The sequence below is a fragment of the Streptomyces sp. NPDC034111 genome (genome assembly GCF_055575375.1).
Genome location: NZ_JBVIST010000004.1, coordinates 1 through 57671 on the forward strand (window position 1 = coordinate 1; position 57671 = coordinate 57671).

The 57671-nt window shown below is 71.8% G+C and carries 46 protein-coding genes (1 of these 46 running past the window's edge); 19 read left to right on the plus strand and 27 right to left on the minus strand.

Going from position 1 to position 57671, the window contains the following annotated elements; translation table 11 throughout:
* Positions 1–626: 626 nt before the first annotated feature.
* Complete coding sequence (locus ACZ55A_RS12135) at positions 627–1634, minus strand: stage II sporulation protein M (RefSeq protein WP_468838000.1); 1008 nt, start codon at positions 1632–1634, stop codon at positions 627–629.
* 122 nt (positions 1635–1756) lie between these two features.
* Here ACZ55A_RS12135 and ACZ55A_RS12140 point away from each other — a divergent pair, with 122 nt between their 5' ends.
* Positions 1757–2857, plus strand: coding sequence for an RDD family protein (locus ACZ55A_RS12140; RefSeq protein ID WP_468838002.1), 1101 nt, complete (start codon positions 1757–1759; stop codon positions 2855–2857).
* 172 nt (positions 2858–3029) lie between these two features.
* Here ACZ55A_RS12140 and ACZ55A_RS12145 read toward each other — a convergent pair whose 3' ends face one another.
* Both ACZ55A_RS12145 and ahcY read right to left on the minus strand, forming a co-directional pair.
* Entirely contained in the window at positions 3030–3644 is a 615-nt protein-coding gene (locus ACZ55A_RS12145) for a hypothetical protein (RefSeq protein WP_468838004.1), read from the minus strand.
* A gap of 198 nt (positions 3645–3842) precedes the next feature.
* Positions 3843–5300, minus strand: coding sequence for an adenosylhomocysteinase (gene ahcY / locus ACZ55A_RS12150; RefSeq protein ID WP_468838006.1), 1458 nt, complete (start codon positions 5298–5300; stop codon positions 3843–3845).
* Positions 5301–5845: 545 nt separating this feature from the next.
* Between ahcY and ACZ55A_RS12155 the strand changes: the two genes are divergently transcribed.
* Positions 5846–7894 (plus strand): fructose-specific PTS transporter subunit EIIC, encoded by a 2049-nt coding sequence (locus ACZ55A_RS12155; RefSeq protein WP_468839106.1) that lies wholly within the window; start codon positions 5846–5848, stop codon positions 7892–7894.
* A 431-nt stretch (positions 7895–8325) separates the two neighbouring features.
* On the opposite strand, the gene ACZ55A_RS12160 is transcribed toward ACZ55A_RS12155, so the two are convergent.
* The 6 genes from ACZ55A_RS12160 to ACZ55A_RS12185 form a co-directional block, all read right to left on the minus strand.
* On the minus strand, positions 8326–9285 hold the full coding sequence (locus ACZ55A_RS12160) for a cation diffusion facilitator family transporter (protein ID WP_468838008.1): 960 nt from the start codon (positions 9283–9285) through the stop codon (positions 8326–8328).
* A gap of 144 nt (positions 9286–9429) precedes the next feature.
* The gene (gene manA, locus ACZ55A_RS12165) at positions 9430–10650 is read right to left on the minus strand and encodes a mannose-6-phosphate isomerase, class I (RefSeq protein ID WP_468838010.1); all 1221 of its coding nucleotides are present in this window, start codon (positions 10648–10650) and stop codon (positions 9430–9432) included.
* 80 nt (positions 10651–10730) lie between these two features.
* Positions 10731–11873 (minus strand): SIS domain-containing protein, encoded by a 1143-nt coding sequence (locus ACZ55A_RS12170; protein WP_468838012.1) that lies wholly within the window; start codon positions 11871–11873, stop codon positions 10731–10733.
* Positions 11874–11945: 72 nt separating this feature from the next.
* Positions 11946–12128: a Trm112 family protein gene (locus ACZ55A_RS12175; RefSeq protein WP_468838014.1), complete on the minus strand. Its 183-nt coding sequence runs from the start codon at positions 12126–12128 to the stop codon at positions 11946–11948.
* 165 nt (positions 12129–12293) lie between these two features.
* A complete protein-coding gene (locus tag ACZ55A_RS12180; RefSeq protein ID WP_468838016.1) occupies positions 12294–13652 on the minus strand; it encodes a phosphomannomutase/phosphoglucomutase in 1359 nt (452 codons plus the stop codon).
* A gap of 152 nt (positions 13653–13804) precedes the next feature.
* Positions 13805–14248 (minus strand): DUF3499 domain-containing protein, encoded by a 444-nt coding sequence (locus ACZ55A_RS12185; protein ID WP_468838018.1) that lies wholly within the window; start codon positions 14246–14248, stop codon positions 13805–13807.
* Between the two features lie 259 nt (positions 14249–14507).
* On the opposite strand from ACZ55A_RS12185, the gene ACZ55A_RS12190 reads away from it, so the two are divergent.
* Positions 14508–14966 (plus strand): metallopeptidase family protein, encoded by a 459-nt coding sequence (locus ACZ55A_RS12190; protein WP_468838019.1) that lies wholly within the window; start codon positions 14508–14510, stop codon positions 14964–14966.
* Positions 14967–15005: 39 nt separating this feature from the next.
* On the opposite strand, the gene ACZ55A_RS12195 is transcribed toward ACZ55A_RS12190, so the two are convergent.
* The 3 genes from ACZ55A_RS12195 to ACZ55A_RS12205 form a co-directional block, all read right to left on the minus strand.
* Positions 15006–16649 (minus strand): DUF5719 family protein, encoded by a 1644-nt coding sequence (locus ACZ55A_RS12195; RefSeq protein ID WP_468838020.1) that lies wholly within the window; start codon positions 16647–16649, stop codon positions 15006–15008.
* Positions 16646–20407 (minus strand): glycosyltransferase family 2 protein, encoded by a 3762-nt coding sequence (locus tag ACZ55A_RS12200; RefSeq protein WP_468838021.1) that lies wholly within the window; start codon positions 20405–20407, stop codon positions 16646–16648. The genes ACZ55A_RS12195 and ACZ55A_RS12200 overlap by 4 nt, the downstream gene beginning before the upstream one ends.
* A gap of 325 nt (positions 20408–20732) precedes the next feature.
* Complete coding sequence (locus ACZ55A_RS12205; protein ID WP_003983763.1) at positions 20733–20996, minus strand: WhiB family transcriptional regulator; 264 nt, start codon at positions 20994–20996, stop codon at positions 20733–20735.
* Between the two features lie 708 nt (positions 20997–21704).
* Between ACZ55A_RS12205 and ACZ55A_RS12210 the strand changes: the two genes are divergently transcribed.
* From ACZ55A_RS12210 to ACZ55A_RS12220, 3 genes are all read left to right on the plus strand, one after another.
* Positions 21705–22214: a cysteine dioxygenase gene (locus ACZ55A_RS12210; protein ID WP_468838023.1), complete on the plus strand. Its 510-nt coding sequence runs from the start codon at positions 21705–21707 to the stop codon at positions 22212–22214.
* A 65-nt stretch (positions 22215–22279) separates the two neighbouring features.
* Positions 22280–23236 (plus strand): 2-phospho-L-lactate transferase, encoded by a 957-nt coding sequence (gene cofD, locus ACZ55A_RS12215; RefSeq protein ID WP_468838025.1) that lies wholly within the window; start codon positions 22280–22282, stop codon positions 23234–23236.
* On the plus strand, positions 23233–24564 hold the full coding sequence (locus ACZ55A_RS12220) for a coenzyme F420-0:L-glutamate ligase (RefSeq protein WP_468838027.1): 1332 nt from the start codon (positions 23233–23235) through the stop codon (positions 24562–24564). The genes cofD and ACZ55A_RS12220 overlap by 4 nt, the downstream gene beginning before the upstream one ends.
* 171 nt (positions 24565–24735) lie before the next feature.
* Here ACZ55A_RS12220 and ACZ55A_RS12225 read toward each other — a convergent pair whose 3' ends face one another.
* The 3 genes from ACZ55A_RS12225 to ACZ55A_RS12235 form a co-directional block, all read right to left on the minus strand.
* A complete protein-coding gene (locus tag ACZ55A_RS12225; protein WP_468838029.1) occupies positions 24736–25641 on the minus strand; it encodes a DNA-3-methyladenine glycosylase family protein in 906 nt (301 codons plus the stop codon).
* Between the two features lie 322 nt (positions 25642–25963).
* On the minus strand, positions 25964–27046 hold the full coding sequence (gene manB, locus ACZ55A_RS12230) for a mannose-1-phosphate guanylyltransferase (RefSeq protein WP_468838031.1): 1083 nt from the start codon (positions 27044–27046) through the stop codon (positions 25964–25966).
* A gap of 239 nt (positions 27047–27285) precedes the next feature.
* On the minus strand, positions 27286–28650 hold the full coding sequence (locus ACZ55A_RS12235) for a peptidoglycan recognition protein family protein (RefSeq protein WP_468838033.1): 1365 nt from the start codon (positions 28648–28650) through the stop codon (positions 27286–27288).
* Between the two features lie 110 nt (positions 28651–28760).
* Between ACZ55A_RS12235 and ACZ55A_RS12240 the strand changes: the two genes are divergently transcribed.
* The 4 genes from ACZ55A_RS12240 to ACZ55A_RS12255 all read left to right on the plus strand — a co-directional run bounded on the left by ACZ55A_RS12240 (position 28761) and on the right by ACZ55A_RS12255 (position 34683).
* Complete coding sequence (locus tag ACZ55A_RS12240; protein WP_468838035.1) at positions 28761–29525, plus strand: TIGR03089 family protein; 765 nt, start codon at positions 28761–28763, stop codon at positions 29523–29525.
* Positions 29526–29682: 157 nt separating this feature from the next.
* Positions 29683–30909, plus strand: a complete 1227-nt coding sequence (locus ACZ55A_RS12245; protein ID WP_468838037.1) for an LCP family protein — start codon at positions 29683–29685, stop codon at positions 30907–30909.
* Positions 30910–31144: 235 nt separating this feature from the next.
* The gene (locus ACZ55A_RS12250; RefSeq protein WP_468838040.1) at positions 31145–32920 is read left to right on the plus strand and encodes an LCP family protein; all 1776 of its coding nucleotides are present in this window, start codon (positions 31145–31147) and stop codon (positions 32918–32920) included.
* Between the two features lie 74 nt (positions 32921–32994).
* Positions 32995–34683 carry an LCP family protein gene (locus tag ACZ55A_RS12255; protein ID WP_468838042.1) on the plus strand — a complete coding sequence of 563 codons (1689 nt, stop codon included), beginning with the start codon at positions 32995–32997 and terminating at the stop codon, positions 34681–34683.
* Between the two features lie 58 nt (positions 34684–34741).
* Here the strand turns inward: ACZ55A_RS12255 and ACZ55A_RS12260 are convergent, their stop codons facing one another.
* Complete coding sequence (locus tag ACZ55A_RS12260; RefSeq protein ID WP_468838044.1) at positions 34742–35767, minus strand: glycosyltransferase family 2 protein; 1026 nt, start codon at positions 35765–35767, stop codon at positions 34742–34744.
* A gap of 266 nt (positions 35768–36033) precedes the next feature.
* Here ACZ55A_RS12260 and ACZ55A_RS12265 point away from each other — a divergent pair, with 266 nt between their 5' ends.
* From ACZ55A_RS12265 to ACZ55A_RS12275, 3 genes are all read left to right on the plus strand, one after another.
* Complete coding sequence (locus ACZ55A_RS12265; RefSeq protein ID WP_468838046.1) at positions 36034–37494, plus strand: LCP family protein; 1461 nt, start codon at positions 36034–36036, stop codon at positions 37492–37494.
* A 73-nt stretch (positions 37495–37567) separates the two neighbouring features.
* Positions 37568–38026: a hypothetical protein gene (locus tag ACZ55A_RS12270; RefSeq protein WP_468838049.1), complete on the plus strand. Its 459-nt coding sequence runs from the start codon at positions 37568–37570 to the stop codon at positions 38024–38026.
* Positions 38027–38064: 38 nt separating this feature from the next.
* Positions 38065–38646, plus strand: coding sequence for a VanZ family protein (locus ACZ55A_RS12275; RefSeq protein WP_468838052.1), 582 nt, complete (start codon positions 38065–38067; stop codon positions 38644–38646).
* Here the strand turns inward: ACZ55A_RS12275 and ACZ55A_RS12280 are convergent.
* On the minus strand, positions 38597–39151 hold the full coding sequence (locus ACZ55A_RS12280) for an acyl-CoA thioesterase (protein WP_468838055.1): 555 nt from the start codon (positions 39149–39151) through the stop codon (positions 38597–38599). The two genes, ACZ55A_RS12275 and ACZ55A_RS12280, sit on opposite strands and share 50 nt — an antisense overlap.
* Positions 39152–39414: 263 nt before the next feature.
* Between ACZ55A_RS12280 and ACZ55A_RS12285 the strand changes: the two genes are divergently transcribed.
* Positions 39415–40701 carry an LCP family protein gene (locus ACZ55A_RS12285; protein ID WP_468838058.1) on the plus strand — a complete coding sequence of 429 codons (1287 nt, stop codon included), beginning with the start codon at positions 39415–39417 and terminating at the stop codon, positions 40699–40701.
* Between the two features lie 945 nt (positions 40702–41646).
* Here ACZ55A_RS12285 and ACZ55A_RS12290 read toward each other — a convergent pair.
* Entirely contained in the window at positions 41647–42822 is a 1176-nt protein-coding gene (locus tag ACZ55A_RS12290; RefSeq protein WP_468838061.1) for an acyl-CoA dehydrogenase family protein, read from the minus strand.
* A 215-nt stretch (positions 42823–43037) separates the two neighbouring features.
* Between ACZ55A_RS12290 and ACZ55A_RS12295 the strand changes: the two genes are divergently transcribed.
* Both ACZ55A_RS12295 and ACZ55A_RS12300 read left to right on the plus strand, forming a co-directional pair.
* Positions 43038–44360: a UDP-glucose dehydrogenase family protein gene (locus ACZ55A_RS12295; RefSeq protein WP_468838064.1), complete on the plus strand. Its 1323-nt coding sequence runs from the start codon at positions 43038–43040 to the stop codon at positions 44358–44360.
* Positions 44361–44765: 405 nt separating this feature from the next.
* Positions 44766–45134, plus strand: a complete 369-nt coding sequence (locus ACZ55A_RS12300) for a VOC family protein (protein WP_468838067.1) — start codon at positions 44766–44768, stop codon at positions 45132–45134.
* A 44-nt stretch (positions 45135–45178) separates the two neighbouring features.
* Here the strand turns inward: ACZ55A_RS12300 and ACZ55A_RS12305 are convergent, their stop codons facing one another.
* Genes ACZ55A_RS12305 through ACZ55A_RS12315 form a run of 3 tightly spaced genes read right to left on the minus strand, consistent with a single transcriptional unit; the run spans position 45179 to position 48047 of the window.
* Complete coding sequence (locus ACZ55A_RS12305; protein ID WP_468838069.1) at positions 45179–46375, minus strand: dipeptidase; 1197 nt, start codon at positions 46373–46375, stop codon at positions 45179–45181.
* Positions 46372–46908 (minus strand): 5-(carboxyamino)imidazole ribonucleotide mutase, encoded by a 537-nt coding sequence (purE, locus tag ACZ55A_RS12310; protein WP_468838071.1) that lies wholly within the window; start codon positions 46906–46908, stop codon positions 46372–46374. Before purE ends, ACZ55A_RS12305 begins: the two co-directional genes overlap by 4 nt.
* The gene (locus ACZ55A_RS12315; protein ID WP_468839109.1) at positions 46905–48047 is read right to left on the minus strand and encodes a 5-(carboxyamino)imidazole ribonucleotide synthase; all 1143 of its coding nucleotides are present in this window, start codon (positions 48045–48047) and stop codon (positions 46905–46907) included. Before ACZ55A_RS12315 ends, purE begins: the two co-directional genes overlap by 4 nt.
* 206 nt (positions 48048–48253) lie before the next feature.
* Between ACZ55A_RS12315 and ACZ55A_RS12320 the strand changes: the two genes are divergently transcribed.
* A complete protein-coding gene (locus ACZ55A_RS12320; RefSeq protein WP_468838074.1) occupies positions 48254–48685 on the plus strand; it encodes a protease inhibitor I42 family protein in 432 nt (143 codons plus the stop codon).
* Between the two features lie 134 nt (positions 48686–48819).
* Positions 48820–49329 carry a GtrA family protein gene (locus tag ACZ55A_RS12325; protein ID WP_468838077.1) on the plus strand — a complete coding sequence of 170 codons (510 nt, stop codon included), beginning with the start codon at positions 48820–48822 and terminating at the stop codon, positions 49327–49329.
* A gap of 25 nt (positions 49330–49354) precedes the next feature.
* Here the strand turns inward: ACZ55A_RS12325 and ACZ55A_RS12330 are convergent, their stop codons facing one another.
* Both ACZ55A_RS12330 and ACZ55A_RS12335 read right to left on the minus strand, forming a co-directional pair.
* On the minus strand, positions 49355–50605 hold the full coding sequence (locus ACZ55A_RS12330) for an ATP-binding protein (RefSeq protein ID WP_468838079.1): 1251 nt from the start codon (positions 50603–50605) through the stop codon (positions 49355–49357).
* A 15-nt stretch (positions 50606–50620) separates the two neighbouring features.
* On the minus strand, positions 50621–51301 hold the full coding sequence (locus tag ACZ55A_RS12335) for a response regulator transcription factor (RefSeq protein ID WP_468838081.1): 681 nt from the start codon (positions 51299–51301) through the stop codon (positions 50621–50623).
* A gap of 527 nt (positions 51302–51828) precedes the next feature.
* On the opposite strand from ACZ55A_RS12335, the gene ACZ55A_RS12340 reads away from it, so the two are divergent.
* A complete protein-coding gene (locus tag ACZ55A_RS12340) occupies positions 51829–53358 on the plus strand; it encodes a peptide MFS transporter (RefSeq protein WP_468838083.1) in 1530 nt (509 codons plus the stop codon).
* A 77-nt stretch (positions 53359–53435) separates the two neighbouring features.
* Here the strand turns inward: ACZ55A_RS12340 and ACZ55A_RS12345 are convergent, their stop codons facing one another.
* From ACZ55A_RS12345 to ACZ55A_RS12360, 4 genes are all read right to left on the minus strand, one after another.
* Positions 53436–54845 carry a hypothetical protein gene (locus tag ACZ55A_RS12345; protein ID WP_468838085.1) on the minus strand — a complete coding sequence of 470 codons (1410 nt, stop codon included), beginning with the start codon at positions 54843–54845 and terminating at the stop codon, positions 53436–53438.
* Positions 54845–55873 (minus strand): hypothetical protein, encoded by a 1029-nt coding sequence (locus ACZ55A_RS12350; RefSeq protein ID WP_468839112.1) that lies wholly within the window; start codon positions 55871–55873, stop codon positions 54845–54847. Before ACZ55A_RS12350 ends, ACZ55A_RS12345 begins: the two co-directional genes overlap by 1 nt.
* Before the next feature lie 50 nt (positions 55874–55923).
* A complete protein-coding gene (locus ACZ55A_RS12355) occupies positions 55924–56874 on the minus strand; it encodes a COG1470 family protein (protein WP_468838087.1) in 951 nt (316 codons plus the stop codon).
* Between the two features lie 126 nt (positions 56875–57000).
* Positions 57001–57671, minus strand: the 3' portion of a protein-coding gene (locus ACZ55A_RS12360; RefSeq protein ID WP_468838089.1) for an LPXTG cell wall anchor domain-containing protein. Its footprint extends 37 nt past the window's final position; only the last 671 of its 708 coding nucleotides appear in the window; its start codon lies beyond the right edge, outside the window; it ends in the stop codon at positions 57001–57003.

A 57671-nucleotide genomic window follows, 5' to 3' on the forward strand; every position in this document is an offset into this window, starting at 1 on the left:
GGAACCTCATCTCCATGATGGAGACGGGGTATCAACATATCTGGCGTTGACTTTTGGCACGCTGTTGAGTTCTCAAGGAACGGACGCTTCCTTTGTGCCTTATCGGTTCTGATTGACTCAGTACCGGGCTCTCCGGGCGCTTCCCTTCGGTCTTGCGTTTCCGACTCTATCAGATCCTTGCGGTCCGATTTTCGCCGGTGCGATTCGGCCTTTCGGCTTCTTCGCGTTTCCAACCTTACCAGATCCGTTTCCGTCTCTGGCCCCCTGTTGGAGCTGGGGTCGGCCGCTTCGCTTTCGCTTTTCGGCCTTTCCGACTCTATCAGAGCTTGTCCGCACCGTTTCCGGCCCGAATTTCACTTCCGATTACCCGTCGGAGGGGGTTGCCCTTTTGGCTTTTCCGACTTTATCAGAAGAGCTTCGGTCGAATTAATTCGACCGGATCTTCCGGTAAGTGGTCGGTTGCGCTTCGCCGAATCGAGTTCCGGCCGAAGCGGAGAAGAGACTAACCGTCGCGGATGAACTTGTCCAGTTCGTTGCAACCGTTCGAATCTACCTCCCCCTGCTACCCGTGTCAATGGGTGGTGGGGCGAAGAGGAGATTAGCAGGTCAGCGGGGTTCGGCGCACATCAGGCGGCGGTCGGGAGGGTGGCGTCGCGGTCGGTGGTGTCGATGTCGCCGGTCGCTCCGGCGCGTACCGCGCGGCTGCCCAGGACGTAGACGTAGAGGAGGAAGGCCAGCTCGGCGGCGAGGCCGATGCCTATGCGGGTCCAGGTGGGGAGGCCCGACGGGGTGACGAAGCCTTCCAGGGCGCCGGATATGAAGAGCACGGCGGCGAGCCCGATGGCGACGCCGAGGGCAGAGCGCCCCTCCTCGGCCAGGGCCGTACGGCGGGTGCGGGGGCCCGGGTCGATGAGGGTCCAGCCCAGGCGGAGGCCGATGCCGGCGGCGATGAAGACGGCGGTCAGTTCGAGGAGGCCGTGCGGAAGGATCAGGCCGAGGAAGGTGTCGAGGCGGCCGGCGGAGGACATCAGGCCGATGCCGACGCCCAGGTTGAGCATGTTCTGAACGAGGATCCACAGGACGGGGAGGCCGAGGAAGGCTCCGAGAACCAGGCACAGGGCCACGGCCTGGGCGTTGTTCGTCCAGACCTGGGCGGCGAAGGACGCGGCGGGGTGGCTGGAGTAGTACGTCTCGTACTCGCCACCGGGCCGGGTCATCGCGCGGAGGTCTTCCGGGGCGCCGATGGCCGCCTGGACCTCAGGGTGGGCGGCTATCCACCAGCCCAGGAGGGCGGCGACCGCGGTGGAGAGGACCGCGGTGGGGATCCACCAGTGGCGCAGGCGGTAGACGGCGGCCGGGAAGGCCGTGGTGAAGAAGTGGGCGGCATCGCGCCAGGAGGCCTTGCGGGCGCCGGTGACCGTGCTGCGGGCGCGGGCCACGAGGGACGTCAGGCGGCTGGTCAGCGCGGGGTCGGGGGCGCTGGAGAGGAGGAGGGAAAGGTGGGTGGTGGTGCGTTGGTAGAGGGCGACCAGTTCGTCTGCCTCCGCGCCCGTGAGGCGGCTTTTGCGGTGCAGAAGTGCTTCGAGGCGGTCCCATTCGGCGCGGTGTGCCGTGATGAAGACATCAAGGTCCATACGGGGTCGCTCCTCGCAGCGCCGTGGGTGGGTGCCGGGTCAGCTTGGCAGACTGGCCGTGCCCGGCGCGGGGTGGGCCGGGCTTTGCGGAACGTGGGGAACGAGAGGGAGTGGGGCGCGGCGTGAGTGAGCTCGTAACGGGTGAAGCGGTGGTGCTGGGGCTGCGGCCGGCGAGGCTGCCGAGCCGGGGGCTGGCGGTGGCCGTCGATGTGGCCGTGGCCTGGAGCGTCTATCTCGGCGTCTCGCTGGTGCTGGTGAGCGCGACGTCGTCGATGGACAGCGCGGCGGTGGCGGCCGTGTCGGTGGCGGCGTTCGTGCTGGTCCAGGTGGGGATACCGATCGTGATCGAGACGCTGAGCCATGGCCGCTCCCTGGGCAAGGTCATCTGCGGGCTGCGGGTCGTACGGGAGGACGGCGGGCCGATCCGGTTCCGGCATGCGTTGGTGCGTGGCGCCATGGGGGCCATCGAGATCGTGCTGACGATGGGGGTGGTGGCGGCGATCGCCTCACTGGTCTCGGCGCGGGGGCGCCGGGTGGGCGACGTGTTCGCGGGGACGCTGGTCATACGGGAGCGGATGCCGGCCGCTGAGGTGGCCAGGGCGCTGCCGGCCGTGCCTCCTTGGCTGGCGGCGGAGCTCGAGGGGCTGGATCTGTCGCGGGTGCCTGATGGGTGGTGGCTTGCGGTACGGCAGTACCTGACGCGGATCGGGCAGCTGGATCAGCAGGTGGGCGGGGCGATGGCGGGACGGCTGGCGGAGGACCTGCGGGAGTTCACCGGGGTGCCGGGGCCGACCGGGGTGCATCCGGCGGCGTATCTGGCGGCGGTGGTCGGTGAGCGGCAGGCGCGGGAGACACGGCGGGCGTTCGGGGCCTCGGTGGGAGCGGGGCCGGCGCCTGTAGAGACAGCACCTGTAGGGCCTGGGGCCATGGGGGGTTCGGGTAGTGGGCCTTCGGTGGCGGAGGCGGCGGTGGCGAAGGCCGCCGGGCCGGGCGCCTCGGGGCCGGGTGGGGGCTGGGCGCCGCCTGGGGCTGGTGAGGCCGGGGGCTCTGCTGACGGGAGTGGCGCGGGCGGGGGCGGACTGAGCGGACAGAGCGGACTGTCGATGGCGGGCGGTGGTGCCGGGGCTTCCGGGCCGCCGGCTCCGGACGGCGGGGGCGAGGTCGGGGGCGGTAGCGGGGAACATGGGCGTCCGCCGCGTACGGGGTTCGCGCCGCCGGTGTGAGGAGGGCCGGCCCGCGGCGAGGGCTGCGCGGGGGTCGCCTGGGGCGGTGGGCGGCCGGGTGAGGTGAGCGGCCGCCGCGTACGAGACCCGCGTGCGGGCGGTCGGCGGACGAGGCGTTGGCCGCCGGTGTGAGCCGCGGGGGTGGCGCGGGCGTCACCGGCCGTGCGGGTCGTCAGGTGAAGGTCGACGGCGGTGTGTCGAGGGATTCGAGTTCGATGCCGGGGGCCGAGAGGACGACGTCGCCGGCGATGTGGACGGTGTGCTGTTCGCCGGTCTCCAGGTCGTTGACCTGGTACTCGTCGGCGATGAGGGGGGCGTTGTCAGTGGCGTGTGGTGTGCTTTTGAGCAGAGCCCAGGACTGATCGAGGGTGCGGGGCGCGAGCACGGGGGGTGTGAAGGCCACGAGGCGGGTGCGGATGGCGCCGGCGCCGAGGGCGGGGCGCAGCAGACGGGCGGTGGCGATGAGGAAGGCGGGGGACGCGCCGGTGAAGGCGTGGGCGGGGACGTTGCCTTCGGTGGCGTGTTCGCCGGTCGGATCGGTGCGCACCCAGGTGACGCCGTCCAGCGCCGCACCGCGGACCTGCCAGGCGGAGGCGTGGAGTTCGAGGCGGATGGGGCGGCCGAGGTCGTCGAGGGTGAGGTCGACGGAGCCGGTGTGGTCGCCGGAGGGGTTGACGATCTGGGAGACGTAGCGCCAGCCGGAGGGGCCGGTGGCGCAGTGGAAGTGCTCTTCACCGAGGGGGGTGTGATCGTGCGGGTCGTGGAGCGAGTAGTGGCCGCGGGGCATGGAGGATGCAGTCCTTCGGGCGGCGGCCGGCCGGTGCGGCGGCCGGTGTGGGGGGCCTGGCGTGGGTGTGTGGGGTTGTCGGGCCTGCTTTACGGGCCAGGCCCCCGCCGCGTGCGTGGCGAGGGCCTGGTTTACCGGCTGTGGTGGGTGCGCGCCGGCGGACCGGTGGTGCCGGTCAGCCGGTGGGCGGGACCCGGCTCAGTAGCGGTAGTGGTCGGGCTTGTAGGGGCCCTCGACCTGGACGCCGATGTAGGCGGCCTGGTCCGGACGGAGCTCGGTGAGCTTGACGCCGAGCGCGTCCAGGTGGAGACGGGCGACCTTCTCGTCGAGGTGCTTGGGGAGCACGTAGACGTCGGTGGGGTACTCCTCCGGCTTGGTGAACAGCTCGATCTGGGCCAGCGTCTGGTCCGCGAAGGAGTTGGACATCACGAAGGAGGGGTGGCCGGTGGCGTTGCCCAGGTTGAGCAGGCGGCCCTCGGACAGCACGATCAGGACCTTGCCGTCCGGGTGGGTCCAGGTGTGGACCTGGGGCTTGACCTCGTCCTTGACGATGCCGGGGAGCTTGGCCAGGCCGGCCATGTCGATCTCGTTGTCGAAGTGGCCGATGTTGCCGACGATCGCCTGGTGCTTCATCCGCGCCATGTCGGAGGCCAGGATGATGTCCTTGTTGCCCGTGGTGGTGATGAAGATGTCGGCGGTCTCGACGACCTCGTCGAGGGTGGTGACCTGGTAGCCGTCCATGGCGGCCTGGAGGGCGCAGATCGGGTCGATCTCGGTGATGATCACGCGAGCGCCCTGGCCGCGCAGCGACTCCGCGCAGCCCTTGCCGACGTCGCCGTAGCCGCAGACCACGGCGGTCTTGCCGCCGATCAGGGTGTCGGTGGCGCGGTTGATGCCGTCGATGAGGGAGTGCCGGCAGCCGTACTTGTTGTCGAACTTCGACTTGGTGACGGCGTCGTTCACGTTGATCGCCGGGAAGAGCAGGTCGCCGTCGCGCTGCATCTCGTACAGACGGTGGACGCCGGTGGTGGTCTCCTCGGTGACACCGCGGATCTCGGAGGCCGCGTTCGTCCACTTCTGGGGCGACTCGGCGAGGGTGCGGGTAAGCAGCTCCAGGATGGAGCGGTGCTCATCGCTCTCGGCGGTCTCGACCGCGGGGACCTTGCCGGCCTTCTCGTACTCGACGCCCTTGTGGACGAGGAGGGTGGCGTCACCGCCGTCGTCGAGGATCATGTTCGGGCCGCCGGTGGGCGAGTTCGGCCAGGTCAGCGCCTGCTCCGTGCACCACCAGTACTCGTCGAGGGTCTCGCCCTTCCAGGCGAAGACCGGGACGCCCTGCGGGTTGTCCGGCGTGCCGTTCGGGCCGACGGCGATGGCGGCCGCGGCGTGGTCCTGGGTGGAGAAGATGTTGCAGGAGGCCCAGCGGACCTCGGCGCCGAGGGCGACCAGGGTCTCGATCAGGACGGCGGTCTGCACGGTCATGTGCAGGGAGCCGGTGATACGGGCGCCGGCCAGCGGCTGGGCGGCGGCGTACTCCTTGCGGATCGCCATCAGGCCGGGCATCTCGTGCTCGGCGAGGGTGATCTCCTTGCGGCCGAAGGCGGCGAGGGAGAGGTCGGCGACCTTGAAGTCCTGGCCGGTGGCTGCTGTCGTCATGCGGGCTGCTCCTCGAGCGTCGAGGTGGATGGGCGGCTGGCAGTCTGCGGCGCGGGCTGGGGCATCCCAGCGATTGCTGGACATGAGGAGCGTACGCGGAGGCGGACACACCTCTCCCCTGGCCGCAGCGCAGTCCGTCGGAGGCCCTCTCTCCCTCGGCCGGTCCGCGGTGCGGGCCGCCCGACCGCCATCAGCAGCGACGTCTGGCACTGGGCACGAATCTACACCGATCGGCCCAGTGAACCCCAGTCCGGATGGGCCGATTACGTGCGGTCCCGGCCAGTCGGGGGCGCGGTGGAGGGGCCGTTCTCGCCGAGTTCCGGGCCGGGCCGGCGGGGCCGGCCTCCGGGGTGCGGGCTGCTGTGGGCCGCGGACCTGGGGGGTTTGCCGGCGCCGGCCGGTCGTGCAGGATGCCCGGAGCACGAGACGGACCAGAACGTCTGCACGAGCGCGCGCATATATGTAAGGAGAAACACGTGACCACGAGTCCAGCCGGATCTCCCCAGGGCGTGGGGAGGGGCGGGCAGCGGCTGAAGCTGCTCGCAGTGACCGCCTGCCCGACCGGGATCGCCCACACGTATATGGCCGCGGAGAAGCTGACGCAGGCCGCCGCGTCGCTCGGCCATGAGATCAAGGTGGAGACGCAGGGCTCCATCGGGGCTGAGAATCTTCTCTCTGACAACGATGTCAAGGACGCGGACGGCGTGATCATCGCCGCGGACAAGGATGTCGACCGGAGTCGGTTCGTCGGCAAACGGGTGCTCGCGGTCGGGGTCGCCGAGGGGATCCACCACCCCGAGCGGCTGATCGAGCGGGTGCGGAGCGCACCGGTCCACGGCGGCGGGGAGAACGGCGCCGCCGGGGCGTCCGGTGGCACCGATGGGGGCAAGGAGCGCAGCGTCGCGTACAAGGCACTGATGAACGGGGTCAGTTACATGATCCCGTTCGTGGTGGTCGGCGGGCTGCTGATCGCGGTCTCGCTGGCGCTGGGCGGGCATCCGCAGGCGGACGGCGGGCTGGTCATCCCCGACGGGTCGTTCTGGAAGCACGTCAATGACATCGGTGTCATCGGCTTCACCCTGATGGTGCCGATCCTGTCCGGCTATCTCGCCTATGCGATCGGCGACCGGCCGGCGCTGGTGCCGGGCATGATCGGCGGCTGGATCGCCAATACGGGTGCGCTGTACGACTCCAAGGCGGGAGCGGGGTTCATCGGCGCGATCGTCACCGGCTTCCTGGCCGGCTATCTGGTGCAGTGGATCAAGAAGGTCCCGGTCCCCCGGTTCGTCCGGCCGATCATGCCGATCATCGTGATCCCGGTCGTGGCGACGACGGCGCTCGGGCTGTTCTTCATCTACGTCATCGGCAAGCCGGTCTCCTGGGTCTTCACGCACCTCACCGGCTGGCTCGGCGGGATGACCGGGTCGAGCGCGATCCTGCTGGGCGCGATCCTCGGGCTGATGATCGCGTTCGACATGGGCGGGCCGGTCAACAAGACCGCGTTCCTGTTCGGCGCGGGGCTGATCGCGTCAGGCAATCAGACCGTGATGGGCATGTGTGCGGCGGCGATCCCGGTCATGCCGCTGGGGCAGGGGCTGGCGACGCTGCTCCGTAGGCGGCTGTACTCCGAGCAGGAGCGCGAGACGGGGATGGCGGCGCTGTTCATGGGGCTCTTCGGGATCTCCGAGGGCGCGATCCCGTTCGCCGCGGCGCGGCCCGCGCAGGTCATACCGGCGAACATGCTCGGTGGCGCGGTGGCCGGGGCGGTCGCCGGGACGGCGGGGGTGACGGACGCGGTACCGCACGGCGGGCCGATCGTCGCGGTGCTGGGCGCGGTCGGCGGGGTGCCGGCGTTCTTCCTCGCGGTGGTCATCGGCACGGTGGTGACGGCGCTGGCGACGGTGGCGCTGGTGGATGTCTCGGAGCGGCGGAAGGGCGCGGTGGCGGCGGGCGTGCCCGTGGCGGCAGCGGAGCCGGCTGCCGTATCCGCGCCCGCCGTGGCCGTACCCGCCGTACCCGCCGCATCCGCCGCATCCGCCGTGGCGGGTGTGCCGGCGTCGGCGGCGGAGGCGGAGCCGGCAGCGGGGCCCGCGGCCGGACCGGTACCGGCGGCGGGGCCGCTGGCGGACGGGGCCGTCGGCGTCCTCTGCGGCTACCTCACCGCGCAGACCGTCAAGCCACGGCTCGCCGCCACCGAGAAGGAGGCGGCGATCCGTGAGATGGCCGAACTGGCGGCCGGGACCGGCAGGGTGGCGGACGTCGACGAGCTGGTCCGGGTGGCGCTGGCGCGGGAGGCCCAGGGCGCCACCGGGCTCGGTGAGGGGATCGCCGTTCCGCATGCCAAGTCGGATGCGGTGACCGCTCCGGTCGTCGGCTTCGCGCGGTCCGCGGACGGTATCGACTGGGGGTCGCTGGACGGCACGCCCGCCAAGCTGGTCTTCATGATTGCGGTTCCGGAGGCGGCGGCCGGGGACGAGCATCTGCGCATCCTGGCGCTGCTGTCGCGGAAGCTGATGGATGACGGCTTCCGGGCGCGGCTGCACGGCGCACAGGACGTGGAGGCGCTGCTGAGTGTCCTCGGGGAGATCCAGTAGGGCGTGGGCGAACAGATCCCGTAGGGGGTGCGAGCGCCCCCTCGGGGCCTCAACGTGACGGTGGCGGGGAGGTATTCCCGTGGTTCACCCCGTGATCGCGTGACGAGCTGGGTGACAGGTACGCGACGGGCGCGGGTGACGGGCCCGCGACGGGCAGGGGTGACGGGTACGCGACGGGCGGGGGGACCGGTACGCGACGGGCGGGAAGGGGTACGCGACGGGCGGGGGTGACGGGCACGTGACGGGGCGGGGGTGACGGGTAAGGAAAACGACGCCGCCCGGCCCGGACATACCCTGCCCCGCAGCCCGGCCCAGAGATGCCCTGACCTGCCCTGCCCTGCCCGCCCTGCCGCGGAGGCCCTGCCCCCGCCCTACGGCAACGGCCCCCGCACTCCTAGAGAGTGCGGGGGCCGTTGCCTTCGCTCGGCGGCTCAGTTTCCGCCCGGTGTCTTCGAGGCGTCGGGGCCCGCGGCGGCGGTGGCCTCGTTGTAGATGTCCGGCTCCAGGTAGATGACCCGGGCGATCGGCACCGCCTCGCGGATCCGGGCCTCGGCGGCGTTGATGGCGGCGGCGACCTGGGCGGCGGTGTCGTCGTGCCGCACCGCGATCTTGGCGGCGACCAGCAGCTCCTCGGGGCCGAGGTGGAGGGTGCGCATGTGGATGACGCGGGTGACGACCTCGCCGTCGACGGCCGCCTCGCGGATCTTGGCGACCTGCTCGGGGCCGGCCGCCTCGCCCAGCAGCAGCGACTTGGTCTCCGCCGCCAGGACCACGGCGATCAGCACCAGCAGCGCGCCGATGCACATGGTGCCGATGCCGTCCCAGATGCCGTCGCCGGTGGCGAGGGTGAGGCCGACGCCGCCCAGCGCGAGCACCAGACCGACCAGCGCGCCCAAGTCCTCCAGCAGGACGACCGGCAGCTCGGGGGCCTTGGCGCGGCGGACGAACTGGGTCCAGGTCTGCTTGCCGCGCAGCTCGTTGGACTCCTTGATGGCCGTACGGAAGGAGAAGCCCTCGGCGATGATCGCGAAGACCAGGACACCGATCGGCCAGTACCAGTCCTCCAGCGGGTGCGGGTCGTGGATCTTCTCGTAGCCCTCGTAGAGCGCGAAGACGCCGCCGATGGTGAACAGGACGATGGAGACCAGGAAGGCGTAGATGTAGCGCTCGCGGCCGTAGCCGAAGGGGTGCTCGGCGGTCGCCGCCCGCTTGGCCTTCTTGCTGCCGAGCAGCAGCAGGCCCTGGTTGCCGGAGTCCGCGACGGAGTGCACGCCTTCGGCCAGCATCGAGGACGAGCCGCTGAAGGCGAAGGCCACGAACTTCGCTGCGGCGATCGCCAGGTTGGCGCCCAGCGCCGCAACGATCGCCTTTGTCCCGCCTGATGCGCTCATAGGTGCCGCATATCCCTTCCGTCGACGGGGCTCGCCGCTTTACCGCCCCTTTAATTGCGTGCGGCGGTCATTGTTGCAGCCCCGGGCCGGGCGGATGTCAGGAGGCCACCAGGCGGACGGACTCCGCGTGCGCCGGCCGTCGCGCTACGCCACGACCGTCGCGCGGAAGAGGGTGCCCTCTCCCTCGAGTGTGAGCTGTTCACCGGCCCGTACGAACGCGGAGCGGCCGGGCTCCAGGGTCAGCTCGGCCGCCCTTCCGCCGCCCTCCCGGTCGTCCTCGGCGCCGCGCAGGTGGACCGTGCCCGCCGTGCACAGCAGGATCTGCGGCGTACGGGAGACCAGGGCACGCGGTGCGCCGCCGGGGGCCAGCACGAAGCGGGAGAGCCGGAACTCGTCGATCGGGGTCTCGTAGACCTCCTCGCCGGCGACGTCCTCGGGGCGCAGTACGCCCGCGTCGCCGGCCTCGAAGCGGACCACCCGCAGCAGTTCGGGGACGTCGACGTGCTTGGGGGTCAGTCCGCAGCGCAGCACGTTGTCGGAGTTGGCCATCAGCTCGACGCCGAGACCGCTGAGGTAGGCGTGCGGGATGCCGGCGCCGAGGAACAGCGCCTCGCCGGGCTGGAGTTGGACGTGGTTGAGCAGCATGGCGGCGAGCACGCCGGGGTCGCCCGGGTAGTGGTGGGCGATGCCCGCGTAGGCGGCGTAGGCGTCGGCGTGCGGGCCGCCCTTCTCCGCGAGCTGCCCGGCGGCGACGGCGGTGCGCTCGACGGTGCCGGCGATCGCGTGGTGTTCGGCGCTCAGCACGGCGGTGAGCACCTCGCGCAGGGCGTCCTCCTCCGGGCTGGCGTGCAGGATGTCGACGTACGGCTTGAGGTCGTCGACGTCCAGGGCGGCCAGCAGGTCGGCGGTCTGTGCGGGGTGCCGGAAGCCGCACAGGCCGTCGAAGGGGGTGAGCGCGACGATCAGCTCGGGCTTGTGGTTGGCGTCCTTGTAGTTGCGGTGGCCGGCGTCGATCGGGACGCCGCGCCGCTCCTCGTCGGCGAAGCCGTCCCTGGCCTGGGTCAGGTCGGGGTGGACCTGGAGGGAGAGCGGCGAGCCGGCGGCGAGCAGTTTGAGCAGGAAGGGCAGGCGGGGGCCGAAGGCGCGGACGGTGTCGGGGCCGAGTTCGGCCTCGGGGTCGGCGTCGATCACCTCGGCCAGGGACACCGGGCCCGCGCCGCGGTCGATGCGGGAGGGGGCGCCGGGGTGGGCGCCCATCCACATCTCGGCCTGCGGTTCCCCGGTCGGCGGGGTGCCGAGGAGTTCCGGGAGGGCAGTGGTGGAGCCCCAGGCGTAGGGGCGCACGGTGTTGGCGAGGCGGTCCATGGGGCTGCTGCTTCCTGAGGGTCGTTACCTGGCTGCTGGGGTGGTGCCGCGGCCCGCGGAGGCGGGCCGGCCGTCACAGATCACCCGTTGCCGGCGAGCGCCAGGTAAACGGCGCCGAAATCCGCGATGGCGAGGAGTTCCGCGGCCTTCTCCAGATCGCTGCCGTCGCCCGGCTGGAGCTCGCTGAGGGCGGTGTCGCACTCCTCGGCGCGGGCCTGGGCGGCGCGGGTGGCGGACAGCGGGCCGGGTTCCTGGTCGCGCAGCAGCACCACTCTGGCGTGCAGCGTGGTGGCGGTGGGCTGCTCGACCCGGTCACGGAAGAAGTCGTCCTGGTCGGCGCCGGCGGCCAGTGCGCCGGCGAGCAGGGTGCGGTGGGTGGTGAGCGCCTCGGGCAGTTCGGCGGCGAGCGCGGGGAGGCCGGCGAGGCCGGCCAGTTCGGTGGCGAAGTGCCGGCCGACGGCGTGGGCGAGGGTGCCTTCCGTCCAGATCAGCGGGAGCGCGTCGGCGAGGTCGGCGGCGAGCGTCTTGCCGGGGTTGGTGTACGTCGGGATGGCCGGGCCGCAGCGTTCGGCGAGCTGGTCGAGGCGGTCGGCGAGCTTGCCCATGGCGTCCGGCGGGGCGCTGAGCAGGCCGATCCGGTCGGCGAGGGAGAGCATCGGGATCAGTACCGACCACAGGGTGCCGGGGGCGGCCGGCGGGGCGCCCTCGACGTCGAACTCGGCGTCGTAGGCGGTGGTCGCCAGGGGGACGGCGAGGCCGCGGGCCTGGATGACGGCGTCGGCGAGCGGGCCGCCGGCCGGGGTGACGGCGACGACGGCGCAGCCGCGGCGGTAGGCCTGTTCGACCAGTTCGGCGAGGCCGGGGTCGGCGGCGTCGGGGCCGGCGAGCAGCAGCAGGTCCAGGGGGCCGGCCCAGCCGGGCAGTGTCCAGCGCAGTGCGCCGGGCAGCGGGGCGACGCCGGTGGGCTGGATGAGGCTGACCGGGCAGCTGCCGCCGCTGAGGGCGTGCAGCAGGTCGGCGACGCCGGCGGCGGCCGGGCCGGGCCCTGCGACGAGGACGGCGCGCGGCCGCCCGTCGGGGGTCAGGTCGGGGATGCCGGACTCGGCGACGCTGCGGGCGGCGGTGCGGACCCGGGCGCCGGATTCGGCGACGCCGCGCAGCAGACCGAAACGGTCGGCGCCGGCCAGGGCGTCAGGGGTGTCGAGGAGTGACTCGTCGAGCATGGTGGGCGCGGCCTCCGATCGCCGGTACGGGCGGGGTACGCGGGCGTGCCGGGGCGGGCCCGGCGGGCCCGGTCAGACGGGGCGGCGGGCTTCGTCGACGAGGAGTACGGGGATGCCGTCCCGGACGGGGTAGGCGAGGCCGCAGTCACCGGAGGTGCAGAGCAGCTCCGCCGGGTCGGTGTCCGTCCGGTCCTCGAGCGGGGCGTGGCACGCCGGGCAGGCGAGGATCTGGATCAAGCTGGCTTCGACCGGCATGGAGGGCTCTCCTTCGGGTGGTTGCGGCGTGGCCAGCGTACCGCCGGAGGGTGTGCGACGGCCTGCGCGGCGGGGGTGTGCGGTGGTGCGGGGCGGGGCGGGTGGTGTCCCGCCCCGCCACCGGAGACGGCCTCCGGTATTGGGCCTGGGCCCGGGCGGCCGGGGTCAGCCGCGGATGATCGTCAGGACCTCGTCGCGGACCCGTTCGACGGTCGCGGTGTCCCGGGCCTCGGCGTTCAGGCGCAGCAGCGGCTCGGTGTTCGAGGGGCGGACGTTGAACCACCAGTCGTCGGCGGTGACGGTCAGGCCGTCCAGTTCGTCGAGGGTGGTGCCGGGGCGGGCCTCGTAGGCGGCCTTGAGCGCGGCGAGGCGGCCGGCCTGGTCGTCGACGGTGCTGTTGATCTCGCCGGAGGCCGCGTAGCGGTCGTAGCGGTCGACGAGCTGTGACAGCGGGCCCTGCTGGCCGCCGAGGGCCGCCAGGACGTGCATCGCGGCGAGCATGCCGGTGTCGGCGTTCCAGAAGTCGCGGAAGTAGTAGTGCGCGGAGTGCTCGCCGCCGAAGATCGCGCCGGTCTTGGCCATCTGCTCCTTGATGAAGGAGTGTCCGACGCGGGTGCGGACCGGCCGGCCGCCGTTCTCCTTGACGACCTCAGGCACCGACCAGGAGGTGATCAGGTTGTGGATGACCGTGCCGCCGGGGTGCTTTGCCAGTTCGCGGGCGGCGACCAGGGCGGTGATCGCGGAGGGGGAGACCGGGTCGCCGTTCTCGTCGACGACGAAGCAGCGGTCGGCGTCGCCGTCGAAGGCGAGGCCGAGGTCGGCGCCGGTCTCACGGACCCGGGCCTGGAGGTCGACGATGTTCTTGGGATCGAGCGGGTTGGCCTCGTGGTTGGGGAACGAGCCGTCCAACTCGAAGTACATGGCGTCGAGTTCGATGGGCAGGCCCTCGAAGACGGTCGGTACGGTGTGGCCGCCCATGCCGTTGCCGGCGTCCACCACGACCTTCAGCGGGCGGATTCCGCTGAGGTCCACCAGGCCGCGCAGGTGGGCGGCGTAGTCGCCGAGGACGTCGCGTCGGGTGACCGAGCCGGGTGCGGCGGCCGGTTCGGGGGCGCCCTCGTCGGACCAGCGCTCCACGAGGGCGCGGATGTCGGCGAGTCCGGTGTCCTGGCCGACCGGGGCGGCGCCCGCGCGGCACATCTTGATGCCGTTGTAGCGCGCGGGGTTGTGCGAGGCGGTGAACATCGCGCCGGGCAGGCCGAATGCGCCGCTGGCGAAGTAGAGCTGGTCGGTGGAGCAGAGGCCGATCTCGGTGACGTCCGCGCCGCGGGCCGCCGCGCCGCGGGCGAAGGCGCCGGCCAGTCCGGGCGAGGAGGGCCGCATGTCGTGTCCGGTGACGATCGCGTCGGCGCCGGTGACCTCGACGAAGGCCGCGCCGAACAGCTCCGCGAGCGTTTCGTCCCACTGGGCGGGGACGACACCGCGTACGTCGTACGCCTTCACGATCTGCGACAGGTCGGTCACGAGCCAGTCCTCCTGGAGGTGTGTTCGGTCACCCCCAACCTACCGGGTCAGCGCGCTCCGTTCCGGCCCGCATTGACGGCTTTGGCGCCGTTCTGCGTCCCGGAGTTGCGGTGACGCGGGGACGCGGCCGCGCCGGGCTGCCGGTGGCCGTGTCAGGAGTCGGGCGAGCGCAGCACCCGCAGATGGCCGCGGCGGGCGACCTCCATGGGGTGGGCGTCGCGGTTGCCGTGCGGCGGTGAGCCGTCGCCGGCGGCGCGTTCCTGGGGGCGGGCGGCCTCGCGTACGGCGTTGGCCAGGGCTTCGAGGTCGTCGCCGCTGGGGCGGGCCGGGCCCGCGTCGAGGGCGAGGCGCACGACTTCCCAGCCCCGGGGGGCGGTCAGGCGCTCGGAGTGCTCGGCGCACAGGTCGTAGCAGTGCGGTTCGGCGTAGGTGGCGAGCGGTCCGAGCACAGCGGTCGAGTCCGCATAGACGTACGTCAGCGTTGCGACGGCGGGGCGGCCGCACGCAGTGCGCGAACAGCGACGTACAGGGCTCACGACGTTGGACGGTACCGCACTCTTGAGCGGGCCGCGACGACTCTCCCCCGGCTCACCCAACCGTGTCGTCCCGCTTCGTCCGATGCGTCTGACCTGCACCCGCTCGACCTGACCTGGGGCGGCCGTGCCGGGTCGGGTGGCGGGCGGCGAGGAATGCCGTCATAACTCGATGCATTTGCGGCCATTCCGCGGGAGTTCCGCGATCCGATGCAGGATCTGAAGCGAAAGCTTTCCGGCATGGTCCGGTCACCCTGCGACATGCTGCGTCTTGCCGCGCTTCGCCGTGTCCGCCGGGCGTTGACGGCTAGTCTCGATGGTGATGGACAGCCCCGTACCCCCCCGACCCACGCAGCCGCGGCTCCGTCGCCGCGACCGCCACGGCCGTGGCATGCGCGGCCCGATCGCGCCACCCCAGGTGCCGCTGTCGGTGACCCGCGCCGACGCCTTCGTGGATCTTGTGTACGACTCCCGGGACCGCCTGGAACGGCGCTGGCCGCAGCTCTCCCAGGTCGACTTCATGATCCTGGAGGTGCCCGGTTTCGGGCCCGGCGAGAAGCCGGACGCGGTCACCGACCAGGAGACCGTGCCGCTGGGGCGGGTGCTGCCGGCGGCGGGCGGACATCGCGACCGGATCGTGATCTACCGCAGGCCGGTGGAGATCCGCACGAAGAGCCGTGACGAGCGTGCGCTGCTGGTGCACGAGGTGGTCGTCGAGCAGGTCGCCGAGCTGCTGGGACTGGCTCCGGAGTCGGTCGACCCGCGCTACGGCCAGGAGTGAGGCCGCGGCGCGGGCCGGTTGATCACCCGCGTGCGGTGATCAGTTGGTCAGTACCGACAGGTCCTGCCCCGCGGTCGGCACGACGACCGAGCCACGGTCGTCGGGCATCGGCTGGACGGTGAAGGCGGGCACCCCGCCCTGGGGGCGCTCCAGCATGCGGGCCGCGTATACGGGCCCGCTGCCGGGCTCCGGCTCCACGGTCAGCGCATAGCCGCCCTTGAGGCCCTGCGGGCGGGGCGGGGCGATGTCGAGGGCGGTGCCGCCCTTGACCGTGTACGTCTTGGTGACCGGGGCGCCGCCGCCACTGCCGGCCGACGCGGTGACCTTCACCCGGGCGTCCTTGCCCTTCTCGGGCGCGACCAGCGACAGCGTGCTGCCCTTGTCGCGGTTGTCGGCGGCGGTGGCGCGCTTCTCGACCGGCCGGGTCGCGGGGATGAAGGCCATCTCCTGCTTGTCGCCCTTGCCGCGGGTCACCCGCAGCGCGGCCGCGACCGGGGCCTTGGAGTCACCGTCGGCGGGGGTGAGCACCAGCGAACCGGCCTCGCCCTTGGTGACGTCCTTGAGGTCCACCGCCGTGGTCATCCCACTCTTGAGGTGCAGGGTCTCCAGGCCGGCGGGCGTGATCAGGCCGGTGGGGGTGGCCAGTTGGACCTTCAGATCGGCGTCGGACTCCCCGGGTGCGAGGGCGACCAGCCGGACCGAGGTGGCGTCCTTGGGGATGCCGGGCAGCACCACGGCGGGGGCGGGGTCCGCGGCGGCCGGCAGCCAGTCGCTGCCCAGCTTGCTGTCGCTCGCCTGGACCGCGGCGCCCACCCGGCCCTCGCGGGCGACGACATGCAGCGCGGCGTTGGTGGTGGGGGAACCGGTCAGGGTGGAGAGCAGCACCGGCACGGTGGTGTGCGGGGGAACGGAGATGTCCTCGCCCGCGGAGCCGGCCAACGGGCCGTCCTTGCCGTGCAGTTCGAGGTCGACGACGGCCTGGGTGGCGTCGGGGTTGGTGAGGTGGACGTAGTCCTGGCGGCCGGCGGCGGTGCTGACGCCGGGGAACCAGAAGGTGGTGTCCGGGGCGGTACAGCTCAGACCGAGCAGTCCGCGCCCGGAGCCGGCCGCGACGGCGGTGGTCTGCTGGACGGTCCAGCCGGGGGCGAGGGTGCCGTCCGCGGCGCCCACCAGGGCCGGGGCGTCGGGGCGGTCGGTGGTCGCGGTGACCGGCGTGCCGGCCTGCTGGAGGGGGACGACGGGCTTGCTGTCGCGGGGCGGGACGGTCCGGCTCCCCACGGCGTCCGAACCCCCGTCCTTGCCCGTGCCCTTGGCGTCCTCGCCGCTCTTGGCGTCCTCGCCGCCCTTACCGCCCTTGCCGTCCTTGCTGCCCTTCTTGCCGTTGCCGGTCCCGCCGCCCGCGCCGGCCTCCTGGACGGTCCCGGCGGGCAGCAGCCTGGCGGTGCCCTTCTTGGCGTCCGCGCCGGCCGCGGCGCCCTTGGGTGCGAAGGCGGTGTAGGTCGTCTCGCCGACCTCGGAGGAGGTCGGGGCCGGGCACAGCAGCGCGGAGCGCTGGACGGGCAGCCGGGCGCCGGCGCCGGCCGCCTCCTTGGCGCCGCCGTCCGGGGCCGCTATGGCGGCGACGCCGGTGACCGCGGCCAGCGCGACGGCCACGCCGGTCAGGGACATCATGGTGCGCTTCACTGCTGGTCGCTCCCGTCACGGCGCGGCTCGGGTTGGGAGCCGGGGTACCCGGGATACGGGTTGCCGTCGTCGTAGGGCTGCTGCTGGGGCTGCTGCTGGCCGTAGCCGTACGGGTCGTAGGCGCCCGTCCGGTACGGGTCGGCGGCGTACGGGTCGCCGGCCGGGGCCTGGTACGGGTCCGCCGGCGGGTACTGCTGCCCGTACTGGCCTTCCTGGTACGGATCGGCGGGCGGGTAGGGCGGCGGCTCCTGCGCGGTCTGCCAGGGCTCGTACGACGGCTGCTCGGGCACCGCCGCGTGGGGGTACCCCTGGTCGAAGACCGGGGGAGGGTCGCCGGCCACGGCCGGGTCCTGGACGGGCGCCGCCGCCATCGGGTCCGGGGCCTGCTCACCGTCCCGCGCGGCCGGGATGCCGGCCGCCGCCTCCTCGGTGGCGCCGGCCGCCTCGGCCTGGGCGCGCAGGCGACGGGCCCGGCGGCCCTCCCCCGCGGCCGCTGCGGCCTGCGCGGCGGCCGCCGCGGCGTCCTCGGGCAGGTCGTCGTCGATCTCGCGGCGGCGGCCCGGCAGCGCGAGGACCACCAGGACGACGGCGAGCAGACCCTGGGCCCACAGCCAGAGGGTGTGGCCGAGGGGGTTGTCGTGGGTGAGGTCGAAGGTGCCGCCGTCCGGGGGGAGGGTGAAGCCCTGCGCCCAGCCGTCGACGGTGACCGGCTTGAGCGGGGTGCCGTTCAGGGTGGCCTGCCAGCCCTCGTCGGCCGAGTCCGCCAGGCGCAGCACCCGGCCGGCGGGCCCGGCGGGCACCTTGGTGTGCGCCTCGACCGGCCCGGACGGTACGGCGACCGGCGCGGCCGCCTCGCCGGCGGCGGTGCCGTCCTGCGCCCGGGGCGGGACGATCGAGAGCCGCGAGACCCGGCGGTCGACCCGCCACAGGGCGCTGCCGTCGTCCTGGCTGAGCCGGGTCAGGCCCGGCGTGGCGTCCAGCACCCGGCCCATCTCGCGCGGCGCGCCGTCCCTGACCAGGACGTAGCGGACCGCGTAGCCGCCGAGCTGATTGGTCTGGTCGGCGCCCGATCCGGCGACGAGGTGGGCGACGATGCCGCCCAGCCGCTTGTCCTCGCCCGCCTCGGCGGCCAGGTCGGCGTCGCCGAGCCGGGCGCCGGAGCCGCGGACCAGGGAGTAGTCGACATGCCCTGGCCGGCCGTCCAGGACCAGGGTGCGGGCCCGGTCGGCGGTGCCGGACTCCTCGGCGACGAAGGCCGGGACCTGCTCGGGGGTGCGCCGCTTCAGCGGCCCGTCCGCGCCGGTGATCATCCAGGCGGCCGCGGCGTAGAGCGGGGCGAGCAGGGACGCCAGCGCGATCAGCACGGCGACCGGCTGCTTCCAGCCGAAGCCGAGGCTGGCCATCCGGGTGCGGATGCCCTCGGCGCCGACCGCGGCGGCGCACAGCAGCGCCAGGCCGTAGACCAGCATCGCGGGGCCGGTCCAGCCGGAGCCGTTGCCGAGCGCCGCGCACAGCAGACCGGTCAGCGCCACCGCCCACGCGGTACGGATCGCGAGCTGCCGGGCGTCGCGCAGCGTCGCGGCGAGCGCGGCCAGCACGATGCCGAAGAGCAGCACCCCGCCGGCGGCCTTCGGCCCGCCGGGGCTGAGCCCGATGAGGTCGAGTACGGAGGCGGAGCCGGCGCCGTAGTCGAGCCCGGCCTCCTGGAAGAAGCGGGACGGGTGGGTCAGCAGCGACAGCGACCAGGGGGCGAGCACGACGAGCGGGGCGATGGCCACGGCCAGGAACCGCAGCACGTAGGCCATGAGCTGGTCGCGGCTGCCATCGAGGAAGCGCAGCACCAGCAGCCCGATGCCGAGCAGCACCGCCATCGGCCAGACGACCGGGGTGAACGCCATGGTGAAGGTGATCAGCAGCGCGTACGCCCAGGTGGCGCGCCAGCTGGGCCGGGTCCCCACGGGCAGCCGCAGCCCGCTCGCGGCGATCGCGGCGCGCGCCATCAGGGGCAGCAGGATCGCGAGCACCGCGGTACCCAGCCGGCCGCCCGCCAGCGCGCCGGCGGCCGCGGGCAGGAAGGCGTACGCGATGCTCGCCCAGGCCCGCAGCAGCCGGGAGGTGACCAGCGGGCGGGAGGCGAAGTAGGCGGTCAGACCGGCGAGCGGCACCGAACAGACCAGCAGCAGGGTGACCGCGAAGCCGGTGGAGCCGAGGAAGACGCTCGACACCAGGGCGACGATCGCCAGATAGGGCGGTGCCGAGGCGCTGCCGCCGACGCCGACCGCATGCCAGCTGTCGAGGTACGCCGACCACAGGTCGGACACGCTGCCGGGCGCGGGCAGCATCGCGCCGCCGGTCAGCGCGCCGGAGCCGAGCAGCCCGCGGCAGGCGATCAGCGAGACGAGCAGCAGGACGAGGAAGAGCAAGGGCGCCGGCCTGCGGGCGATCCGCTTGAGCCGGGCGAACTGCTCGATCTCCAGGAAGTCGGCGTCGTCGCCGCCGGGCCCGGACTCGACGGCGCCGTGCCGGCCGGCCGAGGCCACGTCGGGGGCGGCCCGCCCGGCGAGGTTGCCGGCGACCTGCTCGACGGTGGCCCGTACGGTCGCACCGGGTGGCGGGAAGAGCGGCCGCAGCTCGCTCGCGTCCACCGCCGGCCGGCCTCTGCGTTTACGCGCGGCAAGGATCTTGCCGGGGCGCAGCAGGGTGCCGAAGAGCCCGGCGAGTTCGTCGAGCGCCTGGCCGGGAACCTTGCCGACGAGGTAGGCGATGACCCGCAGCACGGTGCCGAGCAGCAGCCGCAGCAGGACGTACGGCAGGATCCGGCCGCGGGTGTTGGTGAGCAGGGTGTAGACCGCGCCGGCCTTGTCGACGCGGTGCGGGTTGGCGACGCTCCGGCCGACGCAGTCGATGGGGCGGCGTTCGCGGGCGGAGGCCTCGGCGTGCCGGAGGACGGCGCCGGGGGCGACGAGGACCTGGTGGCCGGCGGCCTGGGCGCGCCAGCACAGGTCGACGTCGTCGCGCATCAGCGGCAGCCGGCGGTCGAAGCCGCCCAACTCCTCGTAGACGTCGCGGCGGATGAGCATGCCGGCGGTGGAGACGGACAGCACCGGGCGCACCTGGTCGTGCTGGCCCTGGTCCTGTTCGCGGCGGTCCAGGCCGGTCCAACGGCGGCCGCTGCGGGCGATGCTGACCCCGGCCTCCAGGAGCTGGCGGCGGTCGTACCAGCTGCGCAGCTTGGGGCCGACGATGACGGCCGAGGGGCTGGCGTCGGCGACCCGCAGCAGCTCGGCGAGCGCGTCCGGCTCGGGTGCGCAGTCGTCGTGCAGCAGCCACAGCCACTGGACCGGTTCGCCGTGCGGCAGCTCCGGCATGTCGTAGGCCTCGTCGCGCCAGGTGCGGCTGACCGGGTCCCAGCCGCTGGGACGGCGCAGATACGGCAGGTCGTCGGGGGTGAGCCGGGGGGCGGTGCGGACCGCCTCGTCGACGGCGGTGCCGAATCCGGAGCGGCGGGCGAGGTGCAGGACGCGCTGGTCACCGATGGACTCGGCGAGCAGCTGTGCGGAGTTGTCCGCGCTGCCGGTGTCGGCGCCGATGACGTTCTGCACCGGGCGCTCCTGGCCGAGCAGGCCGGTGAGCGCGTCGGGCAGCCAGCGGGCACCGTCATGCGAGACGATCACGGCGGTGACGACATGCCGCGGGAACTCCGGGGTGGCGGCTTCATATGAGGCGGCCTGGGCCGCCGACTGGCTGTGCACGGACATCGAGGTACGGGCCCTCCGGACCCGGGAGTTCGAAGGCCGCGGCAAAGTCGCTCAAGGCCCCCGCCCCCGGAAGACACTGCGACGGACTACGAGGCGACGCGCGCGCCCTGCCGGGCGGCGGCGCATCTCGGACGGGGCCCCACACTAATGGTTCGCGCCGTCGCCCCGACCGGGTCCGTACACCGCAGTACACAGCAGTCCGCCTCCGGCGGCCGGGCCACTGGAGGCGGAGTGTTCGCTATAGGGGGATATGGGGAGTTGGGGCGGTACGGCGGCGTGGTCCACAAGGCCGCGCGCCGTCGGTCCGGACGGCTGGCTGGTCATCTCAGACCGCGGCCTTCTTGAGCCGGCGCCGCTCGCGCTCGGACAGACCGCCCCAAATGCCGAAGCGCTCGTCGTTGGCGAGCGCGTATTCGAGACACTCGGACCGGACTTCACAGGCGAGACAGACCTTCTTGGCCTCGCGGGTGGAGCCACCCTTCTCCGGGAAGAAGGACTCGGGGTCGGTCTGGGCGCACAGTGCGCGCTCCTGCCAGCCGAGCTCCTCATCCGCCTCCTCGACCAGCAATTCCTGGAACAGCTCGGTCATGTGCGCCCCTCGTCTGTCTTTACGTCCCCGTGATCAAGCCGTGATCGATATCGGCTGAACGACACGAGTGAAATTACAAGTGTGGTGATCCGGGCCAGTCAAGCCGAGATCTGCTATTGAGCCTCTTATTCACTCGGCGGAACCAAGCGGATGCGGAAAGTGTTCAAATCAGTAAAAACCAGGACACTTCCCCGGGCGTGCCACCCGGCACGTCCACGTCGCCTCTCAAGACGCGACCGGGCGGCATTCGCGTTGCACCCCGCGCGCCGAAGCGGGGCAGATCACAGACGGATCACGGGACTCCGCAACGGCGTTTGAAGGTGCGGTTGCCGGTCGATGTCTCCGGGCCCAGGTCTGCACAAACCTTTCGCCGGGCGGAGTAACCGGATGAGGTGAAAGATTTACGGCAAACCAGACGTCAGGTTGACATCGCGTCGCGAACCCGGTCTCCTTGACCCCATGCCAGCGACTCCCGCGCCCCGACTGACCCGTGCCTACGGGTCTCTCTGTGCTGCGCAGGCCCGCTGTCGCTGTTCCAGCTGTTGAAGCCACTGAGCTCCAGCCTCTTCGCCGCCTCACCCCGCAGCGCCCCCGCATCGCGCCCGCGCCCCCCACAGGGAGCCCGCGCCGTTGCCGCACCCTCCCGGCCCACGCCGGCCGGTACCCAGCGCGTCACCCCCAGCACTTCCGCCGAGGAATCCGAAACCGATGAACAGCGACGTCCAGATCGCCGGCGACCCCCTCGCCATCCCCCACCTCCTGCCGCCCGTCCCCGCCCACCCGGCCACCGTCGCCGGCTTCGCCGGACTGGCCCGCTCGATCGCCGCCGACCGCGCCGCCTGGGCGCCGCTCGTGCGCTACGACGCCACCACCCGCTGGTACCACCGGCTGCGCACCGGACCCGGCTACGAGGTGTGGCTGCTGAGCTGGGTGCCCGGCCAGGGCAGCGGACGGCACGACCACGGACCGTCCTCGGGCGTACTGACCGTCCTGGAAGGCGAGTTGACCGAACACGGCGAGGCCGGCCCCCGTACGCTCGACGCCGGCGCCCAGCGGGTCTTCGCCCCCGGCTACGTCCACGAAGTCGTCAACGACTCGCTGGCACCCGCCGTCAGCCTCCACATCTACTTCCCCGGCCTGACCAACATGCCGATGCACCCCGGCCGGACCACCGCCACCGGCACCGTGGCCGCCTCGCCCGAGGTGCTCGCGCCCTGACGTTCCCTCCCGTCGCCCCACCACCGCCCCTCATGGAGCCGGCCTTCGGCTGACACACTGTCGCCATGCGAATCGTGGTTCTGGCCGGCGGTATCGGCGGCGCCCGCTTTCTGCGGGGACTGAAGGCAGCGGCTCCGGACGCGGACATCACCGTCATCGGCAACACCGGTGACGACATCCATCTGTTCGGGCTCAAGGTGTGTCCCGACCTCGACACCGTGATGTACACCCTCGGCGGCGGCATCAACGAGGAACAGGGCTGGGGCCGCGCCGACGAAACCTTCCGGGTGAAGGAGGAACTGGCCGCCTACGGCGTCGGACCCGAGTGGTTCGGGCTGGGCGACCGGGACTTCGCCACCCACATCGTCCGTACCCAGATGCTCGGCGCCGGCTACCCGCTCAGCGCGGTGACCGAGGCGCTGTGCGACCGCTGGCAGCCCGGCGTACGGCTGATCCCGATGACCGACGACCGGGTCGAGACCCATGTCGCCGTCGACGAAGGCGACGAGCGCAAGGCCGTCCACTTCCAGGAGTACTGGGTGCGGCTGCGCGCCTCGGTGCCCGCCCACGCCGTGGTGCCGGTCGGCGCCGACCAGGCCAAGCCCGCACCGGGCGTGCTGGAGGCGATCGGCGCCGCGGACGTGGTGCTCTTCCCGCCGTCCAACCCCGTCGTCAGCATCGGCACGATCCTGGCGGTGCCGGGCATCCGCGAGGCCATCGCGGACGCCGGGGTGCCGGTCGTCGGCCTCTCCCCGATCGTCGGGGACGCCCCGGTACGCGGGATGGCCGACAAGGTGCTGGCGGCCGTAGGGGTCGAGGCGACCGCCGCCGCGGTGGCCCGGCACTACGGATCCGGGCTGCTGGACGGCTGGCTGGTCGACTCCGTCGACGAGGGCGCGGTGGCCGAGGTCGAGGCGGCCGGAATCCGCTGCCGGGCCGTACCGCTGATGATGACGGACCTGGACGCCACGGCCGCGATGGTGCGTGCGGCGCTGGCGCTGGCCGAGGAGGTCCGGGCGTGACCGGTGCCGCCGAGGTGCCCGCGTACCGGGTCTGGGCGCTGCCCGGGATCCCCGAGGTGCGGCCCGGCGACGACCTGGTCAAGCTGATCGCCGCGGCGGCGACCGCCGACGGGACGCCCCGACTCATCGACGGCGATGTGCTGTTGGTGACCTCCAAGATCGTCAGCAAGGCCGAGGGCCGGGTGGTGGAAGCCACCGACCGCGAAGCGGCGATAGACCAGGAGACGGTACGGGTGGTGGCCCGCCGCGGCCCGCTGCGGATCGTGGAGAACCGCCAGGGCCTGGTGATGGCGGCGGCCGGTGTCGACGCCTCCAACACCCCTTCCGGGACCGTGCTGTTGCTGCCCGAGGACCCGGACGCCTCGGCCCGCGCGCTGCGGGCGGGCCTGCGCACCACGCTCGGCGTCGACGTCGGCGTCGTCATCAGCGACACCTTCGGGCGGCCCTGGCGCACCGGCCTCACCGATGTCGCCATCGGCGCGGCCGGGGTGCGGGTGCTGGACGATCTGCGCGGCGGCACGGACGCGTACGGCAATCCGCTCAGCGCCACGGTCGTGGCCACCGCGGACGAACTCGCCGCGGCCGGCGACCTGGTGAAGGGCAAGGCGGCCGGACTGCCGGTCGCGGTCGTGCGCGGGCTGCCGCACGTCGTCGAGGCGGCGGGCGACGGTGACGGGGCACGCGCGATGGTGCGGAACGCCGAGGACGACATGTTCCGGCTGGGCACCTCGGAGGCCGTACGGGAAGCGGTGACGCTACGGCGTACGGTCCGCGCCTTCACCGGCGAACCGGTCGATCCGGCCGCGGTCCGGCGCGCGGTGGCGGCGGCGCTCACCGCCCCTGCCCCGCACCACACCACGCCGTGGCGGTTCGTCCTGCTGGAGTCGCCCGCCTCGCGCGAGCGGCTGCTGGACGCGATGCGGGACGCCTGGATCGCGGACCTGCGCGGCGACGGCAGGTCGGAGGAGTCCATCGCCAAACGGATACGGCGCGGCGAGGTCCTGCGGAACGCGCCGTACCTGGCGGTGCCGTGCATGGTGACCGACGGCGCGCACACCTACCCCGACGCCCGGCGGAACACGGCGGAACGCGAGATGTTCGTGGTCGCCCACGGCGCGGGCATCCAGAACTTCCTGATCGCCCTGGCGGGCGAACGCCTCGGCTCCGCCTGGATCTCCTCGACGATGTTCTGCCGGGACGTCGTACGGGACGTTCTGAACCTGCCCACCACCTGGGAACCCATGGGAGCCGTAGCCATCGGCCACGCGGACGCCCCTCCCAGAGAACGCCCGCCGCGCACGGCCGAGGAGTTTGTGGTGGTGCGTTGAGGTGGGGGTTCGTGGGGTGCGCTGAGGCGGGGGCGTGGGGCGCGCTGAGGTGGGGGGTCGTGGGGGTGCGTTGAGGCGGGAGGCTTCCGGGGGGCCGGGGGCTTCCGGGGCTTCCGGGGCTTCCGGGGACGGTCGGTCGTTGCGCGCATTGGCGCACGCTCGCGCCGCCGGTCACAGCCGGGCGATGTCCCCGACCGGGAAGCGGGGCGCGCGGCGCGGCGGGGTGATGCCCGACAGCAGGATCAGCCGGGCGGCTCGGTGCCGCTGGCCCTCGTAGGGCGCGAGGAGTTCGAGCATCTGCTCGTCGGTCGTGCCGCGGCGGCCCGTGAGGGCGTAGCCGATGATCTTCGGGAGGTGGAGGTCGCCGACCGTGATGGCGTCGGGGGCACCGAGGGCGCGCTGCAACGTCTCGGCGGCCGTCCAAGGGCCGATGCCCGGTATCGCCGTCAGCCGGCGGGTGGCGTCGGCGAGGTCCATCCGCGCGGCCTCCTCCATGCGGCGGGCGACCCGCACCGCGCGCAGGATCGCGTCGGAGCGCTTGGAGTCGACGCCGGCGCGGTGCCACTCCCACGACGGGATCAGTGCCCAGCCGCGCGGTTCGGGCATCACCCGCATCCGCTCCCAGGGGCCGGGCGCGGGCTCGCCGTGCCGCTGGAGCAAGAGGCGCCAGGCGCGGTAGGCCTCGTCACTGGTGACCTTCTGCTCCAGGATCGAGGGGATCAGCGACTCCAGGACCAGGCCGGTGCGGGCGAGCCGGACGCCGGGGTGGCGGCGGCGCGCCTCATGGACGATGCGGTGCCGGGCGGTCAGCTCCGTGGGGTCGTCGGACTCCCCCAGCAACGCCGGCAGTTGCTCCAGCAGCCAGTCGGCGCCGGGGCCCCAGGCCTCCGCCTCGACCCGGCCGGCGGACGGATCCGCCGCCAGGCGCAGCGTGCCCGGGCCGGCGGGCGTACGGCAGGCGCGCCACAGTTCGCCGCCGCGTGCCGCGAAGGCCGGGTCCCCGGGGCCGCGCTGGAGCACACACAGCGTGCGGTGGAGGTCGTACGGGCCGGGCGGGACCCAGGTGCGGGCGGACATGCGGCCAGATTAGGCGATGGGGTACGGGTGCCGGCCGGCCCTGGGTGGCGGCTGGGCCAGGCGGCGGGTGGGCCTCGGATTCAGCACACGTCTCGCGTCCGCGCCGGGGCGCGGGACGTTCTGCCGCAGCCTCGCGGGGCCGCCGCTCGGCCTCGCGTGCTGCCTCCTTACTCTCCGCAACGATTACGGAGAGTGATTGGTTCCTGGTGATGTTACAGGCTGTGACGGCGGGTGTGGGATCCGGCTGGAATGGGGCCGGGATCCGGCTGGGATCCGGCTGGGGTCTGGCTGGGATCGGGCTGGGGTCCGGCTGGGGTCCGGCTTACTGGTCGGAGGAGAAGCGGACCGAGCCGGCCGGGATGTGGGCGTCGCACCAGATGCGGATGCCGGCGCGGAGTTCGTTGTCGGGGCCGATGTGGGCGCCGTCGCCGATGACGGCGCCGTCGAGGATCGTGCGGGCGCCGATGTGGGCTCCGGCGCCGATCAGTGAGTCGCGGATCTGGGCGCCTTCCTCGATGACGGCGCCTTCGAGGACGGCGCTGCCGTCGATCCGGGCGCCGGGGCCGATGACCGTGCGGGCGCCGACGACGGTGCCGCCGGTGAGCTTGGCGTCCGTGGCGACGTCGGCGGTTTCCAGGACCAGGCGGTCGCCGCGGCGGCCGGGGACGGCCGGGGAGGGGGCGCGGCCGAGGACCAGGTCGGCGGAGCCGCGGACGAAGGCCTGCGGGGTGCCGAGGTCGAGCCAGTAGGTGGAGTCGACCATGCCTTGGAGGTGGGCGCCGTCGGCGAGCAGTCCGGGGAAGGTCTCGCGCTCGACGGAGACCGGGCGGCCGGCGGGGATGGTGTCGATGACCGACCGGTTGAAGACGTAGGCGCCGGCGTTGATCTGGTCGGTGACGATCTCTTCGGGGGTCTGCGGCTTCTCCAGGAAGGCGGTGACCCGGCCGGTGTCGTCGGTGGGGACGAGGCCGAAGGCGCGGGGGTCCTCGACCCGGGTGAGGTGCAGGGAGACGTCCGCGCCGGAGGTGCGGTGGGTGTCGACGAGGGCGGCGATGTCGAGGCCGGTGAGGATGTCGCCGTTGAAGATCAGTACGGGGTCGCCGGGGGCGGAGTGCAGCCGTTCGGCGACGTTGCGGATGGCGCCGCCGGTGCCCAGTGGTTCCCGCTCGGTGACGTACTCCAGGTGCAGGCCGAGTGCCGATCCGTCGCCGAAGTACGGCTCGAAGACCTCGGCGAGGTAGGAGGTGGCGAGGACGATGTGCTCCACGCCGGCGGCCCGGGCGCGGGCCAGCTGGTGGGTGAGGAACGGCACCCCGGCGGCGGGGACCATGGGCTTGGGTGTGTGCACCGTCAGCGGGCGCAGCCGGGTGCCCTTGCCGCCGACCAGAAGGATCGCTTCAGTCACCTTGTCTTCTCTGCTTCCTGCTGGGGTCGGCCGATCGGCGGACCAGTGTAGGCAGACGGTTTTCCGGTCGCCCTGTGGGACGTGGAACACGAGACGCACTTCGTCGTGATCGTTAGGACGCGTCAGCGGCCGGAATGGTTCATCGGTGCCTGCAACATGCACCACTTCAGACCCTCACAAACCCCCAAGTCCCCGCTGTGACCGGCCGAAACCGGGTCAGTGGCGCGTAATCAGCCGGGTCAGCGGCCTTGCAGTTGTGCGGCGGTGCGGCGGGTGGTGGCGAGCTTGTTGTAGAGGTGGGTGCCGGGGCAGTCGGTGGTGAAGCCGTCCCGGTGGCCGGAGATGGTGTGCATCCGGACCTTGGTGCCTTTGGGGTAGCGGTTGCCGCCGCCCGACAGCATGTGGATGGTGGCGCGGGGGTCGATGCTGTGGAGGCCGAGTTTCCAGGCGGTCAGGCGGGCGATGGCGTCGAGGGCGGGCTTGGGCGGTTCGTCGCCGGTGAAGGTGCCGAGGACGGCGATTCCGGTGCTGTCGTTGTTGAAGCCGAGGGTGTGGGCGCCCATGACGGGTTTGGCGACGCCGCCGGCACGGCCTTCGTAGACGGTTCCGCATCTGTCGATGAGGAAGTTGTAGCCGAGGTCGCGCCAGTGGTTGCTCTTGACGTGGAAGCGGTACATGGCGCGGATCAGTGAAGGGGCCTGTGCGCAGGTGTAGTTGTTGCCCGAGCCGCTGTGGTGGACGAAGGCGGCGCGCACGGTCTTGGTGTAGATGAAGGCCTTTTCGCGCAGTTGCTCGTCGGCGCCCCAGCCGGCGCGGGTGACGATGCGGGGGCGTGGTCCGACGTAGGTGTGTCCTGGGGGTGCTCCGTCGACGGCGGCGATGTCGTCCTGGGAGGCGGCTTGGTCGAGGGCGGGGATTTCGGTGGCGCCGAGGGGGGCGAACCGGGCGTTGGCGGCGGAGGCGGCGGCGGCTGCGGCGCTGAGCGGGACCGGGGGGTCGGCGGGTGCGGCGCGGTCGGTGGTGGGGCGGCTGCCTGGGTCGACGAGTTCGAGGCGGAGGCCGCCGGGGAGGGTGGCGGGTGCGCGGCGGTGGGTGTGGGGGGTGATGCGTAGTTGGACGGCGTTGGAGTCCCCGACCCAGAGGGGGGCGGTGCTGCCGCGGACGTCGCTGTGGTGGCGTTCGGCGGCGTCGAGGTCGGGGGCGTCGTCGTTGTGGACCTGGACGTCCTGCCAGTTGGACCAGTGGCGGCTGTTGGTGGCGCGGGTGCGGACCTGGACGCGGCCGTGGAGTTCGGCGTCGGCGTCGTCCCAGACGACGCCGAGGAGTGAGAAGGGCCGTACGGTGCGGGCGGGCAGTCCGAGGGTGTGGGGTGCGCCGGTGGTGTCGCGGTCGGTGTGCGGGGCGGTGGTGCCGGGGGTTGCCACGGGCAGGGACTGGGTGCTGCCGGGCAGGTCGTCGGCGCGGGCCGCGGCCGGGGCGGGGGCCGGTGGGCGGGCGGCGGTGGTGGCACCGGCGTCCGGCGCGAAGGGCAGGGCGAGGGCGGCGGTGCACGCCGCGCCGAGGCAGCTCGCGAGGAAGGGGCGCATGGACAGCATCGTGGACATGGCGGGACGGACTTCGCCAATGGTGATCTGACGGGGCATCGGCCGATCCGGTGTTGTGGTGTGCTGCGCCCGGGCCGCGGCCGGGCGGGGCCGCGCGTACCCTGGCGGCGATGAACGCCATCGATCGCACCCCTGCCGACCTGCTGGGTTCCGCGCTCGCCGCGGATCCGGCCCGCCCGCTGGTGACCTTCTACGACGATGCCACCGGCGAGCGCGTGGAACTGTCCGTCGCGACCTTCGCCAATTGGGTGGCCAAGACCGCCAACTATCTCCAGGGTGATCTGGCCGCCGGGCCGGGTGACCGGCTTGCGCTGCTGCTGCCGGCGCACTGGCAGACGGCGGTGTGGTTGCTGGCGTGTGCGTCGGTGGGGGTGGTCGCGGAGGTGGACGGTGATCCGGCCGCGGCCGATGTGGTGGTCGCGGGGCCGGACCGGCTGGATGCGGCGCGGGCGTGTTCCGGGGAGCGGGTGGCGCTGGCGCTGCGTCCGTTGGGCGGGCGCTTTCCGCAGGCTCCGGTGGGTTTCGCGGATTATGCGGTGGAGGTGCCGAGCCAGGGTGACCGCTTTGCGCCGTTCGTTCCGGTGGATCCGGGGGCGGTGGCGCTGGTGGTCGGTGGTGAGGAGCTGACGGGTGCCGGGGTCGGGGCCCGTGCGCTGGCCGATGCGCGGGCGGCGGGGATGCCGGAGGCGCCGCGGGTGCTGTCGGGGCTGCCGTACGACGACTGGCGGGGCCTGTCCTACGGGCTGTACGCGCCGCTGGCGACGGGTGGCTCGGTGGTGCTGTGCCGCCATCTCGGCCGGCTGGACGCGGAGGGTGTGGCGGGCCGGGAGGCCAGCGAGAAGATCACGTTCCGGGCGCCGCTGCCGGTGTTGTGAGGGCACTCCCCCGTCCGGCGGAGCGGAGGCGTCCGTGGCGGGCCCCTTCGCCCATTTAGGTCCATGCTCGTGAGTTACGTACAACCCTGCGCGGGTTTCGTCGGTCTCTCGTACCGTCCGGGCCCCGCGTGCGGGCGCGACGCCGACTCCGTGAGGGATGGACGTACAGGTGACCGATACTCCCGAGCCTCCCAGGTTCGCCGGCTGGGCCGAGCGCCCGGCCGGGGGGCCGGGGCGGGGCGGGAGGGGGCCGTCGCGCCGCAGGCACTGGCGGCGCTGGGTGGCGCTGGGGGCGGCGGGGGCGGTGCTGGCCGGGGCGGGTACCGGCTGGGCGCTGTATGTCCGGCTGAACGGCAATATCCACATCGACAGCGCGACCGAGCGGGAGCTGCGCAAGTGGGAGTCGGAGCGGCCTCCGGCGGGTCCGCCGAACGCCCAGAATCTGCTGTTGATCGGCTCCGACAGCCGTACGGGCGGTAACCGTAAGTACGGGCGGAGCCGTGGTCAGCGTTCGGACACCACGATGCTGCTGCATCTGGCGGCGGACCGGAAGAGCGCGACGGCGGTCAGTATTCCGCGGGATCTGATGGTGGAGGTGCCGCACTGTATGCGGGCCGACGGTGCGGAGACCGAGCCGCGGACGGCGCAGTTCAATGTGGCGTTCGCGGTCGGTGGGGCGGCCTGTTCGATCCGTACGGTCGAGAAGATGACCCATATCCGGATCGACCACTACATGATCATCGACTTCGTCGGGTTCAAGCAGATGGTGGATGCGGTGGACGGGGTGGAGGTGTGTCTGCCGCAGCCGGTGCGTGACGATGCGGCGCGGGTCCGGCTGCCTGCCGGCCGGCAGACGTTGTACGGGGAGGCCGCGCTCGGTTACGTACGGGCCAGAAAGGGGCTGGGCAACGGCAGCGACACACAGCGCATGGAGAGGCAACAACGATTTCTTGGTGCTCTGGTGAAGAAAGTGCAGAGTAATGGTGTCCTGCTCAATCCGACCCGGCTGTATCCGGTGCTGGACGCGGCGACGAGTTCGCTCACCACGGATGGTGCGCTGGCCTCACTGCGGGGCCTGTACGAATTGGTGCGCAGCACCCGTCGCATTCCCACCGAGCGGGTGCAGTTCCTGACCGTGCCGCGCCGGGAGTACCGCTTCGACGCCAATCGCGATGAGCTGGTGCAGCCGGACGCCGAGCGGCTCTTCGGGCAGTTGCGCAGGGATCTTCCGGTGGCGGTGGATCCCGCGCGGGAGGCCGCGGAGGAGCCGGTGCGGGCGGGCGGCGGTGGGGCGGACGGGAAGCCGGAAGGATCACCGTCGCCGTCGCCGAGTTCGGGTCCGACCTTTCCCGGGAGGACCGCTGAACGCGGGATCTGCGAATAAAGATGCCGCAAAGTACAGCTGCGACTCGAAGGGATTGGGCGGAATGCCCAGTTGTAGGGAAGTGGAATTTGTCACGAGCGTCGCGGGGCGCTGAACTGGGCGGATAGTGTGAGCGATCCGGTCGGCCCGTACGGCTGACCGATGACCATGCACCAAACCATGCACTGCACGATCGACCTACCGAGCGCCTTGAGGGGATGGCGCCGCGTGGCACCGACGGAGGACTCAAGGCACCGTGGACGCGCAAGGCCGTGGGCGGGCGGGCGACAACAACGTCGATCCCGCCGATCAGTGGGTGTTCGATCCGAACACCGGCAACTACGAGCTGCGGATTGACCCTGCCGGTCAAGCCGCGGCTCGGCCCGCCGACCGTACGGCGCCCGGCACCAGACGCGCCGCGCGCCGCCCCGGTGGCGAGGGCGGCGACACCGACACCCGGCCGCTGCCGACGCAGCGTGGCCGGCGCGGTGATCGGGCCGCGGACGGTGCGGAGGAGGCGCCGGCGGGCGGCCGTGCCGCGCGCCGGGCGGCCGGCAGCCGTACGGCGACGGCCTCGCCCTCGGCCGCGGGTCCGGCGAGCCGCCGCAAGCGCAAGCCGAAGAAGTCCGGGAAGAAGAAGGCGGTTTACTGGACGGCCGGTGTGCTGGGCTTCGTTCTGGTGGCCGGCTGCGGTGGGGCGTACTACCTCTACCAGCAGTTGGACGGCAACATCTCCAAGGTCGATGTGGGCGTGGAGAACGACGCGGTCTCCGACGGGCCGGTGAACGTGCTGATCATCGGTACGGACGCCCGTTCCGGTAAGGGCAATTCGGGCTACGGCGACGCCGGCAGCGTCGGGCACGCGGACACCACACTGCTGATGCACATCTCCAAGGACCGGACGAACGCCACCGCGCTGAGCATCCCGCGCGACATGATCACCGACATCCCGGACTGCCCGACGAAGCAGAAGGACGGCTCGAAGAAGGTCATCCCCGGCGAGCAGGGGGTGCGCTTCAACACCAGCCTGGGCCAGGCGGGCCGGGACCCGGGCTGCACCTGGCGCACGGTCGAGAAGATGACCGGGCTGAAGATAAACCACTTCATGATGGCCGACTTCAACGCGGTCAAGGAGCTGTCCAACGCGGTGGACGGTGTCGAGGTGTGCGCCGGCAAGGACATCAACGACCCGAAGTCGCATCTGCATCTGAAGGCCGGACGGCACATCGTCAAGGGTGAGCAGGCGCTGGCGTTCGTCCGTACCCGGCACGCGGTCGGTACGGGCAGCGACCTGAGCCGGATCGAGCTTCAGCAGCAGTTCCTCAGCGCGCTGATCCGGAAGCTGAAGTCCGACGCCTTCAGCAGCCCCGGCAAGCTCTATGACGTCAGCCAGGCGGCGACCAGGGCGCTGACCGTCGACACGGGTATCGGCACGGCGAGCAAGCTGCTGGACTTCGGCAATGACCTCAAGCGGGTCGACATCAACCGGATCACCTTCGCCACGGTGCCGGTGCTGGACAACCCCAAGGACCCGGCCACCGTCATCCTGAACCCGGCCAAGGCCGATCCGCTGTTCGCGATGGTGCGGGCGGACCACGCGCTGGCCAAGGGCAAGAAGGGCAAGGGCAAGGGCAAGAAGCCGGTGCAGAAGGCCGCGCCGGGGCTCGTCCGGGTCGATGTGAGCAACGGCGGCGGGCCGATCGGCTCGGCGCAGGAGACCGTGGACTGGCTCCAGAACATCAAGGGCGCCCAGCTGTCCACCAACGCCGGCAACGCCCCGGCGAAGCTGTCCGCCACGCGTCTCGAATACGCCCCCAACCAGGCCGACCAGGCTGCGACGCTGGCGGACTGGATGGGCCTGCCGAAGAGCGCGCTGAAGAAGTCCTCGCAGGACGCCGGTGACCGGGTACCGATGAAGCTCGTCCTCGGCAAGGACTTCAAGGCACCGGGCACGCCGATCACGGCGCCGACCGAAACCCCGGACGGGGTGCAGAACGTCAATGCGGATGACAAGAACGTCTGCGCCAAGTAACCCGCGCGGAATCCGCCCGGCCGCCTGCGCAGGCGCCGGGCGCACCACGCAATGGACAACGGGGAGAGGGCCCAATGCGGCAGAGCAGTGTGCGTGGTGACAGATCGCGGCGGCGTGGCCGGACGGACGCGCAGGAGCTGGGCTGGGACGACAGCCTGTACGAGGACAAGGGGCTGCCGCCGGACTCGCCCGGCTGGACGCCGCCGGAGGGCGGTGAGCCGGCCGGCGACGACGAGGTGCCCGAGGAGGGCGGCCACCGCAAGGGCGGGCGGCCGCGCCGCCGCAAGGGCCGCAAGGTGCTGCGCTGGACCGCGCTGACGGTCGCCGTGCTGATAGTGGGCGCGGCCGGCGCCGGCTACTGGTACTACGAGCACCTCAATGCCAACCTGCGGAAGGCGCCGCGGTCTTTGGGCGGCGGCGGTCTGAAGAAGCCGGACCCCAACGCCTTCGGGCAGAGCCCGCTGAACATCCTGCTGCTCGGTTCGGACGGCCGGGACAGCAAGAAGAACATCGAGCTGGGCGGCGCCCGGCAGGACGCGGACCGTAAGCCGCTCGCCGATGTCCAGATGCTGGTGCATGTCTCCGCCGACCGCTCCAACATGTCGGTGATCTCCATCCCGCGGGACACCCGGGTGACGATCCCCAAGTGCACCGACCCGAAGAGCCACAAGACGTATCCGCAGACCACCGGACCCATCAACGAGTCCCTCCAGTACGGCGGTCCGGGCTGCACCCTGGCCACCTGGCAGGAGCTGACCGGTGTGTACATCGACCACTTCATGATGGTCGACTTCTCCGGTGTGGTGTCGATGGCCGACGCCATCGGCGGCGTCCCGGTGTGCGTCGACAACAACGTCTACTCGCACGACAGCAAGGGCCACGGCAGCGGTCTGAAGCTCACCAAGGGCACCCACTCCGTCAAGGGCGTCCAGGCCCTTCAGTGGCTGCGCACCCGCTACGGCTTCGAGGACAACACCGACATCGGCCGGGCCAAGGCCCAGCACATGTACATGAACTCGATGGTCCGGCAGCTGAAGAAGGGCACCAAGCTCACCAACCCGGGGCAGCTGCGCGATCTGGCGGAGGCCGCGACCGATGCGCTGACCGTCGACGACGGCCTCGACACCGTCAAGAAGCTCTACGACCTGGGCGGCGACCTCAGCCGGGTGCCGACCAAGCGCATCACGATGGTCACCATGCCCTGGGTGTACGGGCCCGCTGGGGAGTACGTGCTGCCCAAGCCGGGCGATGCGGACGCGACGTTCGCGATGCTGCGCAACGACACCGCGCTCGACGGCAAGGACCGCAAGAAGAAGCCGGCGCCCGAACCGAAGCCGTCAACTCCCAAGAGCGAGCTGAAGGTTGTCGTGCAGAACGGCACCAACAGCACGGTGAACGGCCCCGCCTCGGGCCGGGCGTCCGTGGTCCAGCAGCAGCTGGCGGGCCTCGGCTACACCGCGGCGTCCACCAACACGGTGCTCACCTCCCAGGCCGACACCACCCTCACGTACCACGGCAAGGCCCACCGCGGCGATGCGCTGGCGGTGGCGAAGGCGCTCGGTCTGCCCAAGGGCGCGGTGCGGGAGTCCAGTTCGGCCACCGGTATGCAGCTGGTGATCGGCAACGACTGGCGCAGCGGCGCCACGTACCCGAAGAAGCCGGACGACGGAAAGTCGGCGGACAAGGCTCCGGACAGCGCCGATGCCCTCAACGGCGAGGACACCAAGGCCTGTATGAAGGTGAACCCGGACTACACGTTCTAGGGAGGTCTTCCCGGTCGTGCCGGGCCCGCGTCGCCGCCGGCGGGCGGGCCCGGTCCGGCTATTCGGCCGCCGGGGCCAGTACTGCCGGGCGGCGGCTGGCGATGACCTTCTTGGCGAGGGAGCGGGGGCTGGTGAGGAAGCCCACGCCCCAGGACATGTGCATGGTGGCCAGGGCGAGGGGGATCTGGGCCCGGGCCTTGAGTGAGAGGCCCTTGCCGGCGGGGAGGGAGCCGGCGGTGATGGCCGCGAGGTAGCCGGCGGGGACGACGAGGCCCCAGGGGGTGACGGCCGCGCCGATCACGAGGCCGGCGGCGATGGCGCAGACGGCGGTCGGCGGGGCGAGGTAGCGCAGGTTGATCGAGCCGGCGTGGTAGCGGGCGACGACATGGCGCCACTTGCCGTAGTCCTTGTACTGCTTGGCCAGCGCCTTGATGTTCGGGCGGGGGCGGTACTGGACCTTCAGTTCGGGTGAGAACCAGATCTGGCCGCCGGCCTCGCGGATGCGGAAGTTCAGCTCCCAGTCCTGGGCGCGGATGAACTCCTCGTTGTAGCCGCCCTGCTGTTCCAGGGCCTCGCGGCGGAAGACGCCGAGGTAGACGGTTTCGGCGGGGCCGGCCTGGCCGCCGGTGTGGAAGGCGGCGTTGCCCACGCCGATCCTGGAGGTCATCGCGGCGGCGACCGCGTCCTCCCAGGCGTTCTCGCCCTCGGCGTGCATGATGCCGCCGACGTTGGCCGCGCCGGTCTCCTCCAGGAGGCGTACCGCGGTGGCGATGTAGTTGGCGGAGAGCATGCCGTGGCCGTCGACGCGGACGACGATGGGGTGCCGGGAGGCCTTGATCGCGGCGTTGAGCGCGGCGGGGGTGCGGCCGGTGGGGTTGGGCACGGTCTGCACCCTGGGGTCCTCGCGGACGAGTTCGGCGGCGATCTCGTCGGTACGGTCCGTGGACGGGCCGAGGGCGATCACCACCTCCATCTCGCCGGCGTACTCCTGCTCCAGGATGTGCCGGACCGAATTGCGCAGGTGACGTTCCTCATTGAGCACCGGCATGATCACGGAGACGGCCGGGGGCTGCTGCTGCGGCATGGTTCCTCGGGGGTACGGGCCGTGGCGCGCCGCCAGCGACGGCAGCGCCCGCCGGGAGACTGCAGAATCGCGCCTCACGTTACCGCGTATGGGGGACACCGTCGGACGCAGCCGGGTGGGAGGGCGCCCGATGCCCGGCGTGTGGGGCTTTGCAGCAGATCGTATCGCCCTATGGTGTCCTCGCCGCCTTCGTCCCCACCCGTCCGTTCCCGACCGCTCCCCCGCCGGGCGCCGCTCCTGCCCGGCCAGCCGCGGAGGTGTCCCCCGTGACCGCGCCGTTCCGCTCCCCCCGCCCGGCCCGGCGCCCGGCTGCCCGGCCCGAGCCGCGCCGTCGGCCGGGGCGGCGGTGGGGGCTGCGGATCGGGGCCGCGGTCTCCGTGCTGCTGCTGGGGGCGAGCGGGGTGGGGCACGCGATGGTCACGGGCGTGGAGAGCGGTATCGGGCGGGTGGACGCCTTCCAGGGGATGAGTGACCGGCCCGGGGGCGGCGACGGGCTGAACTTCCTGGTGGTCGGGACGGACGGGCGGGACAGGCTCACCGAGGCGGAGAAGGCGACGTACCACCTGGGGGGCGCGCCCTGTCACTGCACCGACACGCTGATGCTGGTGCATCTGTCCGCCGACCGGGACCGGGCCAGCGTCGTCAGCCTGCCGCGTGACTCCTACGCCGAGGTCCCCGCGCACACCGACGCGGTGACCGGCAGACCGCGTCCGCAGCGCGCCATCAAGCTGAACGCGGCGTATGCGGAGGGCGGCCCCAGCCTGACGGTGCGGACCGTGGAGCACATGACGGGGGTGCATATCGACCACTATCTGGAGGTCGACTTCACCAGCTTCATGCGGACGGTGGACGCGGTCGGCGGGGTGGAGATCTGCACCGCCCGGCCGCTGCACGACAGCTATACGGGCCTGTCCCTGCCGGTCGGCAAGACGCAGCTCAACGGCGGTCAGGCACTCCAGTACGTGCGCTCGCGGCATATCGACGGCTCCGCCGACCTCGGCCGGATGCAGCGCCAGCAGCGCTTCCTGGCCGCCCTCATCCACAAGATCACCTCCTCCGGAGTGCTGATGAACCCGATCCGCTTCAAGGACGTCGCCGACACGATGCTGAAGTCCGTACGCGCCGACTCCGGCTTCGGCGCCAACGACCTGGTCGACCTGGGGCAGGCGATGCGCGGCTTCACCCCGTCGTCCTCGGAGTTCACCTCCGTACCGCTGGCCGATCTGGCGCAGCCGGTGCCGGGCGTCGGCTCGACGGTGCGGTGGGACCCGGTGGCGGCGCCCAGGCTCTTCCAGGCGATCCGTGAGGACCGGCCGATCGCGGTGCACCACGCCCGCAAGGAGCCGCGGGCCACCGTCGTCGACGTACCGCCGGGCCGGATCCAGGTGCGGGTCAGCAACGGCAGCGACCGGGCGGGGCTGGGCGCGGCGGTGGCCAGGGAGCTGCGGGCCACCGGGTTCGCCACGGTCGGTGTCCCCGGCAACTCCACCATCGGCAAGGTGGGCCGTACGGTCATCGCCTACGACCCGCGCTGGGACCGCTCGGCGCGCTCGCTGGCGGCGGCGCTGCCGGGTGCCGAGCTGCGGCCGGTGGCCGGGCAGGGGCCGGTGATGCAGGTGACGGTCGGCCGGGACCATACGGCGGTCAACCGGGTGCGGGCCGAGGAGCCGGACCGGAAGCCGGGCGGGATCGCGGCGATCACCGGCGATGAGGCCGTGTGCCCATGAGCGAGCGCGGTGCGGGAGTCGTCGAGTGGTGTGTGCCGCGCGGGTGCGGGGCCGGGCGCAGTGAGGTTTCGGTATGAGTGTTCCCGCGCCGCGGCGCACCGCGCCCCGGCCGCCCGTGCGCCGGCCGGAGGCCCGTCACTCCGCCCGCCGGGCCGTGGTGGCGGTCGCGGCGATGTGTCTGGTGGCGGCGACCGCCGCGGCGGCCCAGCCGACGCCGGACGCCCCGACGGGCTGTGGGGACCTGGTGCGCGGTCAGCTGTGTCTGCGCGGTCCTGTGGGGTCCGACGGGATCTATGCGGCGACCTACCGGCGGCAGGGGGCGGCGGCCGGCCTCCGCGAGATCACCGTGCGGCTGGGCTATCAGCGCAAGAACGCCCGGATCACGGCGTTTCCGGGCTGGTTCGGCACCCGGCGGACGCGGGGTGGCGCGGTCGGGCTGAGCGGCCGGGTGGAGATGCTGTCGGACGAGTGCATCCGGGGCGTGATGGAGCGCGGGGAAACGGTCTATGTCACCAAGTGGAGCTGCAACTGATGTCCGGGATGCCCGGACTTTCGTGAAAGGTGCGCATCGTGTGGCAGGTTGTGCTGGGCATCACCCCCACCACGGTGACGCTCTTTCTCCTCGCGGCGCTGGGCGTGGCGGCGGGCTTCGCGGTGTGGGCCACCCGTGCCCCGGCCGGCGGCGCCCCGCGCACCACCGCACGGCTGTTGCTGGCGGGCTGGCTGCTGCTGCTCCTGGTGGCGACGCTGGCGCCGGCCCAGCCGATCGGCTCGGGGGACGCGACGGTGTGGTGGCGGCCCGGTGAGGGGCTGTTCGACCTGGGCGCCCAGCTGGAGCCGGGGGAGCTGACGATGCTGGTGCGGCGGCAGACCGCCAATGCCGCACTGTTCGTGCCGGCGCCGCTGCTGCTGCGGTTCGCCGCGCCGGGTACGTCGGTGGCCGCCGCGTTCCTGATGGGGGTGGGGCTGTGCCTGGCGATCGAGACGGCGCAGCTGCTGATGAGGGCGGGGCGGATCGCCGATATCGACGATGTGCTGTGCGCGGCGGCCGGCACCGTGGTCGGCGCCGGCCTGGCGCTGCTGGGACAGCTGGCGGTGGCCGCTATGCGTCGTCGAGGCCTTCCGCGGCGCGCCGTTCGCGCAGTTCCATGATGGCGCGGCGCCGGGCGAGGCGGTGCGTACGGCGGATCTGCGCCTCCTGGTAGCGGCGCTGGTCCCGTTCGGTCTCGGGGAGCACCGGCGGCACCCGGCGCGGTTTGCCGTGTTCGTCGACGGCGGCGAAGACGAGATAGGCGGAGCCGACCTGCTGGGGCGGGCTGGATTCGTTCCAGCGCTCGGCCAGGACCCGTACGCCGACCTCCATCGAGGAGCGGCCGGTCCAGTTGACCTGGGCGCGGACATGCACGAGGTCGCCGATCCGGACCGGTTCGAGGAAGGCCATCTCGTCCATGGAGGCGGTGACCGCCGGTCCGCCGGAGTGGCGGCCGGCCACCGCGCCCGCCGCGTCGTCGACCAGCTTCATGATCACGCCACCGTGCACCGTCCCGAGGAGGTTTGTGTCGCCGGCCGTCATGATGTGGCTGAGTGTGATGCGGGACACGGAGGTGGGCTTGCCCAGGAGCTCACCGTCGGGGTCGTGGGTGACGAGTTCGGTCATGCAGCCAGCGTAAGCGGGGACCGCGGGGCGCCTGCGCACTCGTGGGGTGACACAGGTCTCCCGAGGTACGTGAGTCATGTCTCCCGGCCGACGCCGGAAACCTTCCGGAATGAATGCTTCCGGTCGCCGCGTCGGGATGGTCACGGCCCCTTCAGATATGGGGCGGAAGGCCGCCGTAGCTTTGCATCAGCTCTGCAACAGCCCTGGCCCGATCCGGCACCCGCCCTATTGGAGGGCACCTCGGGCCGTGCACACTTCCCCGTATGAATGAGTGGCCCAATGGGTGGTCCGGCGACCAGAGCGGCAACCGGTACGGACGCGGCAGCGGCAGCGCCCAGCCGGAGGGAGCGCGCGCCATGCCCCAGGTGCGGCGCGACACAGCCCCCGGCTATCAGCGGCAGGAGCCTCCGCTCCCGCCGTCGATGTCCCCGCGCAGGGGCGCGACCGTGCCGCCGCAGCAGTCCCAGGGCTACGACGACGGATATGACGACGGTTACAACACCGGCCAGGTCTACGGCGGCGGCCGGGGCCACGGCGGCGGTGACGACTACGACGACGGCTACGGCGGCCGCCCGCGCCCCCGCTGGGGCCGGCGCATCAAGTGGACCGTCATCACCCTCGTCACGGTGCTGCTGGTCGCCTCGGTCGCCACGTACTTCTGGGCCGACGGCAAGCTCCGCCGCCAGGTCGACCTGAGCAAGGTCATCGACCGGCCGGAGGAGGGCGACGGCACCAACTACCTGATCGTCGGCTCGGACAGCCGCGAGGGCATGTCCGCCGAGGACAAGAAGAAGCTGCACACCGGCTCGGTCGACGGCAAGCGCACCGACTCCATGATGATCCTGCACGACGGCAGCAACGGCCCGACGCTGATATCCCTGCCGCGCGACTCCGACGTGGAGATACCGTCCTTCGTCGGCTCGGACTCCGGCAAGAAGTACCCGGGCACCGGGCGGCACACCAAGCTCAACACGCCCTACTCGGAGGACGGCCCCGAGCTGCTGGTACGCACCGTCGAGTTCAACACCAAGCTGCACATCGACCACTACGTCGAGATCGGCTTCGCCGGGTTCGCCAACATCGTGGACGCCATCGGCGGCGTCGAGATGAACATCCCCAAGGCGTTCAAGGACAAGTGGTCGGGCGCCGACTTCCCGGCGGGCAAGCAGACCCTCAACGGCCAGCAGGCGCTCGCCTTCGTCCGCACCCGGCACGCCTTCTCCGGCAGTGACCTGGACCGTACGAAGAACCAGCAGAAGTTCCTGTCCGCGCTGGCCAGCCAGACCGCCACGCCCGGCACGATCCTCAACCCGTTCAAGCTCTACCCGACGATGGGCGCCGGCCTGGACACCCTCATCGTCGACAAGGACATGAGCCTGTGGGACCTGGGTCAGATGTTCTTCGCGATGAAGGGCGTCACCGGCGGGGAGGGCAAGTCGATGAACATGCCGGTCTCCGGCTCCACCGGCGGCAACCTGGTCTGGGACAAGGCCAAGGTTCAGCAGCTGGTCCAGCAGTTGAACAACGACGAGAAGGTCACGGTCGACTAGAAGACGGGACCAGTCGAACGCGTATGACTTACAGGGTTGGGCCTCAGTGGCGAACTGAGGCCCAACCCTGTAAGTCCGCAGGAAGCGACGCTCGCGATATTCGCTGCAGCCCCGCCCCCTAGGGCTTCGTAACCCTTAGCGCTCGTTGACGGCCCAGCCTTCGTAACCGCAATCCCATATCTTGCCCGTGCTCTTGTCCCCTACACAGGCTCGGAAGTGTACGGTTACACCCTTCGGGATGCCGCTTTCATGCTGGGTACAGTCCCCATTGCCGCCCGAAGCCCAGATGGTTTTAGAGCCTCCACGCCACCGGTACTTCCCCACACCGGAATGGTGTCCGGCGACCTGGTCACAGACCACCTGGACACCCTTCCTTATGGAGTAGAAGTCGGCGGAAGACCAGCCATTCTCGCTGTACACCGTATCGCCCGGCTCGGCCGAAGCAGGACCGATGAGTGATGTGGCAGTAATGGCAGCGACTACGCCTGCAACCGCCGCAGAGTAACCAAGTGCGCGACGCACTATTCCTCCCCCAAAAAAGAAATCACAAGGGAAATTTCGCGAGGAATATTCCCCACCCGCATTTAGCTTCACCCTACACCCGGCTCAAGACTCACTCCCAGCACTTTATGATCGGTTCGTCTTGTTTCGAGTTGGTATCGGCGAGTTTTCCATCCCGAGCTGCACGAGAGAACTTTCGGCGAGGATCTCGTCGGCGGTCGCGGTCCAGGTGAAATGCTTCGCTTCCGCGTTCCGTGAGGGCATGTGGCCGCGGATCCGCGTGACCGGGGCGTGGGCGCCGGAGAACGTGCGGTGGCGGACGGACCTCAAGCCCATACGGAAGGCCCCCGGCACAACGCTGGGGGCCTTGTCGTCCGTACCGGCCAACCGAGAGTCGATCACGACTTCCGGAGCGCCCGACGGGGTAGCTGACCTGCGGAAAACCTACTGCGGCAGGTTGCGCGCCATGACGATGCGCTGCACCTGGTTGGTGCCCTCGTAGATCTGGGTGATCTTGGCGTCCCGCATCATCCGCTCCAGCGGGTAGTCACGGGTGTAGCCGTAGCCGCCGAGCAGCTGGACGGCGTCGGTGGTGATCTCCATGGCCGCGTCGGAGGCGTAGCACTTGGCCGCGGCGCCGAAGAAGGTGAGGTCCTCGCCCTTGCCGCCGGCCGATATCCGCTCGGAGCGGGCGGCCGCGGCGTAGGTCAGCTGACGGGCCGCCTCCAGCTTCATGGCCATGTCGGCGAGCATGAACTGCACGCCCTGGAAGTCGCCGATCGGCTTGCCGAACTGCTTGCGCTCCTGGACGTAGCCCTTGGCGTAGTCCAGCGCGCCCTGTGCGATGCCGAGCGCCTGGGCCGCGATGGTGATGCGGGTGTGGTCCAGGGTCTGCATGGCGGTGGCGAACCCGGTGCCCTCCGCGCCGATCATGCGGTCGGCGGGGATCCGGACGTTGTCGAGGTAGACCTCGCGGGTCGGCGAGCCCTTGATGCCGAGCTTCTTCTCCGGGGCGCCGAAGGAAACGCCCTCGTCGCCCTTCTCGACGACAAAGGCCGAGATGCCCTTGGAACGCTTCTCGGGGTCGGTGACGGCCATCACCGTGTAGTACTCGCTGACACCGGCGTTGGTGATCCAGCGCTTCACACCGTTGAGGACGTAGAAGTCGCCGTCCCGTACGGCCCGGGTCTTCATGCCCGCCGCGTCCGAACCGGCGTCCGGCTCGCTCAGGCAGTACGAGAACATCGCGTCGCCCGAGGCGAGCGGGCCCAGGTACTTCTTCTTCAGCTCCTCGGAGCCGGAGAGGATCACCGGCAGCGAGCCGAGCTTGTTGACGGCCGGGATCAGGGAGGACGACGCACAGACCCGGGCGACCTCCTCGATGACGATGACGGTGGCCAGCGCATCGGCGCCGGCACCGCCGTACGCCTCGGGGACGTGCACCGCGTGCAGGTCGTTGAGGGTCAGCGCGTCACGCGCCTCCTGCGGGAAGCGGCCCTCCTCGTCCACCTCGGCGGCGAACGGCGCGATCTTCGCCTCGGCGAGCGAGCGCACCGACTCGCGGAGCATGTCGTGCTCCTCCGACGGCCGGTACAGATCGAAATCAGCGGTTCCCGCCAAGGTCTCTCACTCCCCTGTGAGCTAAGTGCAACTGCAATGTGCTAACTACCGTTAAGTAACCCGTTTCCTCTCCGGATTCTAGGCGCCGGACCCGGCCTGCGGATACGTGAGGTTGCCGACAGTTACGCACCCGCCCGGGCATGCCCGGAGGAGGCCGTTCACCGCCCGACTATGCTCGGTCAGCGCCGTTTTCCCCGTCAGCGTCTGGAGCGTCCATGGCCCTCAAGATCACCGTGATCGGCACCGGGTACCTCGGTGCCACGCACGCCGCGGCCATGGCCGAGCTGGGCTTCGAGGTGCTGGGGCTCGACGTGGTCCCCGAGAAGATCGAGATGCTCCAGCGCGGCCAGGTCCCGATGTACGAACCGGGCCTGGAGGAGCTGCTGCGCCGCCACGTCGCCGGGATCGAGGGCTCCACCGGCCGGCTGCGCTTCACCACCTCCTACGAGGAGATCTGCGCGTTCGGCGATGTGCACTTCGTCTGTGTGAACACTCCGCAGAAGCACGGTGAGTACGCCTGCGACATGTCGTACGTGGAGCGCGCCTTCGGCTCGCTGGCGCCGCATGTACGGCCGGGTGCGCTGGTGGTCGGCAAGTCCACGGTGCCGGTGGGCAGCGCGGCCCGGCTCGCCGAACTGCTGCCCGACGGGGTCGAGCTGGCCTGGAACCCGGAGTTCCTGCGCGAGGGCTTCGCCGTCGACGACACCCTGCACCCGGACCGGATCGTGGCCGGCGTGGCCGGCGAGCGCGCCGAGGAACTGCTGCGCGAGGTGTACGCCACGCCGATCGCCGAGGGCTCGCCGTTCATCGTCATGGACTACCCGACGGCCGAGCTGGTGAAGACCTCCGCCAACTCCTTCCTGGCGACGAAGATCTCCTTCATCAACGCGATGGCGGAGGTCTGCGAGGCCGCCGACGGCGATGTGGTGAAACTGGCCGAGGCCATCGGGCACGACGAGCGGATCGGCAAGAAGTTCCTGCGGGCCGGCATCGGCTTCGGCGGCGGCTGCCTGCCCAAGGACCTCCGGGCCTTCATGGCACGCGCCGGTGAACTCGGCGCCGACCAGGCGCTGACGTTCCTGCGCGAGATCGACTCGATCAACATGCGGCGCCGCGGCCACATGGTCGAGCTGACCCGGGACGCGGTCGGCGGCGGCTTCCTCGGCAAGCGGGTCGCCGTCCTCGGCGCCACCTTCAAGCCGGACTCGGACGACGTACGCGACTCCCCCGCGCTCAACGTCGCCGGCCAGATCCACCTCCAGGGCGGCCAGGTCACCGTCTACGACCCGAAGGGCATGGAGAACGCCCGGCGGATCTTCCCGACGCTGGCCTACGCGGACAGCGCGCTGGAGGCCGTGCGCGGCGCGGATGCGGTGCTGCACCTGACGGAGTGGCGCGAATTCCGCGAACTGGACCCGGCGGTCCTGGGCGAGGTAGTCGCCGAACGCCGCATCCTGGACGGCCGCAACGCCCTCGACCCCCAGCTGTGGCGCAAGGCGGGCTGGACTTATCGGGCCCTGGGGCGCCCGTCCGCGTAGCGGTTCTTGCCCCACGTTGTCGGCTTTCCCGCCGTGTGGGTTTGCCGCCGTTGCGCCTGGCGGCGGGCGTGGGTTTGTCGGGTGCGGTGCCGCTCCTCCGGACTTCGTCCTGCGGCGCGGCCCCTCCCGTGAGTGGGTGGTAGAGGCCGGTGGGGGTGCACGTGATCTCTTACGTGCACCCCCACCGGCCTTTCCCTTCCCCACAACGGGAGGGGACGGGCCGGAGGGGCCTTGTTTGTGGACGTAAAGCGAAGCAGTCCACAAACAAGGCGCCGGAGGTCCGTCACCGCACCCGACAGCCCCGCGCAGCGGCACAGCCCGCCGCAGGCGCAACGGCGAACAACCACCACGGCGGGACAGCCAAAAACGTGGGAAGGCCCCCCAACGCGTGGGAAGGTAAGGGGCATGAGCCTCATCACGTTCGGTGTTGTCGTACTGGACTGTCCCGACCCGCGGGCGCTCGCCGGGTTCTACGCAGAGGTGCTCGACTGGCGGGTGACCGGAGGGGACGGCGACTGGGTCGAGGTGGCCGGGCCGGACGGGCGCGTGCTCGCCTTCCAGCGGGCCGAGGGCTACCGGCCGCCGCAGTGGCCGGGCCAGGACGTGCCCCAGCAGTTGCACCTCGACTTCGACGTACCGGCGTCGCGGATCGACGAGGCCGAGCACAAGGTTGTTGCGCGCGGCGCCAAGCTCGTCCAGCACGACGAGGGCGTGCGCGACTTCCGGGTCTATCTCGACCCGGCCGGGCACCCGTTCTGTCTCTGTCTGAAGTAGCCCCGCCAGGGGCAACGGCGGGACGAGGCACGGCGGGAAAGCGACTACGTGGGAAGGCCGTCGAGCGCAGCGATCGTGGCGTGGGACGGGCCGCGCCGCTGCTGCTCCTCGCGTGCGACGTCCTCCGCGGCGCGCAGTACCCGCACCGCGTTCTGCCATGTCAGCTTGGCCAGGTCGGTCTGTGACCAGTTGCGGTCGAGCAGTTCGGCGATCAGGTTCGGGTAGCCGGCGACATCGTCGAGGCCGTCCGGGGTGAAGGCGGTGCCGTCGAAGTCGCCGCCGATGCCGAGGTGGTCGATGCCGGCGACCTCGCGCATATGGTCGAGGTGGTCGGCGACGGTGGCGGCGGTGGCCTTCGGTCGCGGGTTGGCGGCTTCGAAGGCGCGGTGGACCGCCATCCCGGCCTCGGTGGTGTCGAGGTGGTGCAGGCCGTGGGCGCGCATGTTCTCGTCCGCGCGCCGGGTCCACTCGACGGCCTCGGGGAGGACGAACTTCGGTACGAAGGTGGCCATCGCGACGCCGCCGTTGGCGGGCAGCTGGGCCAGCACGTCGTCGGGGATGTTGCGGGGGTGGTCGCAGACCGCGCGGGCGGAGGAGTGCGAGAAGATCACCGGCGCGGTGCTCACGCGCAGCGCGTCGCGCATGGTGTCGGCCGAGACGTGCGAGAGGTCGACCAGCATCCCGCAGCGGTTCATCTCGCGGACGATCTCCTCGCCGAAGGCCGACAGGCCCTGGTGGCGGGGCTCGTCGGTCGCGGAGTCGGCCCAGTCGATGGTGTTGTTGTGGGTGAGGGTCATATAGCGCACGCCCAGCTGGTGCAGTGCGCGCAGGGTGGCCGGGGAGTTGTTGATGGAGTGGCCGCCCTCGGCACCCATGAGGGAGGCGATCCGGCCCTCCGCGCGCGCCGCCTCCATGTCGTCGGCGGTCAGTGCGAGGCGCAGCTCGCCGGGGTGGCGGGCGACCAACTGCCGTACCACATCGATCTGTTCGAGGGTGGCGCTGACCGCCGTATCGCCCGCGTAGTCGGCGCGTACGTAGACCGACCAGAACTGCGCGCCGACGCAGCCGGCCCGCAGCCGCGGCAGGTCGGTGTGCAGATGCGCGGACTGGTCGGTGGCGATGTCGCGGCGGTCGAGGTCGTAGCGGACCTGCTCGCGCAGTGCCCAGGGCAGGTCGTTGTGGCCGTCGACGACGGGCCAGCGGGCGAGCAGGTCCCGGGCGGTGTCCCGGGAGGAGCTCACTTGGCGCCGCCGAAGCCGAAGCCGTCGGGGTTGGCGACCTTGGTGCGCAGCCGCTTGCCCTTCTCGGTGGCCTGCTCGTTCAGTTCCTGCTGGAAGTCCCGCATCCGGCCGAGGAGTTCGGTGTCGTGGGCGGCGAGCATCCGGGCGGCGAGCAGTCCGGCGTTGCGGGCGCCGCCGACCGAGACGGTGGCGACCGGCACCCCGGCCGGCATCTGCACGATGGACAGGAGGGAGTCCATACCGTCCAGGTACTTGAGCGGTACGGGGACGCCGATGACCGGGAGCGGGGTGACCGAGGCGAGCATGCCGGGGAGGTGGGCGGCTCCCCCGGCGCCCGCGATGATCACCTTCAGGCCGCGGTCGGCGGCGTCCTCGCCGTACGCGACCATCTCGCGCGGCATGCGGTGCGCGGAGACGACATCGACCTCGTGGGGGATCTCGAACTCGGCGAGGGCCTGGGCGGCGGCCTCCATGACGGGCCAGTCGGAGTCGGAGCCCATGACGATGCCGACCACGGGGGAGCTGGTAATCATTCGGTGATCGTTCCTCGCAGGTAGCCGGCGGCGTGTGCGGCGCGCTCGCGCACATCCGCCAGGTCGTCGCCGTAGGTGTTGACGTGTCCGACCTTACGGCCGGGCTTGACGTCCTTGCCGTACATATGGATCTTCAGCTGCGGGTCCCGTGCCATGCAATGCAGATACGCGGTGTACATGTCGGGGAAGTCGCCGCCGAGGACGTTGGCCATCACCGTCCAGCGGGCGCGCGGGCGCGGGTCGCCGAGCGGGAGGTCGAGCACGGCACGGACGTGGTTGGCGAACTGCGAGGTGATCGCGCCGTCCTGGGTCCAGTGGCCGGAGTTGTGCGGGCGCATGGCGAGCTCGTTGACCAGGATGCGGCCGTCGGCGGTCTCGAAGAGCTCGACGGCCAGGTGGCCGACGACGTCGAGCTCCTTGCCGATCCGCAGCGCCAGCTCCTGGGCCTGGCCGGCGAGCTCGGGGGCGAGGCCGGGTGCCGGTGCGATCACGGTGTCGCAGACGCCGTCGACCTGGATGGACTCCACGACGGGGTAGGCGACCGCCTGGCCGTGCGGGGAGCGGACGATATTGGCCGCCAGCTCGCGGGTGAAATCGACCTTTTCCTCCGCAAGGACGGGTACCCCGGCGCGGAAGGGCTCCTGGGCCTCCTTGGAGGATCGTACGACCCAGACTCCCTTGCCGTCATAGCCCCCGCGGACGGTCTTGAGGACCACCGGGAAACCGCCGAGGCGCTCCGCGCCGCCCCCGCTGATCTCGGCCGCGAAGCGCTCCACATCGGCCGGGTCGGAGACGATGCGGTGGCGCGGGCACGGGACGCCGATCGCGTCCAGCTTGGCGCGCATCACCCCCTTGTCCTGGGCGTGCCGCAGCGCCTCGGGGCCGGGCCGCATCGGGATGCCGTCCGCCTCCAGGGCCCGCAAGTGCTCGGTGGGGACATGCTCGTGATCGAAGGTGATCACATCGCAGCCCCGCGCGAAGGCACGCAGCGTGTCCAGGTCGCGGTAGTCGCCGATGACGACATCGCTGACCACCTGGGCCGCCGAATCCTGCGGAGTGTCGCTGAGGAGCTTGAACTTGATGCCGAGGGGGATACCCGCCTCGTGGGTCATACGGGCGAGCTGACCGCCGCCCACCATGCCGACTACCGGGAAAGTCACGCCCCCAGGGTATCTGCACGGCACCGCTGCCCCGACCCCGGCTTGGATGATCCTCTGAAGTCACACGTTCGAAGTGGTGCGGCCGAAGAGCGATGCGGGGCGGCGAGGGGGCCGGAACCGCGCATTAGTGTCGGGTACGGGTGTGCGACGGGTGCCGGGCTCCGGCCCGGCCAAGGGGAGGCCGGATGGAGCACGGCGGCATAGCGAGGGGCGTCAGGTCAGGGGTGATCGCCGTGGCGGTCGCCGGACTGCTGATCGCCCTGCACTCCGTTTTCAGCCAACTCTCCGCGCCGAAGGTCTTCGGCGCGGGGGACACCGAGATCGCGGTCTCCGCCGGGGACCGCTTCAGCGTGCGGGTCGCCGACGACCCGGCCGACGGCTACCGCTGGATCATCGCCGACCCCCGCCCCGATCCGCACGTCCTGAAGGCCACCGGCGGGCGCCAGGTCCCCGACGGTGCGCCCCCGACGGGTGACGGGCCCGTCCGCTACCTCGACTTCGAGGCCGTACGTCCGGGCCGCGCGGACTTACGGCTGCTGCGCTGCCGACACTGCGCCGGCGGCGCAGCCGACGAGCCGGGCGCCCGCACCCTCAACTTCCGTGTCCGGGTCGGCTGACCGCCCTGCCCGAAAGGGACGTTGTGCGGAATGGCGCGGAGAGGGGCACCGCCATCCGGGCGTGGTTAGCATGAGGGAGCGGACCAGGGTTGACGGCCGCGAAACCGCCCACGTCGGGGAGCTGAACGATCACCATGAGTGAACGGAGCGCACTACGGTCGAGGCTGGAGGCGCTCATCCGGGAGCTGGTGAAGTTCGGCGCGGTCGGCGGCGCGGGCGTCGTGGTCAACTTCGCGGTCTTCAACCTCGTACGGCAGCTGACCGAGGTGCCCGTCGTCCGGGCCAGCATCATCGCGACGATCGTGGCCACCGGCACCAACTACCTCGGCTACCGCTACTTCACCTACCGCGACCGCGACAAGCGGGGCCGCACCAGAGAGCTGACGCTCTTCTTGCTGTTCAGCGCGGCCGGCCTGGTGATCGAGAACGGTCTGCTCTACGTCGCGACGTACGGGTTCCACTGGGACAGCCCGCTCCAGAGCAACTTCTTCAAGTTCCTCGGCATCGGCGTCGCCACGCTCTTCCGCTTCTGGTCCTACCGCACCTGGGTCTTCCGTACGCTGCCGGCGCGTGAGGCGATAGAGACCGCGGAGTCCTTCCTCGCCGACGGGTCGCAGCAGCCGCGCAGCGGCTCCCGCAAGTAGCCGGCGCGCACGCTCCCGCCGCGCCTCAGGCGTCGGGGGCCGGCTCCGCCTCGCGGGCCAGGAAGAGCGCGAAGATCGGCGGGTGCTGCTGGAGCAGCTCCAGCCGCCCCCCGTCGGCCTCCGCCAGGTCCCGGGCGACGGCCAGCCCGAGTCCGGTGGAATTGCGGCCCGAGACGGTCCGTTCGAAGACCCGTGAGCCGAGGTCGGCCGGGACTCCTGGCCCGGCGTCGGTCACCTCGACGACCGCCTGGTTGCCGGTGACGCGGGTACGCAGCGCGACCGTCCCGGCGCCGTGCATCAGCGAGTTCTCGATCAGCGTGGCCAGCACCTGGGCGACCGCGCCCGGTGTGCCGACGGCCCGCAGGCCCTTCTTGCCGGAGCGGACGATGGCCCGCCCGGCGCTGCGGTAGGCCGGCCGCCACTCCTCGATCTGCTGCTTGACGACCTCGTCCAGGTCGAAGGCGACCGCGGAGCCGGTGCGCGGGTCACGGGAGTTGGTCAGCAGCCGCTGGACGACATCGGTCAGCCGCTCCACCTGGGCCAGCGCGATGGTGGCCTCTTCCTTCACGGTGTCCGGGTCGTCGGTGACGGTGATCTCCTCCAGCCGCATGGACAGCGCGGTCAGCGGCGTCCGCAGCTGGTGGGAGGCGTCGGCGGCCAGCCGCCGCTCGGCGGTGAGCATCCGGGCGATCCGCTCGGCGCTGGCGTCCAGCACATCGGCGACCCGGTCCAGTTCCTGGACGCCGTAACGCCGGTGGCGCGGGCGGGGGTCACCGGAGCCGAGCCGTTCGGCGGTCTCGGCGAGGTCGGTGAGCGGGGCGGTCAGCCGGCGGCCCTGGCGGACGGCCAGCACCACGGCCGCGAGGATCGCCAGCAGCGCCACGGCCAGGATGACCAGCAGCGTCCGGCCGATCTCCGAGCTGATCGTGGAGCGGGACTCCTGGACGGTGACGGACTCACCGCGGTCGCCGTGCACCGTCGACTCGATGACCTCGCCCGCCGGACGGTGCCCGATCTCGATGGGCGCCTTGCCGGGCACCTTGATCTCGGCGTGCCGCTTGGCGGTGATCTGCTCGGACAGCACATCCGGGGTGATCTTCTCGCCGCTGCCGAGCCGGCTCTCCACTATGCCGACGAGCCGGACCGCCTCGGACGCCACGCTCTCCTGCGCACCGGCCTGGATCGTGCGGGTCTCGACGATGACGAGCGAGACACCGAAGACGGCGATCACGACGAGCACCACGGCGAGCGTGGAGTTGATCAGGCGGCGGCGCACGGGCTCCTGGCTCTTTCAGCTTTTTTCGAAACGGAAGCCGACACCGCGGACGGTGGCGATGTAGCGGGGGTTGGCGGCGTCGTCCCCGAGCTTCTTGCGCAGCCAGGAGATGTGCATGTCGAGCGTCTTCGTGGAGGACCACCATGTGGTGTCCCAGACCTCGCGCATCAGCTGGTCGCGGGTGACCACCCGGCCGGCGTCCCGTACCAGGACCCGCAGCAGATCGAACTCCTTCGCCGTGAGCTGGAGTTCCTCCTCGCCCATCCAGGCACGGTGCGACTCGACGTCGATGCGTACGCCGTGGGTCGCGGGCGGCTGCTGGGGCTCGGCGGAGGAGCCGCGGCGCAGCAGGGCCCGTACGCGGGCGAGGAGTTCGGCGAGGCGGAAGGGCTTGGTGACGTAGTCGTCGGCGCCGGCGTCCAGGCCGACGACGGTGTCCACCTCGTCGGCGCGGGCGGTGAGCACCAGGATCGGGAAGGAATGCCCTTCGTTGCGCAGCCGGCGGGCGACCTCCAGGCCGTCCATACCGGGCAGCCCCAGGTCCAGGACGACGAGATCGATGTTTCCCTGGACACCGGCGTCGAGCGCCGTCGGTCCGTCCTCGCGCACCTCGACTTCGTAACCCTCGCGGCGCAGTGCGCGGGCGAGCGGCTCCGAGATGGACGCGTCATCCTCGGCGAGCAGTACACGGGTCATGGGCCGATGGTAGTCCGATGTCCCGCGGCCGAGGGGCGGACCAGCACGGATGGCCGACGGCGGACCGTTCCTGCGCCCTCGCCGCCGTGAACTGCCCGCGGTGCGGGCGCACACGGGCGGGCGGGCGCGGTCGTCCGAAGGGGCGCACATGGTTCCCCGCATCGGTGTGAGCGTTGTCTCACCGATGCCGATGGGGACGGATCCAGACGTATGGTGTCCGAAAACGTCCAACGCACAACCCCGGGACCGTGACGGCACTGTCGTCACCGGTCCCTCATTGTGTGCGGGGGCCGGTGACGGCCGGCCCCGGTACACAGTGAATGACCTGTCGACCGGGTCCGTCGCGCGAGCAGCACGGGGGGCGTGGATCCCGGTGTCGGACCGTCCTTGCGGTGCTGCCTCGGCGGTTGTCGAGCGGTGCCGGCCCCCGGGCGTGGGGTGGGCACGGTCCGCGCCGGTGCCGGTCACCCCCCACAGACAGGGCGCGTAGCGGCCTTCGAACGCGTCCCGAGCAGCAAGGAAGCATCATGGCGTCCAGCCTGACGAAGGACGCTGCCCAGCAGGGGAACCCTGTGGACGGCGGCAAGACCTTCTTCGGCCACCCCCGGGGACTGGCCACTCTCTTCATGACCGAGATGTGGGAGCGCTTCAGCTATTACGGCATGCGCGCCCTGCTCGTCGTCTATCTGATCTCCGGCGGCCCGGACGCCGAAAAGGGCGCCCAGGGCGGCGGTCTGGCCATGGATGCGGCCACCGCCTCGGCCATCTACTCCATCTATGTGGCGATGGTCTATCTGCTGGCGATGCCCGGCGGCTGGATCGGCGACCGCATCTGGGGCCCTCGTAAGACCGTCGCCATCGCGGCGGGTGTCATCATGACCGGCCACCTGGCACTGGCCGTACCGGGTCAGGCCGGGTTCTTCGCGGGTCTGGCGCTGGTCGCGATGGGCTCGGGGCTGCTGAAGGCCAATATCTCGACGATGGTCGGCCACCTCTACGACGGTCCCCAGGACCCGCGCCGGGACGGCGGCTTCACCCTCTTCTACATGGGCATCAACATCGGTGCCTTCGCGGCGCCGCTGGTCATCGGCACCGTCGGCCAGAGCGTCAACTGGCACCTGGGCTTCGCGCTGGCGGCGCTCGGTATGGCCCTGGGCCTGGTGACGTTCCTGATCGGCACCCGCCACCTGGACCCGAAGTCCAGCGTCGTGCCGACCCCGCTTCAGTCGCAGGAGCGCGCCACGTGGCTGCGCAAGGGCCTGATCTGGGTCGCCGTCGCCGCGGTCTGCTACGGCGTGATCGGCTTCACCGGTCACTTCACCCTGAACTGGGCACTGATCCCTCTCGCCCTGCTCGGCCTGATCATTCCGATCACGGTCCTGGCGCGCATCAAGCGTGACAAGGAGCTGACCGACACCGAGCAGACCAAGGTCAGCGGCTACATCTGGTTCTTCGTGGCCGCCGCCGTGTTCTGGATGATCTTCGACCAGGCGGGCTCGACGATGTCCGTCTTCGCGGAGACGAAGACGAACGGCGAGGTCTTCGGGATGAGCTTCCCGTCCTCGTGGTTCCAGTCCGTGAACCCGCTGTGGGTCATGGCCCTCGCACCGGTCTTCGCCTGGCTGTGGCTGCGGCTGGCGCGCCGCGACCGCGAGCCGAGCACCACGGTGAAGTTCGCGATGGCGATGTTCTTCATCGGCGCCTCGTTCTTCGTCTTCATCGTCCCGATGATGATGGCCTCGGACGGTTCGAAGGTCAGCCCGATGTGGCTGCTCTCCATCTACATGATCCAGACCATCGGCGAGCTGTGCCTGTCCCCGGTGGGCCTGTCGGTGACCACCAAGATGGCGCCGCAGAAGTACGCCAGCCAGATGCTGGGCGTGTGGTTCCTGGCCGTCACCGCGGGCGACTGCATCACCACTCTGCTGTCCACCGCCGGCGCGGACCTGAGCGGTCCCCCGGTGCTGGCCGTCGAGGCCGGAATGGCGGTGCTGGCCGGTTTCGCGGTGTGGCTGAGCCGCAAGAAGATCGTCGCGCTCATGGGCGATGTCCGCTGACGCGACCCGCAACCATGGAAGGGCCCGGTACGCCGCTGCGGCGTACCGGGCCCTTCCGGTGTTCCGGCGGCCGTTTCCTAGCGGTGCAGCCGCCGCCGCGGGGTGAAGGTGAAGACCGCGCCGCCCAGCAGGATGACCGTGCCGGCGACCAGGCCGAGCGCGGTCAGCGCGCCGTGCTCACTCGCGCCGGTCTCGGCGAGGCCGCCGCCGCTGCCGCTGCCGCCCGAGACACTGGCCGGTCCGGCCGCGCTGCCGCCGGAGGCCGCCGCACCGCCCGGGGAGCCGCCCGTCGCGCCGCCGGAGGTACCGCCCGGCTGCGCCGAGGTGTCCAGGGTGAGCGAGACGCCCGGGTCCTTCTCCGGGGTGCAGGTGGTGGTCGTGCCCAGGGCGTTGACGGTGAGCACGCCCGGGGTCAGCGTGGCCTTGCCGGTGGCGCCCGGCTTGTAGGTGCCCTTCAGATCGGGGATCGCGATCGGGTCGCCCGCCTTGATGGGCCCCGGGTTCGTGGGGCCCGTCACCTTGACCGAGCCCTTGTCCGCGCCACCCAGTTTGACGTCCATGGACGGTTTGACCGAGTCCTTGGGGATGTCCGCCGGGCTGTCCATGACGGACTTCTTGAACTGCACCGTGAGGTCGTAACTGCCGCCTTTCTTCACGGCGTTGATCTGCACCGGCGAGGTCGCCTTCTTGTCCCCGATGGGGGTCTTGCAGGCGTAGGGGACCTTGATCTCCTTGCCCTTGTACGCGGTGCCGTCGGGGTCTCCGCCGCTGCCGCCGGTCGAGCCGCCGCTGCCGCCGGAAGCGCCCGAGGTGCCGGCGCTGGTGCCTCCGTCGGTGGTCCCGCCGTCGGTGCCGCCTCCGGAGGACGTACCCGCTGACGTCGTACCGCCCGACGTGCCGCTGGTCGTGCCGCCCGACGTGCCGCCCGAACTGCCCCCGCCGTCGGTCACCTTGATGGTGACCGCGGGCTTCACCGTCTCCGTGGGCGAGCACTTGGTGTCCGTGGAGATCGGCCGGTTGACGTTGATGTTGTAGAAACCGGGCGTCAGGGTGATCTCACCGGGCTTGTCCAGCTTGAGCTTCCCCGTCATGTCGGACAGCTTCATCGCGCCGCCCTTGGGGATCGGCGGATTCTGCCGCGGTCCCTGCACCGTCAGCTCACCGCTCTGCGCACCCGCCACCTTGAGCGTGCCGGTCGGCTGGACGGTGTTCTCCCCCAGGTCGAGGATGTCGGGGTTCTTCGACGCCGCCTCGACGGTCTTCCAGACCACCGTGATCTCGTCCCCGACCTTCGCGGTCGCGGGCGCGCTGACGTCCACCTTCGTGGTGCCCTCGATCGGTGGCAGCCCCGATATCGGCGGCGGCACACACTTCGTCGCGTACGACACCTCCGCCGCCCGGGCGGTACCGGCCGCGGTCATGATGCCCGCGCCCGCGAGCGCCAGCGCGGCCGCCGAGGCCACCGCGGCTCTCCTCCGTTGCCTCATCACGCAGAACCTTTCGACGTCGGTCGTTCGGTTGATGTGGTGGTGGACGGTGCGGTGTCCGGGGTGAACCACGGCAGCGCGGCGGAGCCGCCGGCCGGCGTGGTGCCACGTCTGCGGGCGGTGCGGGCAGTGCCTGCCGTACGGCGCGGGCGGACCCGGTCCACGAGCGCCATCCCGATGCGGAACACCGCCGTCGGGACCACCAGACACAGCAGCACCCAGAAGAGCGTCACGCCCCAGGGTCTGCCGACCCCCCAGGGCTGCTCGACCAGGACCTTGTCGCCGTACTTGAGGGAGACCAGATAGTCCCCGTGTGCGCCGGCGGCCAGCTCGACCGGCAGCCTGACCTCGGCCTTCTTCCCGGCGGGTACGGTCCCCCGCCACTGCTGCTCCTCCCACTCCGGCGCGAAGACGCCGTGCGAGGTGCCGACCTGGAAGACCGGGTCCTTGGCCGGCGCCGGGCCGAGATTGCCGACCGTGACGATCAGCTCGCGCTGTGGCGGAGCGCCGAACCAGGTCAGCAGGCCGCTGCTGCCGGTCAGCCGCGGCGGGGCGAGCACCGTCAGCCGGCCGCCGGTGCTCTCCTTGGGCAGCGGCGCCACCGGATGGCCCGCGACCCTGAACGCGGCATCCGCGGCGGCCGCCGCACCCGTCACGGTGGCCACATGCACCACACAGGGGCAGGGCTTCGGCGGCTCGGCGACCGGGAGGCGCCGGTGGAAGGTGCCCCGGGCGTCGGTGGTGACGGCCCGGCCGTCCCCGTTCGCACAGGAGTTGGTGCCGCCGATCATGTTCTGTCCGCAGATCAGCAGCGTGAGCAGGGCCTTGGGCCGCCAGCCGCGCCCGGTCACGGTGATGCTGCCGCCTTTTCCTGCCTCCTTCGCGGAGAGCCGGAGGGTGGGGCGGCCGTCGGCCCGTACCGCCGTGGTGGCTGCGCCCGCCGCGGCGGCCGGCAGCAGGGCCAGGGCCAGCGCCGCGCACAGGACCAGTGCGGCCGCGGCCCGCCGCCCGGGCGTGCCGGTGCCGATGCCGACGCCCTTCGCGGTCCACCTGCCGGCCGCCGTCCCCGTCCCGCCGTTCACGCTCGCGCCCCTGACCCCATGCTCGCCAGGTCCCCTGCCGCCCCGGCCGTTCGGCCGCCCACGGGCCGTTGGGGGGTGGCCCGGACGTCCCTCTCCGGTGCGCGGCGGCGCCGCCGTACGGCCACCAGGCCGCCCGTCCCCGCCGCCAGTACGAGCGACGCCCCGGCCACGGCGGCCCACGGGACCGCCGGGTACGAGGCGGTGGCGGAACCGTGCGCTCCGCCCGGTGCCGTCACCGTGAGCGCCACCTCCACCGCGTCCAGGGCGGGTGGGTCCGGCCAGTCCTCGGTCAGGTCGACGCGCTGTCCGGGCCGCAGGGTGACCGGCAGGGTGCGGGCGGCGCGGCGCAGCACCGACCCGAAGATCCCGTCGGCGCGTACCGCAAGCCGCGGTGTGAGTGCCGTGTTGCCGCGGTTGACCAGCGTGTAGCGGATGACCGCCGCGCTCCCCCGCCCGCGTACCGCCACGTTCTCCACGGTCAGCGCGGACAGCGCCGGCCCGGTCACCCGGAGATGGACCGGTACGGCGGTGCGCCGGCCGTCCCTTGCGCCGCTGGTCGCGACGATGGCGCCGGGGCGCTCGCCGGGGGCCGCGGTGGCGGGCACGGTCACCGTGAACGGGACGCTCGCGCGGGTGCGCGGCGGGACCCTGACCTCCGTCGAGGCGAGCGCGAGCCAGGAGCCGGTACCGGAGCCGCGCAGCCGGACGGTGACGGCGTGGCCGGTGGGGTTGCTGAGGGCGAGCCGGTCGTTCAGAACGGCGCCCGGCCCGCCCTCCAGGTAGAAGTACGGGCGGGCCTGCGGGCCGGGTTCGGCCCCGGCCGCGGGCGCGGGCGCGGCGGACCAGCCCCGCTCCGCCGGTGCGGCCGCGGCCGGGGCGGGCCACAGCAGCGCGGCGGCGGTCGCGAGGACCGCACCGCGGAGCGCGGCGCGAGGACGGATCGGCATCGGCGGCTCCTGGTGCGGTGGGTGCCCGCTCCTGCTGCGCACAGCGCGTACGGATGCGTTCACAGCAGGCGCGGACGCTGCGGGACGGACGTGTGCGCGGCAGGCACGGGCGTTGCGGGTCGGGCGTCAGACGCGCTGCCGGTGGCGGGTCAGCCAGAGCACACCGGCCGCACCGGCCAGCAGCACCGTGCCGCCGAAGGTGCCCAGCGCGATCACGGAGTCCGCGGGCCCGGTCCGCGGCAGTTCGCCGCCCGCGGAGCCGCCGGTGGCCGCGCCCCCGGAGCCGCCGCTGCCGCCGGAGCCCTTCACGTCCAGGGTCAGCGAGGGCTTCGGGCTGTTGCTGGGGGTGCAGGTGGTGGTGGTGCCCAGCGCCTTGATGGTGAGGGTGGAGGCGGTGAAGGTGACCTTGCCGCTGCCCTTGGGGGTGTACGTACCGCTCAAGTCGCTGATCTTGATGGGGGTGTTGGCCGGTATCGCCTGGTCGTTGGTCGGCCCGGCGACCGGCACCGTACCGCTCTCCGCCCCGCCCAGCTTGATCAGCGCGCTCGGCTTCATGGCGCCCTTGCCCAGCTCCACGGGGCTGGAGGAGACGCCCTTCTCGAAGGACATCACGAGCTTGTACGCGCCCCCGCTGGGGGTGCTCTTGATGTCGATGGGCGAGACCGCGCCCTTGTTCCCGATCGGTGTCCTGCACTGGTAGTTGACGTCGACGACATCGGCGTGGGCGGCCGGCGCGGTGAACACCACCGCGGCCCCCGCCGCCATCGTCAGGGCGGCGGCGAGGCCGGCCGCCCTGC

Coding starts and splice junctions, on each gene's coding strand:
- ACZ55A_RS12135 (WP_468838000.1), bottom strand. CDS start 1,634: ATGGACCTTGATGTCTTCATCACGGCACACCGCGCCGAATGGGACCGC.
- ACZ55A_RS12145 (WP_468838004.1), bottom strand. CDS start 3,644: ATGCCCCGCGGCCACTACTCGCTCCACGACCCGCACGATCACACCCCC.
- ahcY (WP_468838006.1), bottom strand. CDS start 5,300: ATGACGACAGCAGCCACCGGCCAGGACTTCAAGGTCGCCGACCTCTCC.
- ACZ55A_RS12160 (WP_468838008.1), bottom strand. CDS start 9,285: ATGAGCGCATCAGGCGGGACAAAGGCGATCGTTGCGGCGCTGGGCGCC.
- manA (WP_468838010.1), bottom strand. CDS start 10,650: ATGGACCGCCTCGCCAACACCGTGCGCCCCTACGCCTGGGGCTCCACC.
- ACZ55A_RS12170 (WP_468838012.1), bottom strand. CDS start 11,873: ATGCTCGACGAGTCACTCCTCGACACCCCTGACGCCCTGGCCGGCGCC.
- ACZ55A_RS12175 (WP_468838014.1), bottom strand. CDS start 12,128: ATGCCGGTCGAAGCCAGCTTGATCCAGATCCTCGCCTGCCCGGCGTGC.
- ACZ55A_RS12190 (WP_468838019.1), top strand. CDS start 14,508: ATGGACAGCCCCGTACCCCCCCGACCCACGCAGCCGCGGCTCCGTCGC.
- ACZ55A_RS12200 (WP_468838021.1), bottom strand. CDS start 20,407: ATGTCCGTGCACAGCCAGTCGGCGGCCCAGGCCGCCTCATATGAAGCC.
- ACZ55A_RS12205 (WP_003983763.1), bottom strand. CDS start 20,996: ATGACCGAGCTGTTCCAGGAATTGCTGGTCGAGGAGGCGGATGAGGAG.
- ACZ55A_RS12210 (WP_468838023.1), top strand. CDS start 21,705: ATGAACAGCGACGTCCAGATCGCCGGCGACCCCCTCGCCATCCCCCAC.
- cofD (WP_468838025.1), top strand. CDS start 22,280: ATGCGAATCGTGGTTCTGGCCGGCGGTATCGGCGGCGCCCGCTTTCTG.
- ACZ55A_RS12225 (WP_468838029.1), bottom strand. CDS start 25,641: ATGTCCGCCCGCACCTGGGTCCCGCCCGGCCCGTACGACCTCCACCGC.
- ACZ55A_RS12235 (WP_468838033.1), bottom strand. CDS start 28,650: ATGTCCACGATGCTGTCCATGCGCCCCTTCCTCGCGAGCTGCCTCGGC.
- ACZ55A_RS12240 (WP_468838035.1), top strand. CDS start 28,761: ATGAACGCCATCGATCGCACCCCTGCCGACCTGCTGGGTTCCGCGCTC.
- ACZ55A_RS12245 (WP_468838037.1), top strand. CDS start 29,683: ATGGACGTACAGGTGACCGATACTCCCGAGCCTCCCAGGTTCGCCGGC.
- ACZ55A_RS12255 (WP_468838042.1), top strand. CDS start 32,995: ATGCGGCAGAGCAGTGTGCGTGGTGACAGATCGCGGCGGCGTGGCCGG.
- ACZ55A_RS12260 (WP_468838044.1), bottom strand. CDS start 35,767: ATGCCGCAGCAGCAGCCCCCGGCCGTCTCCGTGATCATGCCGGTGCTC.
- ACZ55A_RS12270 (WP_468838049.1), top strand. CDS start 37,568: ATGAGTGTTCCCGCGCCGCGGCGCACCGCGCCCCGGCCGCCCGTGCGC.
- ACZ55A_RS12280 (WP_468838055.1), bottom strand. CDS start 39,151: ATGACCGAACTCGTCACCCACGACCCCGACGGTGAGCTCCTGGGCAAG.
- ACZ55A_RS12285 (WP_468838058.1), top strand. CDS start 39,415: ATGAATGAGTGGCCCAATGGGTGGTCCGGCGACCAGAGCGGCAACCGG.
- ACZ55A_RS12295 (WP_468838064.1), top strand. CDS start 43,038: ATGGCCCTCAAGATCACCGTGATCGGCACCGGGTACCTCGGTGCCACG.
- ACZ55A_RS12300 (WP_468838067.1), top strand. CDS start 44,766: ATGAGCCTCATCACGTTCGGTGTTGTCGTACTGGACTGTCCCGACCCG.
- purE (WP_468838071.1), bottom strand. CDS start 46,908: ATGATTACCAGCTCCCCCGTGGTCGGCATCGTCATGGGCTCCGACTCC.
- ACZ55A_RS12315 (WP_468839109.1), bottom strand. CDS start 48,047: ATGGTGGGCGGCGGTCAGCTCGCCCGTATGACCCACGAGGCGGGTATC.
- ACZ55A_RS12320 (WP_468838074.1), top strand. CDS start 48,254: ATGGAGCACGGCGGCATAGCGAGGGGCGTCAGGTCAGGGGTGATCGCC.
- ACZ55A_RS12325 (WP_468838077.1), top strand. CDS start 48,820: ATGAGTGAACGGAGCGCACTACGGTCGAGGCTGGAGGCGCTCATCCGG.
- ACZ55A_RS12335 (WP_468838081.1), bottom strand. CDS start 51,301: ATGACCCGTGTACTGCTCGCCGAGGATGACGCGTCCATCTCGGAGCCG.
- ACZ55A_RS12340 (WP_468838083.1), top strand. CDS start 51,829: ATGGCGTCCAGCCTGACGAAGGACGCTGCCCAGCAGGGGAACCCTGTG.
- ACZ55A_RS12345 (WP_468838085.1), bottom strand. CDS start 54,845: ATGAGGCAACGGAGGAGAGCCGCGGTGGCCTCGGCGGCCGCGCTGGCG.
- ACZ55A_RS12355 (WP_468838087.1), bottom strand. CDS start 56,874: ATGCCGATCCGTCCTCGCGCCGCGCTCCGCGGTGCGGTCCTCGCGACC.